The sequence below is a fragment of the Vibrio sp. YT-15 genome, assembly GCF_033337445.1.
Lineage (GTDB): Bacteria > Pseudomonadota > Gammaproteobacteria > Enterobacterales > Vibrionaceae > Vibrio > Vibrio alginolyticus.
The window spans coordinates 57,672-115,210 of the sequence record NZ_JAWOQR010000014.1 but is presented as its reverse complement, the minus strand read 5'-3'; the positions used below and the strand labels follow the sequence as shown (position 1 = coordinate 115,210).

The window sequence follows — 57,539 nt, the reverse complement described above, 5'->3', positions numbered from 1 at the left end:
TAGCAGAGGTTAACTTTGAAGAAGTTATTGCTAACCCTTGTGGTTTTAAGCACGGTTTCGTTATTTGTTGGGGTGGCAAACATGACGCCCCAACAACTCTTTTCAGGTGATGAGAAAGCATTAGAGCTTTTCTTTACCAGCCGTATACCACGTTTATTTGCCATACTGCTTGCTGGTGCTGGCTTGAGTATTGCGGGTCTTGTCATGCAGCAAATCAGCCAGAACCGATTTGCTGCACCTTCTACAACTGGTACGATCGAATGTGCCATGTTGGGCTACGTACTGAGCGTGGTTTTCTTTGGTAATGATAATCACCTTTGGCTCGTATTTGGCATCTCGGTATTTGGGACGCTAGCGTTTGTTTTCTTTATTCAGCGCATTCAATTTAAGAGCGTGGTTTTTGTGCCTCTTGTCGGGATTATTTTCGGCAATGTCATCCAATCCATGACTACGTTTATCGCTTACAAATATGATGCACTTCAAAGTCTGAATGCTTGGACAGTCGCAAACTTCGCTAACATCTTGCGTGGTGATTTTGAACTGCTGTACATCGCGGTACCAATGGTTATCCTCAGCTATCTTTTTGCCGCAAGGATCTCTGCCGTAGGTATCGGAAAAGATTTCGCGATTAACTTGGGTTTAAATTATCAGCAGGTTGTGACGATTGGCGTGCTATTGGTGTCCATCATGTCAGCAAGTGTCGTGATGATTGTTGGCCAGTTGCCATTCTTAGGGCTGATTGTGCCGAATCTCGTGAGTCACTTTTATGGCGATAATCTCAAAAAGAACATTCCGCTTACGGCCATGTATGGGGCGATTTTAGTGTTGTGTTGCGACTTGGTGAGTCGTTTAATTATTTTCCCTCATGAAATGCCAATCTCTATCGTGATCAGCATATTGGGTGGCGTGGTATTCATCGCTATGTTGTTGCGAGGTAAGCAACATGCGTGATTCAACGAAAATCCTGCTGCTAGGTGGCATTGCGATTCTTTTCGCGTGTCTGTTTATTGGTATTGGGCTAACGGCTGACAACTACCAATATTTTTTGTCTCGTAGAGTTCCTAAAGTATTGGCGATAGTGCTAGCGGGTGTGGCCATTGCTCAGTCTTCACTTGTATTTCAAACCATTACGCACAACCGAATTTTAACGCCAAGTATCATGGGTTTTGATGCGCTGTATGTGTTAACCCAAATTTTGATCGTGTTGATTTTTGGTGGGTTGAGTACCTTAGTTCTTAACTTGTACGTCAATTTCGCGATTGCAGTAATTGTAATGGTGTCGTTTTCGCTACTGCTGTTTGGGTTTTACTTTTCAAAAGGCAGCAAGAACTTGATTACGTTGCTATTGGTCGGCTTGATCTTTGGTCAGCTATTTTCCAATGCGGCGTCATTCTTTTCTTTGCTGATGGACCCAAACACATATGCAATTGTTCAGTCGAAACTGTACGCCAGTTTCAATAATGTCAAAGTGAACTTGGTTTACTTTAGTGCTCCGGCTTTGATGTTTGCATGTTGGTTGTTGTTTAGGATGCATCGCACTTTAGATGTGTTTTGGCTCGACCAAGACAATGCGAAAAGTTTGGGTGTTGATGTACCTAAAGTGACGAGAAATGTGTTTATTATCTCGGCGGTTTTGATTGCTATTTCTACGGCTTTGGTAGGGCCAATCATGTTCTTTGGTTTACTAGTGACCAACTTAAGCCGAGAAATGTTCCGAAGTTACCAACATAAAACGCTATTGGTCGGATGTTCGTTTCTATCCATCAGTTCATTACTTGCTGGGCAATGGATAATCGAAAACGTGTTCAGTTTTGAGACGACGTTGAGTGTCGTAATTAACTTTATCGGCGGTGCGTATTTCTTATACCTGCTGCTGAAAAACAAAGTTGTATAAATATGATAGTAATAGACAAATTAACGAAGGCTTTCGGTTCAAACAAAGTCGTAGACGAGGCCAATACTCAGTTTGAAAAGGGCAAGGTAACATCGATTATCGGTCCAAATGGCGCGGGAAAGAGCACGCTGTTATCTATGGCCTCGCGCTTAACGGAGCGAGATGGCGGTAGTGTTATCATTGATTGCAAGGAAATCGCGGAATGGGACACAAAAGAGCTAGCGAAAAAACTGGCAGTACTTCGCCAAGCTAACTCGATTACAATGCGGTTTACCGTAAAAGAGTTAGTCTCTTTTGGTCGTTTCCCATACTCTAAAGGAAATCTGACTAAAGAAGATCATGAGGTCATAGAACAAGCGATCGACTACTTAGATTTGCAAGATATTCAAGACAAATACTTGGATGAGTTAAGTGGTGGTCAGCGACAGCTTGCATTTATTGCTATGGTGATTGCACAAGATACAGATTATGTCTTTCTTGATGAACCTCTTAATAACTTAGATATCAAACACTCTCTTCAGATCATGAAAGTTGTGCAGCAGTTAGCCCATGACATGAATAAAGCCATGGTGGTCGTGATTCATGATATTAATTTCGCGGCGTGTTACTCAGATGTCATATTGGCGCTTAAGAAAGGTAAAGTTGTGGCGAGTGGTGCGGTTGAAGATGTTATTCAAGCGTCTACGCTAGAGGACATCTACGAAACGCCATTTAACATCATAGAGTTAAACGGTAAGCGCATGTGTACTTATCATTAAGCGAGCTAGTTCGTTTTTAACGAGATCAATAGATAGGCGGGCTTACTTGGTGAGCTCGTCTATGATTGGGCATCGGCTCTCTGCATCTCCAGGACAAGAAGAAACCCAACCTTCAAGTTGCGTTTTGATCTCCATGAGGTGTGCAATTTTTTCTTCAACCTCTCTCAGTTTGTCCATGGTTCTTGCTTTTACTTCGCTACTTTTGCGGTTGGGGTTATGAGCAAGTTGTACGAACTCTTTGCATTCTTGCAACGAAAAGCCTGCGCTTTTTGCGCGTGATACCAAGTTAAGCTCTTGAATATGATTATCTGAATATTCGCGATAGCCAGAGTCGCTGCGCGCTGGTGGAGATATGATCCCTTTGTCTTCATATAATCGAATCGACTTAGATGAAAGCCCTGTGAGCTTCGCGACAGCACCAATATTCATGTTTAACCTCCATAACGTTTAAGGCGAGTATATACCGATGTTGTGGATAAGACACTCCTAAATAACAGTCAGTTACCTAGAGTCCCCTTACTCTTTAATCACTTCATGTGGTGGCACACCAAATGCCTTTTTGAAGGCATAAGTGAAGTTAGAAGGGTGGTGGTATCCGGCTTCATAGGCGGCTTCTGTTATCGTCACTAGGCCACGTTCCAAATGTTGCCTAGCAATCTCAAGACGTCGAAAACGAATGTAGCCGTTTATGGTCATATTAAGTGATTGTTTAAATCGGCGCTGCAGGTTTGAAACACTCATTGAGAATTGGCTCGCCAACTTTTCCAAGCGTAGTTCTTGATCAAGGTGAGTTTCAATATAGCTGACAATATCCTCAATCCGACCGTCAATGTGTCGTTCAATACTGCTGTTTTTAGCACTGAAATTCTTAGGAATTTGCTTGGTGGCTTGATGTAAAATTTGATAGATCAAGCTTTCGACCTCTAGCTTCTCTTGGAACTCTTGCGGTGTTTCTCTATTTGTTAACGTTTCGGCCAGCTCGCATAGCGTCTGGTTAGGCTCCAACTGTTGAAACGCCTGATGAGAGTTAAAAAAGGCTCGATGACTACAATTTTGCTCAAGGCGGGCCTCTAGCCATTGGGGCTTAACCAATATGTTGATCTTATTAATGAGGTTATCTTTGAGCAGTGAACGACGAAAATTTGCAGGTTTGAGTAAGTTCACCACTACACCCTTAGGGCCGTCGCTCGCGTCTAAATCAAATTGCAAATCGTCGTAGCCAAACGAGAGTCTACCTTCTAAAAGAATAGTGACCAGCAGTGAGGCATGTGCAGTAGAAACAATATTCGAATCAATAAGTTCTAGACAACGCCCGCCATGAACAAAAATTTGATCATTGTACTGATATGATAGGAACTTACCTTCGGCCAGTTGAGTTTGACAAGGTTGGCCTTGCGTGACAATCCATTGTTTCTCTGTCGCCTCTAGTCTTTGGGTTAAAGCTATCTTGGCAATTTTAGTTCGTTTTGTTGTGACTTCCTGCATTTGACACTTCCTCATAACACTTGTGCGATTTCGCATAACCAAATCGCCTTTGTATTTATAAAACTCATGCTTATTATACCTGAGAATTATTATCATTAATATTTAGGAATGAAGTTATGGAAAGCCCTGCTTGTTCACCTATCAAGCTTTCAAGCCTTTGCCTTGCAGTGGGAATGGCGCTATCAACCCCTGTTTTAGCTCAAGATACTGAGTCACATTTTGAAGAGGTCGTTGTATGGGGAACGAAAGTTTCCAGCAACACTGAGTCGATGTTTGCGGACGACATGTCACTGAAGCAAGCGGATCATATGTCTGATTTACTGCGCGATATTCCCGGTGTGGATGTTGGTGGCACACACTCTGTGAATCAACGTATTACGATTCGTGGTTTGAGCGAAACCGATTTGGACATTCGTCTTGACGGTGCTTCTCAGCATGCGAGCATGTTCCATCATATTGGTAACTTGACGTTGAACCCTGACATTCTCAAATCTGCGGACATTCAGGTAGGTAATAACTCTGTGACTCAAAACGGGTTAGGCGGTTCGGTCTACTTTGAAACGAAAGACGCTCGTGACTTACTTCGTTACGATGAAAAGTTTGGTGCGCGTGTTTATGGCGGCTATGCATCCAACGACAACCAACAAGGTTCGTTGACACTGTACGGACTTTTGTCCGAAAACATTGATGCGATGGTCTATGGCCATTACGTTACGCGTGATGATTTTGAAGATGGTGATGGCAATAAAACCTATGGTGCTGCAGGTGATGTTTACAACATTCTGGCTAAGCTGGGGTATGAACTAAATGACATCCATCGTTTTGAGCTCTCTTATGACATGTACCGAGACAGTGGAGATTACAGTCCGCGTCCTGATATGTCGGGTAGTGCAAATAATAGCCTGTCGAGCAAGTTACTTATCCCTACGGATTATGACCGCGATACCGTTACCTTGAGTTACGAGTTGCGAGGCGAACAACACCAAGGAAACGTCACTCTTTATAATACCGAGACAGAAATTAAACGTGACGAAACGGTGATGGCCCCTCGTTGGCCCTCGAACCGTTTATCAAAGAACACCGCCAAAAACCAAAACTTTGGTTTGAATGGCAAATTCCAGTCAGATGTTATGTTGGGTGAGTTTGATAATCGAGTCACTTATGGCTTCGACTACATGGATAAAACGTCTTCGAGTTACTACGGTAGTCGTAAGTTTATGGACGAATCGGCGATTTCAACCGCACTGTTTGTAGAAGATCAGTTCTTCTTCTCTGATGCCTTCTTTATTACTGCAGGTATGCGCTTTGATGATTACAAACGCAAAGCTGAGACAGGAACCAGTAATTATGATGATGTGACTTGGGCTCTAGCAGCAGAATGGGCGGTGACGCAAGATTGGACGTTGTTTGCGAGTGCACGCTCTCTATTTAAAGGTCCAGAGCTAATGGAAACCTTTATTGCTTACCAAGACGTTGCATTTTTAGAGGATGGGCTAAAGCCAGAAACGGGATTGAACACGCAGGGTGGTGTTCGTTTTGATAAAACCTTTGATAAGCATTTCTTTGGGGCGAATATTACGGTATTCCAAACGGAAATTGATGATTACATTGCAGACCAGTACCAAAACGCGACTCAAACTTACCTGATTTACAACTTAGGTGATGTTGAGATTAAAGGCTTTGAAGCAAGTGCTTCTTATGGTTACGACAAGTTTAACAGCAAACTTTCTTACTCTAAGTCGGACACCAAAAACAAGAATACTGGTGGTCCTGTTGCTGGGGGCAATGGGCGTAGCATTGATATGGGTGATAGCATTGCTCTAACTTTGGATTACCAGTCAGACGCTTTAGAAACGATCTTCGGGTGGAACTCAATGTTTGTTCTAGAGGAAGACAACGTCTTTGATGGTCAGCCAAAGAAAGCAAGTTATGATGTGCATAATCTATACGCTCAATGGGTGCCGTCTGATATTGATGGGCTGTCGGTGACCTTTGGTATTGATAATGTATTTGACGAGTTGTACAGCTCTCATGCGTCTCGTTCGGGTACTGCACGTGGCTTCACGCTTGATGACTACGAGCCGGGTCGCAACTTCAAGCTCTCTGCAGCTTATCAATTCTAACAAGGCTCTTCATAGGACGTTTCAAAGTAACGAGTAAGTTCATGATTAAAGAAAGCACCCGAATAGATAGCGAACACGCTGACAAATACTTAGTGACGCTTTGTCGGCATTTTGGACGAAAAGTTCCTGCTACTTGGAATGAAAATAGCGGTTTGGTGACATTTCCGACGGGAAAAGCGGAGTTTAACCTTTGTGCATCTAGCTTAACTATAACCTGTGAGGCGGATTCAGAAGAGAAACTGAATACGGTTAAGGCGATCATTTCATCGCATGTGGACATGTTTTCTCGTCGAGAAACATTAGCACTTAGCTGGGTTCGTTAGCGCTCGTTTAAGGATGCTGTGATAGAAAGGGAATGTTAAAAGCAAAAGCCCGCAATCTTATGATTTGCGGGCTTTTATTGTTTGAATGCTATTGCGCTTTCTCAGGCTCTAGGCTTTTTTTTTCCTGCTGCATTTTTGCTAGGAAGTAGATGTTAACGCAAGCTATAAAACCGTTAGTTAGTACTACAGGCCAAGAATCAATCATTAGTCCGTAAGCAGTAAATAGCGCACAACCAATAAAGTTAAGGATACGAAGCTTAACAATATCTTTCATAGTTAGCGAAATAGCGACCATGATTGAAGCTGCATAACCTAAAATCTCAACCATATTCATGTCCATTTTTTGACCCTCTTAAAATCTGCCGAATTTTGTCGGTACCAATTCTTCTCATCTTGAGATTAATGAGGAAGCTCCATGCCTCGAATGGTCTTTTTTTGTTGTATGGACGCACTATATCAATGGAAAAACCGTGATAAAAGCCTCAAATCAAGGTTAAGAGAAGGTTAGCGATTACGCAAACGTTTAGGACTGGAATTACTGATAATTTTACTTATTGTGTTGATTGATAATAACGATGACATTAATAGCTCAAACACCATTGAAAGTAAGGGAATATTTACATATGATTGAAAATGATAATTATTTTCAAGTGCTGTGTTTATGTATTTTATTATTAGCTTGGTCGTGTTTTTTTTGCTGTATATCAGAACAAAACCGAACTCGTGGTGTGCGGGGATTCATATCGTAAGCCACATTTTTATCGTTGCATTTTGTCCTGCAATTTATGTTGTTCAATATTTAATCGTTACGTTTTTTTCGTCACCGATATTGATTAAGCTGTCATCACGCTCCGGTGTATACAACATTCTCATTGCTTTTCTTCCATTATTGATCGCAACCGGCAGTCTGGCGTTTAGCTGAATGATTTCATCTCTCTTCTTTTCTTAAAACAACTACACTTAATTAGAATAAGGTATCAATTTCATATAATTATTCGATATCTACGCGTCAGCACATGTGTCACATTTCTGTGACTACGAGTAAGTTTTACTTATGTTGCTCGGTAGTAGGGTATTTATCGATTGTTTAATGATTCAATACTTAGTTTAATCGCATAAAGGTGTGCAGTATGCCGCACTAAATTAATAAGAAATTATCTAAAAAGGTTAATGGGAAACGTAAGCCATTAGCGGAGGTCAGATGAGTACGCACACGGTACCGCAGAGCGCGATTGTAAATGCTGTCAAAGGTGAAGTTTTGGTTTTGGGCCTGGATGGAAACGTTAAGGTCATAAAAGCGGGGGATGAGTTAAGACCTGGCGAGATTATTATCACAGAAAATAATGCTTCTCTCGACGTACAGATAAATAATGAGCTTTATCTGGTCGATGCAAATTGTGTTGCTTGTCTTCCTGTGCCTTCTTCTGAATCACTAGAACCAGTATTGGTACAATCTCCAGTTAATGGCTTGGTGACTTTTGACCCAACGGCTATTGGAAGTGCTGACTTCGACGCCAACGATATTGCCGCTATCCAGCAAGCTATTTTAGACGGAGCTGACCCTACCGCTATCTTAGAAGCAACAGCTGCTGGCGCAGGTGCTGAAGGCTCGGCTAATGCTGGCTACGTGACGGTTGAATATAATAACCCGGAAGTACTCGCGTCTACTTTTTTTGAAACGTCTGCGACTCGCAGCGGAGAAGATGATCGCGACGAAGATGACGGTTTGAATGTCACGATCTTTGCTGATGGTGGGCAGTCACTGCAATCTAACGTAACAGAAGGCTCAATTTCTCTATCTAGCTACCCGCAAACCATTTCTTCTAGTGTGCTGGTTGAAGCAGGGGACCTCGCACTTGATACTGCTTCATTTGTACCTGAAACGTCCTCATTAGAGTCTTTGTTAACCGAGTTAAATAGTGACATTACCTCTGGTGGTCAGCCAGTGGCGTTCGTTTACGACGAAGCGCAAAATGCCATTATCGGCACTCAAGGTGGTAACGAAGTGCTTCGTATCGAGATCGAAGCGACATCTTTAGGCCGTGATTTAGAGTTAGAGGTCGTTACCACGATTAGCCAGGGTATTGACCATGTGGCGTCCATCGCTGATGGCCAAGTATCTATCGTCGGTGATCAAATCAATATCGCTTTTGACATTACAGGCGCAGATATTGGTGGTAATAGCATTCAAGCGCCTATCGATTTTACGACAACCGTTATTGATGGCGATGATCCTGCGCCGCAAAACGTTACTTTTGAAAACGTTGAATCTTCTTCTACACCAATCACTGGCACCTTTGTTGATATTGGTAGTGATCAATTGGCAACAGTCACGTTTAACCAAGAAGGACTTAGTCAATTCGATGGCCTATTGAGTGATAATCAGGCGACAGAAGCGGTACTCTCTGAAGACGGCAGTACTATAACCCTGTCCATTGCGGGCTCGAATGAAACCGTCTTAACCATCAGTTTGAATACTGATGGTACCTACCAATTTGAGCAATTTAAGCCGTTAGAACAAACAAACGGTGAAGATGCGATTGAGCTCTCTTTGCCAACCACAGTCGTCGACTTCGACCAAGATACGGCAAGCAACACCTTTACGATGACCATCCTCGATGGCGATAATCCAGTGATTGAGAACGTGACGGGCTTGTCTTTAGATGAGGCGGGGGTTGACCAAGGTTCACAGGAAGGCGCGGCAGTAACAAGTGGTACTGGGTCGATCACGACAGCGGTCGGAAGTGACATCATTGATCACTATGAGTTGGAACCTACAGAGTTCAATGTTGGTGGAGAACTCCAATCTCAAGGGCAGGTTGTTCAACTAGAACTAGCGTCCGAGAGTAACGGCGTACGTACTTACGAAGGCTTCATCGAGCTGGATGGTGTGCGTATTACCGTATTTGATGTGGCGATTGATGCACCTGCATTGGGCGAATACCAATTCAACTTGTATGAACAACTTGACCATACGGGTGCTAACGATGACTCGCTCACTTTCTCACTGCCAGTTTACGCGGTAGATGCGGATGGTGACCGCTCCTCTATTACCGAAGGTTCGAACACACCAGAAGCTGCGCAAATTGTCATTCAAGTTCAAGATGACGTTCCTTCGATTGATGGCGTTGATGCGCTAGCCGTCGATGAAGACGATTTATCAAGCATTGGCTCCGATCAAAGCGACTCTGTGTTCGCGCAAGGTAGCTTCACGACGACTCAGGGCTCAGACCGTGTTGTAAGTTATCAATTAGAGAGCGGCACTGATCCACTCAATGGGTTGGAATCGCAGGGGCGATCTATCTCTCTGACGGAAACAACCAATTCAGATGGCAGCTTTACCTATTCTGCAACGGCAGAAGGGGACGCTATCTTCACCTTACAAGTGAACCCTGACGGTTCTTATTCATTTACCCTTGAAGGTCCAATCGATCATGCTGTGGGTAGCGATAGCTTAACTCTAGACTTCACTATTGTCGCAACGGACTTTGACGGTGACACCAGTTCACTTGTTCTACCGGTAACCATTGCCGATGATGTGCCAACCATTAATGACGTTGTCGCTCTTACCGTCGATGAAGATGACTTAAGTTTGGTAGGCTCTGACCAATCACAGTCAACGCTGGTCGAAGGTCAGTTTACGACAACTCAAGGTTCTGATGGCGTCGTACAGTATCAGTTGGATGTAAACGCTGATTCTTTAAATGGCCTGCAATCTCAAGGTCAAACCGTTTCCATTGCCGAAACGCAAAATGCAGATGGCAGTTACACATACAGCGCAACGGCAAATGGCAGTGCAGTTTTCACATTAATTTTGAATACCGACGGCTCGTACAGTTTTGAGCTGCAAGGTCCAATTGACCATGCGGCAAATAGCGACAGCTTAACCCTTGATTTTAGCGTTATTGCTACAGACTTCGATGGTGACACAAGCCAAATCGTATTGCCTGTTACCATCGTGGATGATAAGCCAACTATTACCGATGTTGATGCGATTACTGTTGATGAAGATGATTTAGGCACGATTGGTTCGGACCAGACTGACCCGATTTCTATTGATGGTAGCTTCACCACCACACAAGGCTCTGACCGAGTGGTAAGTTATCAGCTTGATGCTTCTGCAACACCAGTTGACGGCCTTACATCACAAGGCGTGGCAGTTACGCTGACTGAAACCGCAAACGCTGATGGCAGCTTTACTTACGAGGCGACAGCGGGTAGTGAAGCGGTCTTTACGCTGACGGTGGATACTGATGGTAGCTATAACTTCACGCTTGAAGGTCCAATCGACCACGCGGTAGATAGCGATGAGCTGACACTCAACTTCCCAATCATCGCAACAGACTTTGATGGCGACACCACAAATGCCACTATCCCAGTGACAATCGTGGACGATAAGCCTGTTATTACCGACGTCGACACCATTACGGTTGATGAAGATGATCTAGCGTCAATTGGCTCAGACCAAAGCAATCCTATTTCTATTGATGGCAACTTTACTACCACACAAGGCTCTGACCGAGTGGTGAGCTACCAACTCGATGCTTCAGCAACACCAGTGGACGGTTTAACATCGCAAGGTGTGGCGGTCACATTAACTGAAACTGCAAACGGTGATGGTAGCTTTACCTACGAAGCAACCGCGGGCTCTGAAGCGGTCTTTAGGCTGACAGTGAATACTGATGGCTCTTACAACTTCACGCTAGAAGGGCCAATTGATCACGCGGTGGATAGTGATGAGCTGACACTCAACTTCCCAATTATCGCAACCGACTTCGATGGCGACACCGTTACTGAAACCATTCCAGTCACGATTGTTGATGATGTACCGACCATCACAGCGGTGGATGCGTTGAGTGTCGATGAAGATGACCTTAGCGGCGTGGGCTCAGACCAAACTGACGCTGTGTTCGTTGAAGGCGCGTTTACCACTATTCAAGGCTCTGACCGAGTGGTGAGCTATCAACTGGATTCAACGGCTGATCCTGTTGCGGGGCTAACGTCTCAAGGTGAGGCGATTACCTTGGTGGAAACCGCGAATGGCGACGGCAGCTTTACTTATGTTGCGACCGCAGATGGCAATCCTGTCTTCACGTTGAATGTAGCAGCAGATGGTACTTACGACTTTACGCTGCAAGGCCCGATTGACCATGCAGCTAACAGCGACAGCCTGACGATTGATTTCCCAATTATTGCCACCGATTTTGATGGTGATACGACTTCGGCGACCATTCCAGTCACGATTACGGATGATGCACCAATCATCGATAATGTTGTGCCTCTGGCTGTAGACGAAGATGATTTATCAGGCATTGGTTCAGACCAAAGCGACGCTGTGTTTGTTGAAGGCGCGTTTACGACCACCCAAGGTTCAGACCGTGTGGTGAGCTACCAACTTGATTCAACGGCTGATCCTGTTTCAGGTTTAACTTCTCAAGGTGAGCCTGTTACTTTGGTAGAGACTGCGAATGCCGATGGCAGCTTTACTTACGTGGCTACCGCGGATGGCAATCCTGTCTTCACCATGAATGTGAATGCTGACGGTACATATGACTTCCGTCTGGAAGGGCCAATCGATCACGCGTTAAACAGCGATGAGCTAGTACTGAACTTCCCAATCATTGCAACAGACTTTGATGGCGATACGACGACCGCGACCATTCCCGTCATGATTACTGATGACGTTCCAACCATTAATAACGTTGTTCCACTGACAGTAGACGAAGATGATCTCGCAACAATTGGCTCAGATCAAAACGATGATGCGTTTATGTCGGGCTCTTTCAGCACAACTGAAGGCTCAGACAGCGTTGTTAAATACCAGCTTGATGCAACGGCAGATCCAGTATCAGGGTTAACCTCTCATGGTGAGCCTGTTGTGCTTGCAGAGACAGCAAATGGTGATGGCAGCTTTACTTACACTGCCACAGCAAATGGCAATGACGTATTTGAATTGGTGTTGAAGCCAGACGGCAGCTACACCTTTACTCTGCAGGGCCCACTAGACCATGCGGTAAATAGTGACAGCCTACAAATTGATTTCCCGATTATCGCGACAGACTTTGATGGTGATACGTCGACAGAAACATTGCCTGTCACCATTGTTGACGATAAACCAAGCATCACTGACGTAGACGCGATCCGCTTGGATGAAGATGACCTAGCGACGATTGGCTCTGACGGCTCAGATCCAATTTCAATCGATGGCAACTTCACTACAACGCAAGGCTCTGATGGGGTAGTAAGCTACCAATTAGATACTGCTGCAACGCCAGTTGATGGCCTAACATCGCAAGGTGTGGCAGTGACCCTGACTGAAACTGCAAACGGTGATGGTAGCTTCACTTACCAAGCGACGGCAGGTACTGAATCGGTCTTCACGCTAACAGTAAATACGGATGGCTCATACAAATTCACGCTTCAAGGTCCAATCGACCATGCGGTAGACAGTGATGAGCTGACGCTGAACTTCCCAATCATCGCGACGGATTTTGATGGTGATACCACCACAGAAACGATCCCAGTCACCATCGTGGACGATAAGCCGGTTATTACTGACGTCGACGCCATTACGGTTGATGAAGATGATCTAGCGTCAATTGGCTCAGACCAAAGCAATCCGATTTCTATTGATGGTAACTTCACCACCACACAAGGTTCAGACCGAGTGGTGAGTTACCAACTTGATGGCGCATCAACACCAGTTGACGGTTTAACGTCGCAAGGCGTGGCCGTCACGCTGACTGAAACCGCAAACGGTGATGGCAGCTTTACCTATCAAGCAACTGCAGGCACCGAGTCGGTCTTTACACTGACAGTGAACACTGATGGCTCTTATAACTTCACGCTTGAAGGCCCAATCGATCATGCTGTTGATAGTGATGAGTTAACGCTCAACTTCCCAATCATCGCAACCGACTTTGATGGTGACACCACAAATGCCACTATCCCGGTCACCATCGTGGACGATAAGCCAGTTATTACTGCCGTAGATGCCATTACGGTTGATGAAGATGATCTAGCGTCAATCGGTTCAGACCAAAGCAATCCAATTTCTATTGATGGTAACTTCACCACCACACAAGGTTCAGACCGAGTGGTGAGCTACCAGTTAGATGGCTCATCAACACCGGTGGACGGTTTAACATCGCAAGGTGTGGCGGTCACATTAACTGAAACTGCAAACGGTGATGGTAGCTTTACCTACGAAGCAACCGCGGGCTCTGAAGCGGTCTTTACGCTGACAGTGAATACTGATGGATCTTACAACTTCACGCTAGAAGGGCCGATTGATCACGCGGTTGATAGTGACGAGTTGACACTTAACTTCCCAATTATCGCAACCGACTTTGATGGCGACACCGTTACTGAAACCATTCCAGTCACGATTGTTGATGATGTACCGACCATTACAGCGGTGGATGCGTTGAGTGTCGATGAAGACGATCTTAGCGGTGTGGGCTCAGACCCAGGCGGCGATCTGTTCGTTGAAGGCGCGTTTACGACCACACAAGGCTCTGACCGAGTGGTGAGCTATCAACTGGATTCAACTGCTGATCCTGTTGCGGGGCTAACGTCTCAAGGTGAGGCGATTACCTTGGTGGAAACCGCGAATGGTGACGGCAGTTTTACTTATGTTGCGACCGCTGACGGCAATCCTGTCTTCACGTTGAATGTCGCAACAGATGGTACGTACGACTTTACGCTGCAAGGTCCGATTGACCATGCAGCAAACAGCGACAGCCTGACGATTGATTTCCCAATTATTGCCACCGATTTTGATGGTGATACGACTTCGGCAACCATTCCAGTCACGATCACGGATGATGCACCAATCATCGATAATGTTGTGCCTCTGGCTGTGGATGAAGACGACCTCGCATCTATCGGCTCAGACCAAACTGACGCTGTGTTTGTTGAAGGCTCGTTCACGACTACTCAAGGTTCAGACCGAGTGGTGAGCTACCAACTTGATTCAACGGCTGATCCTGTTTCAGGTTTAACTTCTCAAGGTGAGCCTGTTACTTTGGTAGAGACTGCGAATGTCGATGGCAGCTTCACTTACGTGGCTACCGCGGATGGCAATCCGGTCTTCACCATGAATGTGAATGCTGATGGCACATACAACTTCCGTCTGGAAGGGCCGGTCGATCACGCGTTAAACAGCGATGAATTGGTTCTGAACTTCCCAATCATTGCAACAGATTTTGATGGCGATACGACGACCGCGACCATTCCCGTCATGATTACTGATGACGTTCCAACCATCGATAACGTTGTCCCACTAACAGTAGACGAAGATGACCTTGCCTCAATTGGCTCAGACCAAAACGATGATGCGTTTATGTCGGGCTCTTTCACCACAACTGAAGGCTCGGACAGTGTTGTTAAATACCAGCTTGATGCAACAGCAGATCCAGTAGCAGGGTTGACCTCTCAAGGTGAGCCTGTCGTGCTTGCTGAGACAACAAATGGTGATGGCAGCTTTACTTACACTGCCACAGCAGATGGCAATGCCGTATTTGAATTGGTTGTGAAGCCAGATGGCAGCTACACCTTTACTCTGCAAGGCCCACTAGACCATGCGGTGAATAGCGACAGCCTACAAATTGATTTCCCGATTATCGCGACAGATTTTGATGGCGATACGTCGACAGAAACATTACCTGTCACCATCGTTGACGATAAACCAACCATCACTGACGTAGACGCGATCCGTGTGGATGAAGATGACTTAGCGACGATTGGCTCTGACGGCTCAGATCCAATTTCAATCGATGGCAACTTCACTACAACGCAAGGTTCTGATGGGGTAGTAAGCTACCAATTAGATACTGCTGCAACGCCAGTTGATGGCCTAACATCACAAGGTGTGGCCGTCACGCTGACTGAAACCGCAAACGGCGACGGTAGCTACACTTATGAAGCGACAGCAGGAACTGAAGCCGTATTTACGCTGACCGTTAAGACGGATGGTTCATACAACTTCACGCTTCAAGGTCCAATCGACCATGCGACAGACAGTGATGAGTTAACACTGAACTTCCCAATCATCGCAACGGATTTTGATGGTGATACCACCACAGACACGATCCCAGTCACCATCGTGGACGATAAGCCAACTATTACCGATGTTGATGCGATTACCGTTGATGAGGATGATTTAGGTACGATTGGCTCAGACCAAACTGACCCGATTTCAATCGATGACAACTTCACCACCACACAAGGCTCGGACCGAGTGGTGAGCTATCAGCTCGATGCTTCTGCAACACCAGTAGCTGGACTCACATCACAAGGCGTGGCAGTCACACTGACGGAAACTGCAAACGGCGATGGTAGCTTTACTTACGAAGCGGCAGCGGGGACTGAAGCGGTCTTTACGCTGACAGTGAATACCGATGGCTCTTATAACTTCACGCTAGAAGGTCCAATCGACCACGCGGTAGATAGTGACGAGCTGACACTGAACTTCCCAATCATCGCAACCGACTTTGATGGCGACACTTCTGCTGAGACAATTCCTGTCAAGATCGTTGATGACAAACCGACACTTGGTGGCATCGAAGCAACAAGTGTGCAAACGGTTGACGAGGACGATATCCCAACAGTCGGATCTGATGGTACGCAGTCGAACAGCATTGCCGGTAACTTCATCGCGACTGATGGTTCTGATGGCATTGTCGAGTACAGCGTTTCTGACCTAACGACGCCAGTACAAGGCCTGACCTCTGGTGGTCAATCTCTGGTTATGGTTGAAGTATCAAACGCAGGTGGCGTTTCAGTTTACGAAGCTCGTATTGATGGCACGACGACACCAGTATTCCGTGTAACCCTCGATGCCTCTGATGACAGCTACACGTTCGATTTGCTCGCTCCTCTCGATCATCCAAATGCTGATGGACAAAATGAACTAATCATCAATTTACCGATAAACGCGACTGACTTTGATGGAGACGTGTCGAACAACATCACCTTACCAATTACGGTTGTGGATGATTTTCCGACCATTGATGGTTTGCTAGCAGGCAGCGAACAAACCGTTGATGAAGATGACCTACCAGCAGGTACGGATGCTGCAAGTGCAGAAGATACGGTTATTTCAGGTACTTTTGATATCACCGAAGGTGCTGACCAAGTTGCTTCTATTCAGCTGAGTGACCTGACCACGCCTGTTGCGTCACTGACTTCAGATGGTGAAGCTATCACCTTAGTCCTGTCTTCTAGTGCAAACGGCGTGAACGTATACCAAGGTGTCGCTGGCAATCCTGCTGAAGTGGTGTTCGAACTGACGTTGGATGCAACGAACAACACCTACGAGTTCGATTTACAGAAGCCGCTTGATCATCCAGATGGTAATCAGCAAAACGAGATTGTTATTAACTTCCCTGTGACGGCGACAGATAATGATGGTGATACTTCACCAGCCTTCACATTGCCAATTACCGTTGTGGACGATGTTCCAGTTGTTACCAATATTGAAAGTCTACGTGTCGACGAAGATGACTTACCTCTTGGTTCTGATGGAACGAAAGAGCCATTAACGGTATCAGGTGAGTTCGAAGTCACTAGCGCAGATGGTATTGATGCTTTCGAATTGGATCTAAGCTCAAATCCTATCCCGAATCTGAAATCGGGTGGAGAAGAGGTAACACTTTCTCAAGACGTTGGTGCTTCAACTGCTGACGCGCTTGTTTACGTGGGACAAACTCCGGGTGGAGTGACTGTCTTCACGTTGACACTTCATCAAGATGGTAAATACGACTTTGAGTTATCTGGTCAGTTAGATCACGCGGTTAACTCTGATGAGATTTTGTTGAATCTACCTGTGAAGATCACGGATGGCGACAACGATACCATCACTGCGACCTTGCCAGTGACCATCGTAGATGACAAACCAACCATTGATGCTATTAGCTCTGGTAGTACCTTGTCTGTGGATGAGGATGATATTCCAAGCCAAGGTTCGGACGACACGCCAGAATCCAATATCATTGGTGGCAACTTTGACGTTACTGATGGTGCCGACTCTATCGTTAGCTTCCAGTTGGATAGCTTAACGTCGCCTGTTTCTGGACTTACCTCAGGTGGTCAACCGCTTGAGTTGGTTGAGTTTTCAAATTCAAACGGTGTGATTGAGTACCGAGCTTATGTACAAGGTACGACGGACACCGTCTTTAAACTGACGCTAAATGGTTCAGCAGACAGTTATGAATTTGAACTGTTGGGTGCACTTGATCATCCTGCGGGTCACGATGAAAACTCGTTGGTCATTAACTTCCCAGTCAACGCGACTGATTTTGATGGCGATGTGTCCAATAACATCACCTTGCCGATCACCGTGGTGGACGATGTTCCAGCGATTGTGAAAGTGACAGACTCTAGCCAACAAACCGTTGATGAAGATGATCTTGCCGGTGGATCTGACACGACAAGTAATGATTCTACGGTATTGAACGGCGGATTTGAGGTCGTTGCTGGTGCAGACAAGATTGTCAGCTACCAAGTTTCAGACCTCGATGCAGTCGTGTCTGGTTTAACGTCGAACGGCAGCAGCATCGAGTTGAATCTAGTAGGCACGAATGGTGGAGTAACCAGTTACGAAGCGGTTATTACTGGCACATCAACTAAGATCTTCACGCTGTCTCTTGATGCGAATAATGACAGCTACCAATTTGAGCTGTTGGGACCAATCGACCATGACGCTGTTCAAGGTGAAAACAACCTTGTCATTGATATTCCAATTACAGTAACAGACTTTGATGGTGACACGTCATCATCACTGAATCTTCCAATTACCGTAGTTGATGACATTCCCGAAATTAAATCAGCAGATGCTTTGGCTGTTGATGAGGATGACCTTGCCAACGGCTCTCAGGCAACCAACAAAGACAGCCTAGAAGCAACGGGCAATTTCGATACGGTGGAAGGGGCAGATACCGTTGTCTCTTACCAGTTAGATCTTACTTCTAACCCGATACCAGGAGTAACTTCAGGTGGTCTTGCGGTGACGTTAGTTCAAACCGCGGTAAGCAACAACAACTTTACTTATCAAGGTCAAACACCTGATGGTAACTCAGTGTTCACGCTAGTTTTGAACGCTGACGGCTCTTACAAGTTTACGCTTGAGGGTGCGCTAGACCACTCAACCCAAGGCGAAGATACACTCATACTCGATCTTCCAGTCTTCGCGACCGATGTCGATGGCGATACGGCCGGTATTAACTTACCAGTGACGATTACCGATGATGTTCCAACCTTGCACGATGCGTCTATTTCACGTGTTGAGGGACAAGGCAGCCGCACGGTTCGTTTATTCCGAGACCCTGTAGAGGGGGATGATGACCTTGGTGCTGACGGCGCACAAGTGACTTCATTCTCGGCTGATGATTCAGGCATTTACTTTAAGCAAAACGGTGTTGATTCTGATTCTGTCGATTTGAACGGCAGCGACCAAGTCGTATTTGTTCACAAGGTTTTTGACGGAGTGGATACTGAAATCGGTCGTTTGGTTGTTCGAACCGATGGCAGTGTGTCATTCCGTCCGAATGACGATCTTGACCATACCGAAACCGACTCGATTGATTTCACCATCAACGTTGTTGCAACCGATGGTGATGGCGATATCGCAGATGCCGATGTGGATATCTCGATAAGAGACCGCAATGCGCAAATTGACACGTCTACCGTTACTGCGTTCGAAGACCAAGGGCGTGATGGTGTCGTTGTGGGCGTTGACTCTGCAAATACTCAGGACAACTTGTCGACGCTGGATGTTAGCCCTGCGAAAGTCGACTTGGTTATCAATTTACATGATATCGACCGTAACGAGAGCTTAGGTGACATCACTATTCGAGATGCTGATACTCACAACGGTACGTTCTACTACAGAGACGGCAGTGGCAACTACATTGAGTTAACATCTGTGGGCAATACGGTTGTTCTCGACGCATCAAATGTTGAGCAGTCATTCAATGGTGAGCTTGTCTCGTTAGATAACTTGTACTTCGTACCAGATCGTCATACATCAACCGATGCTTCTGGTATCGATCCTCGTATCCGCGTGGAAATTCTTAACAATGGTACGCCAGATCATACGATTAATGGTCGTTTAGACATTGAAGTTGCTGCCGTCGCAGATATTGCAACGTGGACGGCAAGCAGCGAATTTAACTATTCGGTTGATGAAGATGGAAACAATGTCGCACTTAACATCACGGCTGAAACCCAAGACACTAGTAACCCTGAAGGCATTGTGTACGAGCTTGTCTTTACACAAGGAGAAGGTAACGCAGAGTTAGTCTATTCAGATGGTAGTGCGATACCAAAATCCGGTGGTGTTTATCTGGTGGATGCAAGCCGAATTGATGAAGTTCAAGTTGATCCGATAGATAACTTCTCGGGCGAAATCAGAATTGATGTCACCGCTATTACGACGGAAAACAACAATCCACTGCTTGGGAAAGATACCGCTCGCTCAGAAACCGAAACCATCATTATTGATGTAAACCCAGTTGCGGATAAAGGTAGTTTTACTGTAAACCGAATTAATGTGTTTGAGGATAATGCTCGAACTCAAAATACGGTAGACCCTGTCACTGATCACGACCCACTCCAATTAAGTGAAGTGATCACCATGAAACCATCAGCGGACTTAGATGGTTCTGAAGCGTTATTTGTGCGCATTTCTAACTTCTCAATTGATGGGGTTACTTTGGTGTGGCTGGACTCAGCAAACCCAAGTCAGATAGTAGAAGTGACCGATTCAGGCGGCAATGTACTTTATTACGAAGTGCCAGAGTCTGAATTAGCGAACGTCGAAGTTCTTCCTCCGTTGCACAGCAATGATGACTTTACTTTCAATGTCGAAGGAATTGTGAAAGACACAGCATCATTGTCTACCGGTACGACAGAAGATGTGTTGTCACTGGGCAGTAAGACTGTCATCGTTGGTGTAAAAGGTGTTGCTGACATACCAGACACGGTATTAATTGACGCGGGGAACGTTTGGAACCGATTCGTAGACGGAGATGTGGCCGGGATAGAGACGACTATTGAAGAGAATGGTGTTGTAAACCTCAACTTCTCGGTTGTATCAGGTGAAGTTGCCGATAGACCACAGGATGATTCAGAAGCCATTACTGTTATCCTGTCCAACATCCCCGACGGTGTTCGTGTCGTAGATTCAGACGGTTCAAGCGTTGACCTCACCTTTGTTGGCTATGATGGTAACGGTCAACCGATTTACGAAGCAAACATCACTGGGCTGAATTTTAATTCCGGTATTCAAATTATTCCAGAAGCCTCTTCAACCGAAAACATTGCGATTACAGGGACGATCATTGTTACCGAAAATGATGGTCATAGTCGTGTGATTGAAAGAGAGGTAAGGATCAAGGTCGAACCCGTTATTGACGCTCAAGATAACTACGTTGTTCGATCGGAGGGAGATGAAGATACGCGCTTTGACATCGATTGGAAACCGACGCTCGTACAAAGCCCTGATACCGATGAATTCTTTAGTGATGTAACCATCTCTGGATTTCCTCCAGGCAGCACGGTCTATGTAGATGGTGTGGCACAAGCGCTTGTTTCTGGAACACTAACGCTTTCACCGCAAGCTGGTGAATCAGAGCAAGATTTTTCCGCTAGAATCTCTCAAAGTGGCTATGTTCAAGTCCAGTTGGAGCAGGATTCAAGTACTGACTTTGACTTGACCACAACCGTCACTGTGAAAGAGATTGACCATGAATATGTTGACGCTTCGAATCCCGGTGAAGGTATCGCAGAGAAAACCATCAATGGTACGGTGAATGTCCAAGTTAATCCAATCGTTGAGCCAGAGGATAAGACGGGGGCAATAGACGACCAAACCCGTCTGCTTGTCACTGAAAGTGGTGGTGGTGCTACCGATATCGTGAAGTCAGACGATCAAGGTAACATTGACTTTACGATCAACACTTCTATGGGGGGCGAATCTGGTGCTCATATCATTAAATATCAAGAGTTTGATGCGTCTTCAGATGAAGTGGTGACTCAACTTGTTGTTCAATTTCACAATGTGGACCCTGAGATCCTCAACCAATTGGTTATCGTCGGTGCACTAAATGAAGGTGGAGGTCGTTGGACAGTAACTAATGAAGACAACTTCTCAATTAAAGCGCCGTCTGGACTTGATTTAACACCAAACGATGACAGTGACGATGGCGATAACGGTGGTCTCTCTCAAATTGGCTTAACCATTTACGCAGAAGTGAATGATTTGGGCGAAGATTTGGGCAACGAAAAAGATGCGACGGTCATGCGCCAAACGGATGTGACACTTGAATTTCCTACCGTTCTCACACCGCAAATGAGTGTAGCGGCAGAGATTCAGGTGGCTGATGATGTCCAAATTCAAGCGTTGGAAGACAATTCTATTAACCTTGGTGCTCAGTTAACGTCGAAAGTTGATGCGATTAATGCAGATGGCGTGGAGGATGTCTTGACTATTATCGTCGATCCTTCAGCTCCTGGTATTCCTCCTGGTTTGGTGATCACGGGGACGGATATCGACTTTGTCAATGGCAAATACGTGTTCCAAGCCCATATCGATGCGAGTGGAAATATTACTGGCCTTGATGGTTTGACGATGCACTTGGCAGAAGATTACGCAGGTGATTTCGAATTACCAATTCGGTTCGTCACTAAAGACACTGAGTCCGGTGATGAAAAAGAAAATAATGTTCAGTTTCCAGTTCAGGTTTTACCGGTTGCAGACGTTCCGAGTTCAGCCGGGGATCAGCCGTTGGATAGCGATGTCACACCAAATGTAAGAGTAGATATCGTCGGTACTTTCGGCTTGGATGCAAACAAACAACCTGTGACTGATCTAAATAACGACGTTCCCACGGCGGATGGTGTTGGTTACGAAGATGGCTTAATCCAACTTAACTTGAGTGTTGATTTTGCCGATCAATTTAACAACACTCAAGGTGGTCGAGAAACACTAACGAACATCAAGTTAGAGCTTGATGACACAACATTAGGTGAGTTTGTTGATGCCAATGGTAACAGCTTAGGAACCAGTATTGAGTTTAATGAAGCTGAGATTTTAGCTGGTGCGCTTGACAATGTTCTGTTTAAGCCAAAAGAAAATTACCCCGTAGGTGGTGGCCAAAATACCGTCAAGATTAATATCGAGGGAGAAATTACTGATGAAGCTGTGTTTGATCAGTCTATCTTGAATAACTCTGGCGATAATATAGATGTAAGAACTTTCACTGACGATGTCACATTTGAAGTTACGCCAGTCGTTGATGACATTACCATTACAGGTGCCGATCCGACGCAGCCAATCACGGTGATTGGCGACGAAGATACTTTAATTTCGCTTAATCAATCAGGGGCTGGTGTTTCGATCAGCCTGAACGATAATGACGGTTCTGAGAGTTTCGTTTCACTCAAGTTAACGGGGCTTCCTGATGACTTTATCGTTAAATCCAATTCCTCTGATTATGTTGTTAAGAACAACGGTGGGGGCGAATGGAGTATTCAACTAAAAGATCTCACTCAGACGTCCATTGACCTGAGTGACATCCAAATTAAACCGCCAAAACACTTTAGTGGCGAGGCTGAGATAGGTATTACGGTCTTCATTCAAGAGGAGTTGCTACAAGTTCCAACGGAACGAAACAACAACTTTACGCTTATTGTCAATCCTATTGGTGATGATGTTGATGTGAATCCCGATACTTCGGCTGCAGGTAATGAGGGCGAAGACATTGTTATTAATGTAAATGCGTTAGTGGTTGATAACAAAGAGTCCATCGGAGATGGTGCAAACTACCAGGAAAATGATCCAGAGACGCTGAGAGTTGAGGTCTCCAATGTCCCTGATGGGGCGAGTGTTTCATTACCTGATGGGACCGTGTTTACTGACCAAGGCGGCGGCATTTTTGTCTTAGAAATCAATGCTCAAGACTTGGATCAAGTGGTGTTTAATTCAGGGGATCGCAACGATAACTCATGGGATGGTTCGCTGCATTTCAAAGTGCAAGCCGTTGATACTGGGCTCGATGGCAGTCAAAGCTTGGGCTCCGCAGAGGAGTTTGATGTCACTGTTGATGTTGAAGCAGTGAACGATCGTCCAGAGTTCGTCAATACCGTGGATGTGGAAACACCAGAAGATACGCCAATGCTGCTTGATGGTTTCAGCATTACCGATATTGATGCCGTACTCGATGATCCGAATGCTGAATATGTACTCAATGTGAACGTCGACAGCGGTATCTTGGAGCTTAATCCAACGCTCATCGCTACTTACAACCTAACCGTGAGCGGTGATGGTACGGACTCCGTTGAACTGAAAGGTACAGTGGCCGATCTAAACAATGCCATTGCAGACGGTCTGATTGAGTTTAACCCAGAGCTGAACTTCTTTGGTGACGTTCAGGTGGACGTGACAGTCGATGACCAAGGTAATGAAGGTATCGTAATTGGTGGGGTAGATGACACCCTAAATACCAACAGCAGCAGCTTCAATATTGAAGTAACAGCGGTGAATGATACCCCAGAAACTACGCCAGTGACGCTACCGGATATTGAAGAAGACAGTGGTGTGTTCTCCATCTCTGAAGCGGATCTTATTGCGAATGCGACAGACGTAGAGAACGATAACCTCACGGTCAGCAATGTTCAGTTAACGGATCCGAATTCGGGCAGCATTACTTTCAACAGTGGCACGGGAGAGTGGGAATTTACCCCAGCACCAGATTACAACGGTCCAGTTGAAATCACGTACACCATTACAGATGATGGCACGACAAATGGTGCATCCGATCCTAAATCGGTTAACGGCAGCGCATCGTTCAACGTAACGGAAGTCAATGATGCTCCAACGACGTCTGAAGTGACACTTTCTGATATCGCAGAAGACAGTACGGCGGTTGATATTACCCAAGCTGATTTGTTGGCGAATGCGTCTGATATTGAAAACGACACCTTGATGGTGAGCAATGTCCAGTTGGTTGATCCAAGCAGCGGCACATTGGATTTCGACAACGTAACAGGTACATGGTCATTTACTCCTGCGCCTGGCTACAACGGCAAGGTCGATTTGACCTACGACATTACCGACAACGGTACAACGAACGGTGTTTCAGATCCTCAAACGGTGTCAGGAACGGCGACCTTCGAAGTCACTGAGGTGAACGATGCACCGGTAACATCAGAGGTAACGTTGAGTAGTACCGAAGAAGATGGTGGTTCGGTAACTATTACGGCTACTGAGTTGCTGAGCAACGCAAGTGATCCTGAGTCAGACAACTTGACCGTCGATAATGTTGCGTTAGTGGACCCAACTTCAGGCACGCTGACTCAAGTGAGTGCGACAGAGTGGACGTTTGAACCCGCAGCAGATTTCTTTGGTGACGTTAATTTCACTTATGAAATCACAGATGACGGAACCACTAACGGCGCTCCAGACCCAATTACAATCGCGGGCACAGCAGTGTTGAATGTTGAAGCGACCAATGACGCACCTGAAATCACTGCAACGTCGGTAACGGATACGATCAATGAAGCTGATGGCCAGAAAGTAACGGGTATTAGTGTGAGTGACGTCGACTTTGCGGGCGCACAAGCAAATGAAAGCATGACCGTGACTCTTACAGTTACCGAGGGCGACCTTCGTGTCGAGCCGCCAGCAGGTAGTGGTGTGACTGTTGGGGCGGGGATGGCTGGTGAAATCACCCTAATGGGCACACCAGATAATATTAACTCCGTTCTTGGAGCAACAGACGCTTCTGAGGGTGTATTTGTGGATACAGGAGATGTCAACGCAGCTTCAATCACTTTATCGGTGAAAGTCGAAGACAACGGCGTGTACTTCGAAAATGCATCGGGTACCGCATTGGAAGCGAATCAAGACTTCACTATCAATGTGACACCTGTAGCTGATGCACCTACATTGAGTATCAATCCTCAGTTTAATTACATTCGTCAAATTGCGGCTAGCCAAACCGCGAGCAGTCAAGGTTTAGCGATTGTCGGAATCATGGCGGCGCTTACTGATATTGACGAGGTGCTGTCTTTGGAGCTAACGGGCGTACCAGCTAGTGCTGAGGTAACAAGTGGCGTTTCTCCATCAGGCATTAGCTTCGATGGTACCACTTGGACAGTACCAAGCGATGAAATTGATACGCTAGAAATTGTCGCAACAGATACTAACAGTGGTATTGATGTCGGTTCTTACGATATTTCGCTTACGGCGATATCAACGGAATCTAATGGCGATGAAGCGCAGTCTTCACCTGTCCAAATTAGTTTGGATGTGAGTAGTGATAGCGACGATATTGACCAGTCAACCGCAGTGGACGACAGCTATTTAGTCGGTGGAGACACAGGTATCAACTTGATTGGTGGAGACGGTGACGACGTTGTTCTGGGTGGTGATGGTGATGACGTGCTTATCGGTGGCTTAGGTTCAGATATCTTAACGGGTGGAGACGGCAGCGATATCTTCAAGTGGACGGTAGATTCCGTTGATGAAGGGGCAGTGGATACCATTACTGACTTCACTGTTAACGAAGACAGTATCGATTTACGTGAAGTTATCTCTGATCTCAATAACTCAATGATCGACATGGATGATCTGCTTGGTCACATTTCAGCAGACTACGATGCATCGACGGAAAGTGTTTCTCTGAACATTACGACGGATGCAAATGTTCAGCAGACTATTGTCGTGGAAAACTTAGGTACTTCAATCGACTTCAACGGTCTCAGCTCCAACGAGATTGTAGAGTCATTGCTGAACAACGGTGTTATTGATAACGGATAAACCTGTATACAACACAAAAATGGGCGGCTCTGATAAGCCGCCCATTTTTTTCGGGAACGCTTGATTTTAAACAGGAGATATTTGAATCGAAATAGAAAGCAAGAACGAAGCAAAGGGGTTATCTTGTTACGACGTTATAGTGATAGTTGGAAATTAAAATAGCGATAATTTGACGTTAAATCGCCTAAACGTGGATGTCTAGCAAGCTGCCAATGATTTCATTGTTTTTCTCTATGACAGACGCGCCAACTCGGTTATAACCAGCGGCTTGTGCGAGGTTGATGAGAGATTCAACTTTTTGAGAGGGAAGGCTAGGTGTTGAGGCTGTTATTGCGACATCCGCAACCGCAGCTAAATCGATGTTGTGATCAGAAAGCTCTTCTTTTACCTTACTTACATTATTGCTAATGCCATGTGCAGCTTTCTCGGCCATTTGTTGTGACATCTGAACGATGTGGTATCCAGATTGAATTCCCGATACAGGCATATCACTACTCCCAACATTATGATAGTGAGAGCATAGGTGGAGTTTATAAAACGTTCAAGTGTTTTATATCAATGACTTGATTAGGCAAACAGTTTGGCAAGCATTTCTCTTTCTTCACCAGATAGAACCGGTTTTTGCGCTTTATTTAGTTTCACGCTGATCTCACCTTGTAATGACTTTAACTGACTTGCCGTTAAATCACTGAGCTTTTGCTTAAGTTCATTAAATTGTTGTGCGTTCATCTCAATACCTTCGTCGTGATTCGGTTTATCCGTCGTTGCCCGAAATTCTTCATCCTTTGGATACAACATATTTATTCAACCAAAATAGATTAGAATTTGATCGATTGCTTTTTGTCCGAATATTGTCAAGGTGTGTTAAGTGATACGTCAGATTTTTCCTAAGAAGGTACATAATTACCCACTTTGGGGTAGATGGAAACGTAAAAAGAAAAGCGATATAGCGCTTCCCTCTTACATATGGTTTGAATGTTACTAACTTACCCTGACGGCAAACTTACTAGCAAGTGAATGAAGCTCTGGGAGCATGCGATAGATAAGATGAAGTTGCTGCAATACCATGCGGGCAGAGCTGTCGTCTTCATCGCGCCATTCGTTTAAGCGTTGCTCGAGTCCAGCATCATCAATATTAGATAGGTCACACTCCTCACAATGCTGGTGAAGCTGTTTATGAAGTACATCCAGATGCTGATGAATACAACGGTGAGCATCTAAAACGAGTTTATGAATTGACTCATCTTCGATGCGAGTTCTGTGCGCGCCTAATGCAGAAATATAGTTCAACATTGCGTGATTTAACGTTAGGAAGCGAAAACTTTCATCAACAGCTGCGCGATATTTGCCAGGCTCCGCCAGCATCGTACTAATCGCAGAAGAGAGTGAGGCATCATTATTGTGGGCCTGGCGGCGAGCGATACGGTAGCTCAAATTGTCTTTCTTGCCGATTCTATACTGACCAATGATCTGATCGAGATACTGCTTGTTCGCCTCTATCGCATCCGACATAACTTTGTGAAGCCTTCTCGACTGCCAGTCGGGCAAAATAACTAATACAGCTCCTACTGCAAGCACACACCCGATGAGGGTATCTGCTAGTCGAGGAAGGACAACTGCGTAACCTTCACCTAGTTGATTAAATAAGAAGAGGACGAGCAGTGTAATAAAACCAGTCGCGTACCCATAGTTGTTCATCCGGAAGGCGAAAAACATCACTCCAGAGATAACGATAAATACTAACTGGCTTTCTTGAGAAGGGAAAAAAGTCAGCAATGGTACACCAATCAACAAGCCAGCTAATGTACCTATTACTCGCGCCGTCAATTTTTGGCGAGTGGAACTGTAGTTCGGTTGGCATACGAATAAAGTGGTTAAGAGTATCCAGTAACCTCGGTCGATGTTGAATATTTGAATGATTCCATAGCCAATCGTTAAGGCAATTGACATACGTAATGCATGCCGAAACAGCATCGAATCTTTGTGTAAATTTGCTGATATACGCTGCCACATCGCCTTTAGCGTGTGTGGGTTGGTATCGGCGAGGGTATCTTCTTCTAGGCCTTCGACATCTGGGTTGTTAATGTTATTAAGTTGTTTTTCTACCGTCGCTAAGTTATTGAATAAATATGTTAACTGCATCAGCAGACGTTTCCAGTGCCCTTGCTTTTGTTCTTCTAGATAAGCAAGAGAGTTCTGTACTTCAGCTAATGCCAGAATAGATTGATCGGTATGGGAGTATTCATTTCCTAGCTGAATGGCTAGTGCAATATCACGACACGCTTGGGCTTGAGACTCCAAAAGATATTTAAAACGAAACAGCACATCAGAACGTTCAAATTCGGTCGCTAAATCCTGATAGCGATAATGGCTAGAACTGACGCGTTCGTGAATGTCTTGAGCGATGAAATAAATATTTAAAAATCGGTCACTAGGCCCATCAATGTGACCCCGTTTCGATCGGTTAAGTAATGTGGTTTTACAAGCGTTTAGTGCCGTAACCGTGGCAGCATTGCATTTTGCAGCTTCAATCCGCAGCGGTTGTGGCGTCAAGTTGGTCACAGGGTGAAAAAGCTTGGCTTTCGCATCAAGATAATTCGCCATTTGGAAGAACACATTGGCTAAGCTTTGTTGCACCGGTTGAAGAGGCCAAAATATCTGCCAAATCATGGACATGAAGTAATACCAGGCGGCACCAGTCAAAAGCAGTAGTGGCTGAAACCAAATGTTGGTGCTTTCATGTGCGCCAAGCATAGTATAAATAGCGATCAGCAACGAACCAAAAGCAATACTCGCGTACTTAGGACCTATCGCTCCAAGAATGATGAAGCCGAAGGTTGAGATAAATAATCCCAACGCAAAAGCCCATGGGGTATCGAACAAGATTTCAATTGAAAAAGCAGCAAGCGCAAAACAGAGAAAGGTGAGAATCAGAGCCTTGATGCGTCCAGTGAAACTGTCATCACTTTCAGCCAAAGCAGCAGCAATAACGCCTAATATTAATGGCGTTATCAGCGTGTTTTGCTCGAAGTACCAAGTTGGGATAACCACACCCAGTAAGGTAATAAGGATAAGAACGCTGTAATTTATCGTCTTGTTTGCCCAATATAGCCGAAATTTAGAAGTTGCTTGCACAATGCGCCTTATGTTTCCGATGAAGAACAGGGGGAATACTACCAGACCCACTATAGCGCGTTTATGATTTACTTTAAGAAAAATTCGTGGTTGCTGATAAAATCAGCAGGGATGTCATTGACTTATATTAAAACTGCCAGGTCATGTATTGAGGATTGTAAAGCCAGCTTCAAATAACCTCAGCTTTAGGTTATTAAATCGACAGTAATGTGAATTTTATTAAAGAATAGAAGAAGAAGCTTACTTAGGTGCTCGCCGTTGCTACAATTTAGCGCCTTAAAATGATATAAATCGACAACCTCTAAACTAAAAGGCGCACGTTTCATGCAGCTTACTGCCACTAGCAAAGCACAGTTTTTTATTCAAAATGAGTACCATCACGTCGAAATAAAAGAGAACAGTGTTTTATTAAGCTCGATAGGCAGTGAAGAACATATTCCTTTTACGATCTGGAATGGCAAAGTTAGCGTAAAGCGTGGGTTATTATGGAGCTCTTTACAGTTTTTTGCTCATGAACACGAAGGCAAACAACAAAGCTGGCTAGTCCAAGGTTTACCGTGGCCGCAATGCCGAAAGTTTGCGCTTGAGGCCGTTCGTCAATATCAAGAGTGGCACAACACTCAGTGCCGAAAACTGGCTGAGTATCTACCTAAGTGGGAAGAAGAGCTTTACAAACTAAAGCACTTGCCTGCTTACTTATCGCATTCTCAAGTGGTCTCCTGGGTTGAAAGCCTTAACCAAGAGTTAAGCGAGATGAAAACCACCCTAGAAGAAGCCAAAATGCGAATGCCGAATCGTATGTCGCAAATAGAGCCTTGGCTCATTGATACCTCTGAGGCGCTTGGTGAGCGTAATCGCGATTGGCTAGAAGCAGAACGTCCAAATTGGGAAGTGCTGTTTAATCAAATTGAATCCTCTCCTTTGAATTTATCCCAGCAATATGCGGTATTGCTCAACGACGACCACAACTTAGTTCTTGCTGGGGCCGGCTCGGGCAAAACCAGCGTTTTAACCGCACGAGTTGCCTATTTGTTGCAAAGCCATCAAGCTCAAGCAGAAGAGCTTCTCATGTTAGCGTTCGGTCGTGATGCGGCGACTGAAATGAAAGAACGCTTAGTAGATAAAGTGGGCATGGCGGCAGACGGTGTGCGCGTCAACACATTCCATCAGTTGGGCTTGTATATTCTTAAACAAGTCGAACAGCAACCTGTCGAAATTAGTCCTTTAGCGTTGGACGAAAATCAACGAACAGCATGGTGTGTAGACTGGTTGAAAAAACATTGGATGACACCCACCAACTTTAAACGTTGGCAAAAACATTTAGACAAATGGCCGATTGCGTACCTAAAAGGGGATGATGAGTTAGGAAGCCATTCAGAAAATCCAAAACTGATCGCTTGGCTAGATTCGCAGCTGTCTCATTTAGCGGCGGTGGGCTTGACCAAAAAGCAAGTACAAGAAAAGCTCGTAAACCACCAAGACTATACGCGTTTAAATAGTGAACTCGCCTTATGCTGGCCATGTTTTACAGCGTGGCAGAAAATGCTTAAAGAAAGCAACCAAGTGGATTTCCCAACCATGATCAGTCGTGCGACAGATTATGTGAATAAAGGGAAGTTTGTCTCGCCATGGCGCTTTATTATGGTCGATGAGTATCAAGATATCTCTCCAGATCGTCTGGCATTGATTGAAGCACTGTGTGAATCCACTCAGAAACAAGCAGGTGCCACGTTATTTGCTGTTGGCGACGATTGGCAAGCGATCTATCAGTTTGCAGGAGCGGATGTCGATCTTATCACTGGTTTTAAAGAACGCTTTGCTCACTCAACCGTTCATCACTTAGATACAACTTATCGTTTCAACAATCAGATTGGTGATGTAGCGAATACATTCGTGCAGCAAAACCCATCGCAGTTGCCGAAAACACTAAACAGCCACAAACAACGCAAGCAGAAGAGCGTACATACCGCGCCGAGCAATCAAGTGGAAAAGATCTTGGACCACTTGAATCAACAAGCCAAGCAAACCAAGTCAGTTTTATTGCTAGGACGTAACCATTATCATAAGCCCGATTTGTTCGACGATTGGTTGCGACGTTTCCCTAATCTCGATATTCGCTTTATGACTTGCCATGCGAGTAAAGGACGCGAAGCTGACTTTGTGATTATTCTTTCTGTGGATGAGGGGCAATTCCCCGCTAAGAAGAAGCAAATTCACATTGATGGTGCGTTGACGGAGTCCAAAGACAAATTCCCTTACGCAGAAGAGCGCAGGCTATTTTACGTGGCGATTACACGTGCGAAAGAGAAGGTTTGGATTACGCATACTGGTGCGGGATCTGCATTCGTTCAAGAGCTCGTTAATGGTGACTATCCCATCGTGACTTCTCGTTAAATGCAACGTTTAGAATGTTAAAAACAGTAAAGGCGATACTTGGTATCGCCTTTGCTTTATTTGGTTAGCATCAAAGCTTACATGCGCTCAGCAAGATAGGCTTCGTAATCCGGCACTTCGATGTCTACTTCTTGCTCAAGAAGAGGGGAGTTAAACAGGAACTTAGCGGTGGCTCGGTTCGTTGCTACAGGAATATTCCAAACACTAGCAATACGAAGAAGCGCTTTAACGTCTGGGTCGTGAGGTACGGCATTCAGTGGATCCCAAAAGAAAACGAGAACGTCGATTTTGCCTTCTGAAATAAGAGCGCCTAGTTGTTGATCACCGCCCATCGGACCACTGATCATGCTCTTGATCGCAAGTCCAGTTTCTTTACTTAGCATGTGTCCTGTCGTGCCAGTTGCGTAAAGGAAGTGACTCTGTAGCTTTTCTTTGTTTTCTTTTACCCAGCGAAGTAGCTCAGGTTTGCAGTTGTCGTGAGCAACCAAAGCCACATGTTTATGGGTTGGCATGGTACGAATGGTTTTTTGCATCAAGATGTTTCCGTTTGTATGATTTTAAAATTGTTGTGACTCAATAGAACACGTTTTTGGTCTTTCAATCAACAGCCTTAACACGGAATGTCGGCCTATATTCTGACGGAGATAACGATTCTTCGATCGTGTCGTCATGAAGCGTCTTCGGAGTCAGTGGTTTGATGGTTGGTGAGGCATGTTTGTCATAAGCTTCACCCCTTAAGTAATGCGTTGCTTGCATCACGGAAAGCCGACCTTGCTGCACCATTTTATCTGTTGGTGCGAAGAGCACTTTGTTACGTAACAGGCCTCGATATACACCATGACTTAAGTACACAGAAACTAAACCGATCTCCTCAGCTTTGCCGGCACTGCGCAGCTCACTGATGGCCGCTTCAATCGCCACTGCACTGCCAACAATGTAATCTATATTTCCCATATCGATCACACGTTGAACTAGGTTACGTTGTAACTCCTTGTCGTTGTCTGCCCAAAATGAGTCAACAATGTTGATATCACTTCCTTGTATCGCTTCATAAAATCCGGCAGTAACGGGTTTCGTACCACCACGAGTTCGCGGCCCCAAAAGTAAGGCAATGTTGGTCTTTCCTGACCCCTTTGGATGACGAGCTGCCAAATATTGACCCGCTTCGTATCCCATCCAATGCCAGTCAACACCGACAGTCCCTTTTAGCAACTCACTTTGTTCTTCATCCAAGTCGAGTTGGTTCACAGTAGCAAAAACGGGAGTATTCCCTACCCAATTTTTAAGTGAATGCTCGTAAGCCTGTGGGTCCACGGTCCCAAGGATAACTGCATCTGCTCCCCATTGGTTACACAGTGCGAGTTGTTGTTCTTGACGGGTTTTGTTTGGGTAGCCGCCCGCTTCAAGAACTCGTAGCTCGACACCTTCTCTTTTCGCTTCGGACACCATTCCATAGTTTACTGACAACCAGTATGAATCCTTTAGGTGAGGGTATATTGCACATATTTTCTCTGCGGCAACCGCTGGCAAAGAAGCAACGAGGGTTAAAGTGGCTGCAGAATGTTTGAAAAATGTGCGAAATGCGTGTTGATTTTTAACCATGAAATGAAGTTCGTTGGCATAGATTAAGTAAACACTGCAAAATATAACGTAATATGTCGCTGAACACGAACATTAAGGTCATGAAAATATGCTGCTAGCAACTGCAAGCATCGGTCGTAAACTTTTGTTGTCTTTCATTGCGATGGCAATACTGGTCATGTTATCGGCACTTATTGGTGTGTCTGGATTTTCTTTGGTTGCCAAAACCGAAAGAAATGTCGTGGATTCTGCGATTCCCGCCATGATTGAGGCGAGGCAAGTCTCTGAGTTGAGTACTCGTATTATTTCGTCTGTACAAATGTTGTCGAACGCAAGAAACGAGCAGGAAAGAAAGGAGTCAGGGCGAGTGCTGTTCGAACAGCTCGAGTCTTTACTCACTCACATCAAGGAGCTCGGGAGTGAGTCGTTCGATTCTCAATTGTTAGAAGCTTTAGAGAATAACGTCCAGAACGTTATCGACAATTTGGCAGAACTCGGTGTTTCGGTTGAAAAAAAGCTGTGGCTTGCAAAAGAGATAGATACTCGTGTTGAAGAAATGCGTCTGCTCAGTGAAGAGCTAGAACAACTAACTCGTACGCAAGTTCAGAATACAAGCACCATTGCTGTTGCTAACGTCACGCATATTTATGACTTATTAGAATCGAATAAAAAATCGCAAGTTTATCAGGCGCTAGATGCACTGGTGGAGGTCGATCTTGATCTGACTGAGCGATTACATGAACTGCACTTGTTGGCCTTTAAAATGTTGAATCAGATTGAAGAGGCTCGGACATTAACGAATATTGAGCGAATTCAACAGGTTCAAAGTGATTTCGATAGCAACCTCAAAATCATGCAACGCCGTGTACTCGCTGTGGAAGATCCTACGCGCTCTAAGCAAATGAGCCAACTGCTCATAGAGCTTGGTAAGCGTCAGGTCGTATTTTCTATACTGATGCAGCAATACGAGAATAACGAACAGTCACAACAACTGATGCAAAAGACATTAGAGTTGTTCTCAGAGCTTAATGGCACGGTCAACAAATTGGTTGATGATTCAAACAAAACCACTACCGTCGCTGTAGACCAATTGACCAGCACACTGAAATTCGCTCAGTGGTCTTTAACCGTTATTTCAATTGTTGGTTTGATTGTATTGGTGCTGATTTTATGGCGTGTGGTGTACCTTTCTGTTGTGAAGCGGTTAGCTGAATATTCCGCTGCGTTGCTGTCTGTGGCGCAGGGTAACTTAGCGGTTGAGTTGGAAGTGAAAGGCAAAGATGAGTTGGCGCATATGGGGCAGGCCATCATCACGGCTCGTAATACCGCGCAAGCACTAAAAGTGGTAGCAGAGGGTGAAGCTCAAGCCAAGCGAGAGCTTGAGGAGCATAAAGAGCATTTAGAAGAGCTCGTTGAGCAGCGCACTTCGCAGTTAAAACAAGCAAACCGCCGTTTGAATGAAGAGGTTTTGAATCACGCTAAAGCTCGCAAGCAAGCAGAGCAAGCGAGCCGAGCAAAATCGGCATTCTTGGCGACGATGAGCCATGAGATAAGAACGCCAATGAACGGAGTGTTGGGGACAGCACGCTTGTTGATTGACTCAGGCCTCAACCCAATTCAAAAGCGTTATGCGGAAATCATTAATCGTAGTGGTAAAACGTTGCTCGCGATCCTTAATGATGTACTGGATTACTCCAAGATTGAAGCGGGGCATTTAGAAATTCGTCACATGGGCTTTGATTTACACCAAATGGTGGAGGACACTTTCCAGTTAATGAACAGTCGAGCACAAGAGAAGAAGCTGCTGTTCTCCTACCATATTGAAAGTGATGTTAGTCGCTACTGGAAAGGGGATGTCACCAGAATCAGTCAGGTGCTGAACAATCTCGTTGGTAACGCGATTAAGTTCACTGACGAAGGAGAAATTGATATCTACGTTAGCCTGAACCCTGAGGACGAGTCGCAAGTCCTGTTTGAAGTATCAGACACTGGAATAGGAATTGCCAAAAAATACCAGAGAACGTTGTTTGATGCCTTCACGCAAGCTGAAGGTGGGATGAGCCAAACTGGAGGCACGGGGCTTGGACTTGCCATCAGTAAGCGAATCATTGAAGCGATGGGCGGTGTTTTAGAAGTCGATTCCGAAGAGGGAAATGGTAGCCGATTCTGGTTCTCTATTCCGTTAGAGGAAAGCGAACCTATTGAAACAGGAACCGTGGCAACCGCACGTTGCAAAGTGAAAGCAAAGGTCTTGCTAGTAGAAGATAATGAAGTCAACCGAGTGGTCGCGGAAGGCTTTCTAGAAAGCATGGGGCACCAAGTCGTGATGGCAGAAAACGGCTCACAAGCAGAGCAACTGATCAGCACACAAGATTTTGATATCGCTTTGGTCGACATCAACCTCCCTGATTGTGATGGAACTGAGTTGATCCAACGCTTAAAGCGGATTGAGTGTGATAAGCCGGCCAATAAAGCGCTTGCCGTCACGCCAATGATTGCAGTGTCTGCGCACGTTTTTGCGGAAGAAGTTGAGCGCTATCTAGCTGCTGGTTTTGACGGATACTTGCCTAAGCCATTGGCAAAAGAGGCACTCGCGGCATTGATTCAGGATGCGCTAGACGGAAAGCCGTTGTTGTTGCCACAAAATGCCGACTGTACCCCGTTTGATCAAATTTCGCCTCAAGAACAAGAGCTACAATTAAAGGTCGTTCAAGCACCTAAAACAAAGGAACCCGATGTGGTTATCATTAATCCGAGCGTGATTGAGTCCGATATGAAAATCTTGGGCAGAGATAAGATGTTGCACATTATTAATCTGTTTAGATCCACCAGCACTGATGTATTAAGCAAACTGCAAGCGTCTGCTGAGGACAATGATAGTAAAGAAGTAAAGAACCTTGCCCATAAATTAAAGGGCAGCGCGGGAAGTTTAGGACTAACTGCATTAATGAACGCTTGCCAAGCAATTGAAGCCGCGGCTCAACCTTTAGATACCTATAATGCGACTAAAGATGATTTAGTTTCTCAAGTGTCTGCATCAATTCAAGCTCTGGATGAGTTAATGGCGAAGTAATCCATCGAGCATTGAAAATAAAAAAACCTCCGGCTTTCCGGAGGTTTTTTCTATTCGGTCATGTCATCTTCCCACTCGAATCGAGTGTCTAGGGCATAAGGGTCATCATCAAAAGGATGTTCCACTTTGCCACGCAAGTATTCGAGTTGATGCTCAAGCATATTGACCGTTTCGTAGTCTCCCTCAGAACAAGCAACGTAAATCTGTTGTTCAAGAGCGGCAATGTTATCTCGGATACCCATGAGAACCCCCTTAAATCATCATCGATTCTCAAAACGATTATAGTCAAGTAATCCAAATTCGATCGGTTGTTTTGTACGGTACCAATTGTGTAAACGATCGCTAAATGACCAGAATTTTTCTGAGCTTCTACGAATCGCAAAATTATCCAATAACTTAACGTAATCGGACTCGTTTTGGATGGCACTAAATTGATCGACAAAATCTTTTACTTGGTTTTCGTTGATCGAGAAAAATGCCGCAGGGTAGCTTCCCACAACGCCGCGTACAATGGTCATGTCATCGTTAGCAAAGTCACGGTTACTTTCTTCATCAAACAAGCTAGAGATGTTTGTGTGTGCATTGTTGTGAAGTAAGGTGAACAGTTCATCTTCCCCTGATTGACTTCTCACCATAAGCATAGTGATTTGCGGAACGGTTTTCAGGCCTTCACCACGAACGTGGTCAATGCGTTTTAGTTGTTTTTCATTACTCGCAGAAAGAGCCGTATCTTGAATTTCGTAGCGAGGCAGAAGCACACCTGAGACATGTTCTCTCAACAACTCCACCAACTCCGTTTTTGGATCGTCACTCTTATACTGAACGCTGGTTGGTTGGTTAAACGGCTTCACATTTCGTTGTAAAAAGTCACTCAACTGCGGGCTTTGATCTTTATACCAGCTAGATTGAAGTTCATGGCGCATATCGGCGGGTAACAAAGAGATAAAGTTACTTTCGCCTTCTAGACGCAAGAAGTCCATAAACATTCGTGTCATGAGCTGATGGCCGAAGTTACCGTAAACGTCAAACCCAGCAACAAGCAAATAGTGGATACGCTCTAGTAGCGCGTAGTCAAGAATCCACACTGTTTTAGGCTGCTCACCAACTAACCCTTGAACAACAGAAGCACTATCAAAATGGCGGAATATCGTTAATGCCGCATTATGGTTGGTGCCATTACCATCCCAAATTACATCGGTGGATAGGTTTTCACCTTCTTTAAACCAGTTATTAGTGAACTCAGATTTAGCCTCTAGGTAGCGAGCTTGTTGACGCGCGTACTTGACCCAGTTGGTAACAGGTAGCGTGTTACTTTCTTGCTCTGCCGGCAGTTTTAGATTATCAGCCTGAGATCGGTAAAACTCATTTACTTCTGGGATGTCTGCTTTATCTGGATCAAGGAAAAACACCCAAAAGCGATCATTGATAACATTCAATGCCAGTTGGCCACGACAAACTGGGCCTTTGATGTATGCCATTATTGTATTTTGTGCATTATCTAGCATGAACTTAAAGCGCGACTTCACTGGAAGGTCGATGAATGATGTCATCGGGTTTGCAGCAACTTCTGGTTCATAACTCGGTAGCTGACTAACCATGTAATCAGCATCAATAAACCAAGTTTTCCAGTTCTCTATGCGTTGCTTGTTTAACGCGAATGGCATGTGAGTTTTATCTACTATGGTCCCTTGCTCTGGAATAATTCGATAAAACACACGTTCAACCCCTGGATCATCGTACGGGCGACGCGTTGAAATACGTTTGACGGGCTGTCCTGGTGGTGTAGCAGAGCGGACGAGCGTGAAGAATCGGGGATCTTCATCGAGTTCCGAAAAGTAGAGATGAGATAAAAATAAATGCTCATATATATACCTAGCCATCAGCTGATTTTTCAAATCAGAGTGGTTAAGTAATGCTTCGTACTTATCTATTTGCGCTTGCTCTTTCTCACTAACAGGTCGGTGAACGTTCATTATTGCGCCGTTTTCCAACCAAGTCATGAGTGTGTGGTATTCACTGTTTGATAGGTTTGGCATACCAAAAGGCATTCCCCAGGTCGGGTTATCCTTTTCGTATTGCTCGTATTCTTCAATCGTCGGACAGGTTTGCTCTCGGTCTATCGAAAAGTCAAAGCCTTCTAACTGGACTTGGTCAGGCAATGGGTGGCGCTCTTTTTGTTGTAGCAAACGTGCGATAAGGCCTGCATCAATGTTGGCTGCCATGCTTTGATCACGTTCGTTGAGAACCGGATGAAAACCCGCATCGCGCCACTCTTGGGTTGTTTCTGCATCTTCGAATAAGCGTGTTGGTGCTGCGGCTGTGAGTCTTGTTCCTTCATATACCAGTGCTTTACTCGCACCACGGTCAATGCCCTCAACAGAAGAGAGCTTAAGTTGACATGGTGCATCGTAGCACGCGTGGCAGACGACACAGCGGTTATCCATAATGGGTTTAACTTCGCTTTGGAAGAAGTTTGCTTGAGGGGTTTCCACGTCAACTGTGCGTTCACGCACGAGCTGTGGACCAAACAGTTGGTCATAGTTAAGACCAGCATAGGTTGCACAGCCGGCAAACAAAGTAGCAATGCAAAGTGTAAAAATTAAGCGCAAATTCATTGAGTTATTTTACGTGATTAGAATTTGCATTAATTAAAGCAAAATAAGCGGTCAATTACCAAAAGTTGGGTCAATTAGCGTTAATTTTTCTGTTGATTGTCTGAGCGCTTGAAAATGTAACCCTGGCGGTGGACTGTCTGAATTCTGTCTGTTGGAACGCCTTCGTGAACTAGACGCTTTCTCATTCTGCTCATGTGCATATCGAGTGCTCGATCATGTTCAGTAAATTCACGTTTTAGTACTGTTTCGTAAAGAAAATGCTTACTAAGTACTTGATCTTGATGGTGAGTGAGAGTTTGCAGCAGCTTAAATTGAATGCTTGTTAACTGAACAGATTTCTTGTTTGGCAGGTAATTGAGTACCACAGAGTGAGTGCGCTTATCTAGTAATAGCTCCTCATCATTATGGTGAACGCCGTTGTGTTGGCATTGGGAAGTTTTTCCATTTGAAACCTTGGAGTCAAGCACACGGGTACCTTAATTATTAATAGTAGTAAAACGTATTATCATTAATATTTATATAAAAGCAATCAGGTACTTTATGAGCACTGTGATATGCGTAGACAATCTTAATATTTGAGATTAATAGTAGTGATGAATGGTGCGATGGCGCTCTGAACTAAAGTGCTATTGGAGTGCGTATTAGCTACAAATAACGGTGTAATGTTAGGCGAAGATAGAAAGAATTCTCATTTAGTAAATTCGCTTATCCGCTATTTGTGAACTATACATTCTGTTGCAGGAAGCACTTTTCTAATACACACAGAGGTTTATATGACAGCGAAATATGGCGTTAAACGCCGATTAGCGATTCTTGCCGCCGCTTTAATCGGTGCGACAAGTAGCAGTATCGCAGCAGAGAAACCAAATATTCTCGTCATTTGGGGTGATGATATTGGCCAGTCCAATCTCAGTGCTTACACGTTTGGCTTGATGGGGTACAAAACACCAAATATAGACAGTATCGCCAAAGAAGGCATGATGTTCACTGACTATTACGGTGAGCAATCTTGTACAGCGGGCCGTTCTACTTTCATTACGGGCCAAACCGTTCTTAGAACAGGTTTGAGTAAAGTGGGGCTTCCAGGTGCTGATCTTGGCTTGAAGGAAGAGGACGCAACCATTGCCGAAATGCTGAAGCCGATGGGCTATATGACAGGGCAATTTGGTAAAAACCACTTAGGTGATAAAGATGAGCACCTTCCTACTAATCACGGCTTCGATGAATTTTTTGGCAACCTTTATCACTTGAACGCCGAGGAGGAGCCAGAAAACGTCGATTATCCTAAAGATCCTGAGTTTCGTAAAAAGTTCGGTCCGCGCGGCGTTATCCGTTCGTACGCTGATGGCAAAATTGAAGATACAGGGCCTCTAACTCGCAAGCGCATGGAAACCGTGGATGAAGAGACGTTAGATGCGGCACTCGACTTTATGGATCGTGCCGTCAAGGCTGAAAAACCTTTCTTTGTCTGGTGGAACGCAACTCGTATGCACTTCCGTACTCATGTGAAAGAAGAGAACTCTGGAAAAACAGGTATCAGCGAGTATGCAGATGGTATGGTCGAGCATGATAACCATGTAGGTCAGCTACTGAAAAAAGTGGATGATTTGGGTATTAAAGACAACACAATCGTCTTTTACTCCACCGATAATGGCCCACACATGAACTCGTGGCCAGATGCAGGTACAACGCCATTCCGTGGAGAGAAAAATACCAACTGGGAAGGTGCGTACCGAGTTCCTGCGATGGTACGTTGGCCGGGTAAAATTAAAGCTGGCTCTGTTTCGAATGATATCATGCATCACATGGACTGGATGCCAACGTTCGTTGCTGCCGCGGGTGATGACAATATCAAAGAGAAATTGCTCAAAGGTTATAGTGCGAATGGTAAGAAATTCAAAGTTCACCTAGACGGCTATAACTTCCTACCATATTTGACTGGTAAAGAGGATAAGGCCCCACGAGAAGAAATTTTTTACTTCTCAGATGATGGAGACTTAACTGCACTTCGCTATAACAAATGGAAGCTGGTCTTTATGGAGCAACGAGCAAAAGGTACGTTGCGTATTTGGGCTGAACCATTCACCACACTTCGTGTTCCTAAGATCTTCAACTTGCGTATGGATCCTTACGAAGTGGCTGATATCACTTCTAACACTTACTACGATTGGATGCTAGACCGTGCTTACATGCTTGTTCCTGCGCAAGCTTACGTAGGCAGATTCCTTGAAACGTTTAAAGAGTTCCCACCAAGGCAAAAAGCAGCAAGCTTCTCGCTCGATCAAGTGATGGAGAAACTAAAAGAGAACCCAAATAAGTAGGAAAAGCTAAGTGAAGTATCACATATAGAAAGAGGCTCATTAAAATGAGCCTCTTTTTTATCTGTAAAATTCTATCTATTCAGCTTTGTAGAAAGCTTGAGGACGAAAACGCCTAACGCTTCAATTGACAAGAGTTATAAACAAATTGGTTCGTAGTGGGCTGCCGTTAAGTTGGCTTTGATTTTTTCACGTAGAGCGATGTGGGCTGGGTTGTTTACCTCTCGCTTATGGTAGACGAACTTGTAAGGGATAGAGCGTATCGAAATGGGGCAGGGCAAAATTTGAAGTTTGAGCGCTTTGCTCCACTTGTTTGCAAAAGATTGAGACACGATCCCTAAACTGTCTCTTTGGGCGACATACAGCGCCATGCCCGCTAGCGAAGATGTGATCAAGTCGACTTTTCTTTCTTGAATTGTTTCCTTTGCTAGTTGCTCGAACCCCGACATGTTGTTCCATTTTCCTGAAAATAAACAGTGAGTTTCCTCATAAAATTGCTCTTTTGTGAGCGTGCCGTGTACACGGGGATGGTTCTCACGACAGATAACCACGGCTTCTTCCTCATAGGCATCTTCAATAATAAACGCTGCATCTTTCGTGATCACCGTATCGATTACTAGATCGACTTTTTGTTGTCTTAACAGCTCAAATAATAGGAATTTTTCGGGTGGTGATTCATAAAAAATAGTGTTCTTTATCGGGTCCATAATGTGCAACAAAATTTCCGAACAACACACTTCAAAATGATTTTTATCAGATATCGCATTGTCAATAATATTAACCGCTTGCTGGAATTGCGGCAGTAATTGATAAGCGGTGGAGGTTAGTGCGATACCTCGCCCTTTTTTAACGAATAATTGCTTATCGACGACTTGCTCTAAACGCTTTATTGCAGCGCTCACAGCAGGTTGTGTAAGCCCTAATTGTTCCGCGGCTTTTGTATAAGATTGAAACTCCGCAACAACAAGAAAAGTTTGGATCAAATTCAAGTCCATAACGTCACTCATAAATTTAATTTATAGGTTAACTAATTTTGACTGCATTTATCGCCTGAAATTAGTGCTTTATCTTATATCAACAATGGTATTGAAAAGCGAATACCATTTTTACGCACTAGCGAACTCTTGGAGATAATATGAAAAATGCGACCAAAACGAGCAGTAAAAAACTCGTACTTAACGCATGTACGTTAGCTTTGGGCGCTGCATCTGCAGTTGCACATGCAGCGGACAAACCCAACATTCTTGTCATCTTTGGTGATGATGTTGGTTACTGGAACCTTAGTACCTATAACCAAGGCATGATGGCGTACAACACGCCAAACATCGATAGCATTGCTAAAGAGGGTGCGAAGTTCACTAACTTCTACGCACAGCAAAGCTCGACAGCAGGCCGTTCTGCATTTATCACTGGTCAAATGCCAAAACGTACAGGTCTATCAAAAGTGGGCTTACCAGGCGCTCCGGAAGGTATCTCGGAAAAAGATCCGACGATTGCAACCGTGCTTAAACAAATGGGTTACGCAACCGGACAATTTGGTAAGAACCATTTAGGTGACCGAGACGAGCATCTTCCTACCAACCACGGTTTTGATGAATTCTTCGGCAACCTATACCACTTGAACGCAGAAGAAGAGCCAGAGAACGTGGATTACCCTAAAGATCCGGAGTTCAAGAAGAAATTTGGCCCTCGTGGCGTTATCCATTCTTACGCTGACGGCAAAATCGAAGATACCGGTCCACTTACGCGTAAGCGTATGGAAAATGTTGATGGTGAGTTTCTTGATGCCGCAGAAAGCTTCATAGAAAAACAAGTAAAAGCGGACAAGCCGTTCTTTACTTGGTTTAACACCACTCGCATGCACAACTTCACACATGTTCCTGAAGAATACCAAGGTAAAACAGGTGCCGGTTTCTACGCGGATGGTGTTAAGCAGCACGATGACCAAATCGGTCAGCTACTTAACAAGATCAAAGAGTTAGGTGTGGATGACAATACAATCATTGTTTACACCACTGACAACGGCCCTATGGTTGATTTGTGGCCGGATGCAGGGATGACACCGTTCCGCTCAGAGAAAAACACTGGCTGGGAAGGGAGTTTCCGTGTGCCAATGTTGATTAAATGGCCTGGAAAAATTGAGGCAGGTAAAACATTCAACGGCATGATGTCATTAGAGGACTTTTTCCCGACACTAGTTGCTGCGGCAGGTGATACCAAAGTTAAAGACGAACTGCTAAAAGGCAAAAAAGTTGGCGATATGGACTACAAAGTTCACCTAGACGGTTACAACCAACTGCCATATTTAACGGGTAAGTCAGACAAATCCGCACGAAATGAGTTCGTTTACTGGAGCGACGACGGCGATCTTGTGGCATTGCGCCAAGGAAAGTACAAGTTCCACTTTATGATTCAAGAGAATGAAACGGGTATGGATGTATGGCGTAAGCCGTTCACTAAACTTCGTGTGCCACTGATCTTTGACTTGAGCATTGATCCATTTGAACGAGGCGATCAAGGCATGGGTTATTCTCGTTGGATGTACGAGCGTTCATTCTTAATGATGCCAGCAATGGATACAGTGAAAGAGGTGATGGGTACATTCAAAGAATTCCCGCCTCGTATGGAAGCAGGTTCGTTCGTACCTAAGTCTTCTAAGTAAATTAAGATTATATAGCGCTTTTTGGAGCGCTATATACCCAAATAGCTTCACTTTTGCTGTACAGCGCTCACGAGGTTATTTGGGTATATGTAATAGTGAGAAACGTATGAGTAAGATTTCCCCTCGCCATTCTACTACTATGCCTATTGTTCCTCTTAAAACGGCGTCTAAAGCGCCTGTTCTGGGCGCGTATGACCGTCGATTCCATGTGATGGCAAAGCCAGGCGGAGCAAAGTGCAACATCGATTGTCAGTACTGCTTTTATCTGCATAAAGAAAATCTACTGCACCAAGAAAAGCAGCCAAAAATGGACGACGCAACACTGGAAGCGTTCGTGAAAAGCTATATCGAAAGTCAGGATGGCGAAGAAATTGTATTCTCATGGCAGGGCGGGGAGCCGACGCTGCTTGGGTTGGACTATTTCCGCAATGTCGTAGCTTTGCAAAAGAAATATCAGCCGAAAGGCGTTCGCATTGAAAACGACCTTCAGACCAACGGCATTTTGCTAAACGATGAGTGGTGTGCGTTTTTAAAAGAGCACAACTTCCTAGTTGGCTTGTCGATTGATGGACCACGAGAGCTGCACGACAAATATCGCAAAACCCGCAGCGGTAAGCCAACGTTTGATCTCGTGATGAAAGCGGTAGATAAGCTCAAAGCGCATGGCGTGAAATTCAACGCGTTGGTCACGGTGAATCGTCACAATGCGAAATACCCGCTCGAAGTATATCGATTTTTAACCCAAGAATTGGGTGTGACTTATATTCAGTTTGCGCCGGTGGTAGAAGCCAACAACTTCCAAACAACCGCGCCGCAGTTTTGGAACGAACAGATGATCCCAACCAAAGGCAGTGATCTGGCTAAACCGGGGCATCCTATGTCGATTGTAACGGATTGGTCAGTCGATCCTGAAGACTGGGGACGCTTTTTAATGGCGACCTTTGAAGAGTGGGTGAATAACGATCTTGGCCGTGTGCTGGTTAATCTGTTTGAAACCGCGGTGGCGCAAGTAATGGAGAAACCGTCTCAGCTTTGCGTGACGGCGGAGTTTTGTGGCAAAGGGTTGGCGATTGAGCACAATGGCGACGTGTTCAGTTGCGACCACTATGTGTATCCAGAATACAAACTCGCCAACATTCATGAACACTCACTGAATGAAATGGCCTTCTCTACAAGACAATATACTTTTGGCATGGCAAAACGCGATTCATTGCCGACGTATTGTAAGCAATGCCCTTACTTGCCTTATTGTTGGGGTGAGTGCCCAAAAAACCGTTTGATCAAAACGCCGAATGGTGAGAGTGGTCTAAACTATTTGTGTTCGGGAATCAAAATGTTCTTTGATTATGCGTTACCGATGTTGGTTGGTCTTGCACAACTTCTCCAATCTCAAGAACCGCAAAGATAACATAGTGAATATAACCTTAAGTTATTTCATTTGTTCTTATACTTAACTATCGAAAAGACGGCTTAAACCATTGAAAAGGTATCCTATGAACCACGCACAACAAGCGATAAAAGAACTCATCGAACAAACAGAAAAAAGCGTCATTGGACAAAGCCACGTGGTTCGAGCTTTAGTCATCGGGTTATTAACAAATGGGCATATTCTGCTAGAAGGTTTACCGGGAACGGCAAAAACACGTTCCGTAAAATCGTTGGCGAACTTGTTAAACACCAGTTTTGGTCGAATCCAGTTTACGCCGGATCTTTTACCATCTGACGTGACGGGTACTGAGGTTTATCAAGAGCTGGATGGTAAGCCGCAACTCCACTTTCAACCTGGGCCCATTTTTAACAGCATTGTACTTGCTGATGAGGTCAACCGTGCACCTGCCAAAGTACAAGCGGCACTGCTTGAAGCCATGGCCGAAGGCACAATCACAGTAGGCGATAAAACTCACGTATTGCCAGACTTATTTATGGTGCTTGCAACGCAAAACCCAGTAGAGCAAGAGGGCACGTACCCACTGCCAGAAGCGCAAATGGACCGCTTTATCATGAAGGTTACCGTCGATTATCCAGAAGATGACGCAGAACGTGACATCATTCGTTTGGTGCGCAGTGAAGAATTGGGTGCGGAAACCAGCAGCGAAATTATTACGCCAAAACACATCGAGCCAGACGTGGTGCTAGAAGCGCGCCGTCAGTTACCAAACATCGTGGTATCAGACCTAGTGGAAAACTACATCGTTGCGTTAGTGATGGCGACTCGTAAGCCAGAGCGTTATGCTGATTCAAACTTAGCAAAATGGATTGAGATTGGCTCTAGTCCTCGTGCTTCCATCGCTCTCGACAAGTGCGCTCGTGCGTATGCGTGGATGCAAGGACGTGACCATGTGACTCCTGACGATGTGCGTGCCATGGTTCCGTCTGTATTGGGCCACCGTTTTTCTTTGACCTACGATGCACTAGCAGACGGAGTCGATCACCAACGAGTCGTGCAAGAGCTGCTAGATTGTGTAGAAATTGGATAAGTGGGAGGCATTATGGCTAAGCCAACTCTTGCGCCAAAATCACAGGGGATGGATCCCCGTTTGTACTGCGATTACGCTCGTTTAGTACGTCTGCAAGCACAAGCAGAATCATTCAGTTTACTTCCTCACCTAAAAGCGGGTAGTGTACTCTCTGGTCGACACAATTCGCTGTTTCGCGGTCGTGGATTGAACTTCGAAGAGCTGCGTCATTACCAATTAGGTGACGATATTCGTAACCTTGATTGGAAAGTTACGATGCGTACGGGTAAGCCGCACGTACGCAGTTATACAGAAGAAAAAGATCGCAACGTAATCGTGTGTGTCGACCAGAGAAGCACAATGTTTTTTGCTTCGACGCAAGTAATGAAATCGGTTGTCGCGGCAGAGATCGCAGCGATGTGTGGGTGGCGAGTATTAAAAGATGGCGACCGAGTCGGTTTTGTCATCGCATCCCAGCAGGCGTTGTTTCACAGCAAGGCACAGCGTTCGCAAAACGATCTTCTGGCGCAACTTAAACGTCTCGCTAAAGCCAATCAATCGCTCAATGTGGACTCCCGCAATTCCGAAAAAGTAACGTTCAGTCAATGGATTGAGCTCATTAAACGTATGAAGCTCAAGCAATCCACTTTGATTTTTATCAGCGACTGGAGCGACTGCGAGGAGCACCATCTTGATCACCTTAAACAGCTGCAACAGCACAATGATGTTCTCGCAGTGATGGTTAGTGACCCATTAGAACAAACGTTACCGGACGATTTGGCAAAATCGAAATGGGTGGTTGGTGATGGGCAGTATCAACTCAACTTAGACAGCAAAGCAAAGGTAGAAGCTGCGAGCGCAAAGCTTGAGGCTCGAACTAGCTTACAGCGTCAATCACTCTCTCAACTTATGGCGATGAAACACCTTCCGCACATCGAACTCGATACGACAGGCGAGCACATTAAACAATTTCAAAAACTGGTAGGAGGGCGTTAAATGAGTGATCTTCCTACGCCTCCGAGTACCTACATACTCAGAGAGCTGCATGATGTGGCCGTACCATCTAGCGTGAGTTGGTACCCGCAAACTATTGGCTGGAAAATTTTAGCGGCGGTTGTGCTCATTGCATTGGTGTACGTCGTATATCGATTGGCTCGGCAATGGTGGCATAATCGTTACCGAAAAGAAGCTCTAATGGCGATTTCGCAAATCAAATCGAGCGACAAAGATATGCCTAAAGCATTGTTCTCGGTGCTTAAAGTAGTGCTGATTCAAATTGATAGCCGCAACGCGAAATTGTTTGATACCGCCTTTCTGCGCAAGCTCGATGCGCTGTATCCGCAAACCGAAGATTCTCAAGCAAACTCGCAAATGGTTTTTAACGATGAGCTTTCAAAGTGCTGGCTACAAAGTATTGTTGACCCAAGCGTTACGCTAACCAACGAAGATCGTGTAACGCTAATTGCTCGTGCGAAAAACTGGGTGAGTGAACACCGTGGTGATGCTCAAAAAAGCGCGGCAAAGAAATCACCACGATTGAAACGCAAAGCACATCAGGGAGGTTAACATGAATGATCTTCTTGTATCGCTAACTGGTTTGTCTGGTTTTGAATTTGCTCACCCAATGTGGTTTCTGGTTTTGCCCTTGCCGTTGGTGGTGTACTACTTGGTGCCCGCATATCGCACTAAGCAAATGGCGATCAAAGTGCCGTTTTTTAGTCAGCTGGTGGAAGCGATTGGCGAGACGCCATCAGAAGGTGCAAGCCAGTTGACCCCGAGTTGGTGGCAACGAGCAACGTTAATTCTTTCATGGCTTTTGGTGGTGTGTGCGATGGCAAAACCCACCGTGTTAGGCGAGCCTCAAGTTCGCGAGAGTTTAGGCCGCGATGTGATGGTGGTGGTGGATCTTTCGGGCTCCATGGCCGAGCCAGATTTCACCTCACGTACAGGCGAAAAAATTTCTCGTCTTGATGCGGCAAAAGAAGTGCTGTCGGAGTTTGTTCAGTCTCGTAAAGGTGACCGATTAGGCTTGGTGCTTTTTGGTGATGCTGCTTTCGTGCAAACGCCATTTACCGCAGACCAAAAAGTGTGGCTCGAACTGCTTAACCAAACCGATGTGGCAATGGCAGGGCAGAGTACCCATCTTGGTGATGCGATTGGCTTAGCGATTAAAGTTTTTGAGCAAAGCGATAAGTCGCGTGGTGCTTTAGAACAAGATCAAAACCGTGAAAAAGTCGCGATTGTATTAACCGATGGTAACGACACGGGCAGTTTTGTTGAACCGATTGATGCGGCGAAAGTTGCGAAAGCCAAAGGCGTGAGAGTACACGTCATTGCGATGGGCGATCCGGAAACGATAGGTGAAACCGCGTTGGATATGGACACGATTCATCGCATTGCGAAAGAATCCGGCGGTGAAGCGTTTGAAGCACTCAACCGTGATGAACTATCGGCTGCCTACGACGAAATAGGCAAACTGGAACCTCAACTTTACGAAAGCACCACATACCGCCCAAAACAAAGCCTTCATCATTACTTGATGGCGTTAGTGGTCATCATGCATTTGCTCGCGTTCAGCGTCGCAACACTTAAAAGAAGGGCTGTTACACGATCATCATTAGGAGAGAGCGATGTTTGATTCTCTTAGTTGGACGCAATTCTTTACGCAGTTTCATTTTATTCGACCACTGTGGTTACTGGCTTTGGTCCCCATGTTTTTCTTGGTGTGGTTACGCTGGCGAGAAGAAAGCAAGCCAAGCTGGAAGGATATTCTGCCCGAACATTTACGCAATGCTTTGACGATAGGTGAGCGAGGTTGGCGTAAGCAACTGCCGCTTAAGCTCTTGATGCTGATTGTGTTCATCGCCATTGTGATTTGTGCAGGCCCAACGTGGCAACGTGAATCTTCCCCCTTTGGCGAAGATAAAGCCTCTCTGCTGGTGGTGCTTGATAACAGCGAATCGATGCTGCAAAAAGATCTCCCACCAAGCCGCCTTGAGCGTTCCAAACAGAAAATACGCGATTTGTTAGTTGCGCGAAAAGGCGGAAAAACGGGTTTAGTCGTGTTCGCGGGTAGTGCTCATGTGGCGATGCCTATAACTCAAGACAGCAAAGTATTTGACCCATTTTTGGCGGCCATTACGCCAGAAATTATGCCCGTGCAAGGTAAGCTTGCCGAAAAAGCCTTGCCGTTAATTGATCAACAATTGCAAGGTCAACCAGGCTCCACCGTTCTGTTGGTGAGCGACGGCGTGAACCCGGCCACGATTGAGCAATACCAAGCGTATTTCTCGGGCAAACCTTATCAACTGTTAATTCTTGCGGCAGGGAACGCTGACATTGTGAGTAACAACCCAATGGATTTGGATTCTCTACAAAAACTGGCCAGCCAGACCAACGGTCGATTGGTGGAAGTGACCGTCGATAACAGTGATATCGAGCAACTGAACCGATACGTTGAGCGCAATATGCAGCTTAATGGCGAATCTTCAATGCCTTGGAAAGACATGGGGTATCAACTTCTGTTCCCAATCGCGCTGATCATGATGCTGTGGTTTAGAAAAGGGTGGTTAGTGCAGTGGTGCGTGATTGTAATGATGAGCGGCACGTTATTGATGCCAACCAGTGCAATGGCCGAGAACATTTCAGTTAAAGCCGAGCAGCCACAAGTTGTGCAAAAAGTGACGGCTTTCGACAAGGTGGCGCAATGGTGGTGGGATTTGTGGCTAACGCCAGATCAACAAGGACAGCGTTTGTTCAACAAACAAGCGTATTTAGAAGCCGCGAAACACTTTGTCGATCCATTACGCAAAGGTACGGCGTACTACTACGCTAGCGAGTTTGAACTCGCGCACAGTGCGTTTTTGGAGATGCAAAACGACCCGTCCGAAGAGGTTCGAGATTACGGTCTTTATAATGCGGCGAGTGCATTGGCGCGTCAGCGTGAATATTTGGCTGCACGTGACTTGTTAAAATCCCTAGCCAACAAGCCAACGTTGAGCGAGAGGCTAAGACCGGATGTTGAGCATAACTTGAAAGTGATTGGTGGTATTGTAGAGGACATCAACCGGATGAGTGAGAGTCAGGCAGGAACAGAGCAAGAAGCATCAACCGAGCTAGGCGATAACCCTCAAACCGCAGAAGGGGCGGATGAAAAAACGTCAGCGGAGTTGATGATTAAAGAGACGTTAAGTGCAGACGACATCTTAGGTAGCCAAGAATTAGCCGACAAATGGTTAAAGCGAGTCGAAGCGGATCCTAAATACTTCTTAAATGCGAAGTTTCAGATTCAATTGCGTTCAATAGAAACCGGAGAATCAACCTCTACTGCGAACGAAAATACAGAGGAGGCGGTGCAATGATGAAAAGCCACCGTTTTAGGCCCTTTGCTTTACCCTTGTGGTTAGTTACCTGTTTCGGTTTCCTCCTGAGCAGTAGTGTGTTGGCTCAAGATATTCGTGACGTTCAACGAGAGCATGGTGTTGAGTTACAAGCGTGGATTGGTCAACAACCAACGGCTGGAGAGAAGCGGAAAACACCAAGTTTTAGCGTCAATGAGCAAGTTATTTTAACCATCGAAGTGGCAACGCCGCGTTGGTTTACGGGTGGTACGAGAATTGGCAATATTGAAATACCCAATGTTATCGCCAAACAGCGTAATCAACTAGCAACCAACTTTACTGAGCAAAAAGAGGGGCAAACTTGGTCGCGTCAACGCTGGGAAGTGACTTTGTATCCTCAAGCTTCTGGTGATTTTGTGATTCCACCTGTCGCAGTGGGCGTTCAGGTGTCTGCACCGGACGGCGAGAAGGTGTCAGGCACACTTTACACGCAGCCGATTAAGTTCAAAACCATATTGCCATCGGGCCTGCTGAGTGGTGAGACACCTTGGTTTTCTGCAACAGATGTAGAGGTAAAGCAAGAGTGGGATACCTCCACTGAGTCACTCAAAGTTGGGGATGCAATCACGCGTAAAATCACCATTTCGGCTCAAGATTCACTATCTGTATTGCTACCAGACTTGTTGAAAGGAGAATCAACAACCCGTTACCAAGCGTACCCTCAACCTCACCGTCTGACAGATACGCAAACACGTGGCGATTACCAGTCAACACGCACAGAAGAGAGTGTGTACGTGATTCAACAAGGTGGTGAATTAACCCTGCCAGATTATGAGTTCCTTTGGTGGAACAGTAAGACTCAGCAAGTGGAAACGGTGATGTTAGAGGGCAAAACTTTTGCCGCGAAGCACACGTTGAAGTCCTTCATCAGAACGTACTTTGCATGGATTGTTTCCACGCTTGTATTGCTGGGTTTTGTGATTATTTCATTGGTAGCCATTAAACGTTACTACCGCAACAGACCGACACCAGCATGGTTGACGTTCCACCGTTTGTTAAAGGCTAAACGTTGGTCTGAAGCAAGGACCATATTGTACAAACAATTGCGTTTAAATACGGCAGAGCTGGAAATGTACAAAGCCGATACGAGTGAATCGTGGCAAAAAAGTGCGTCGCGAATGCAAAGTGGTGAAAATAGCGCTTATTTAATGAAGTCGATGTGGCGCAAAATCCAGACCAAACAAAAACGCTTTAAATTCCGTATTCCGCGAGCGTTACCAGAACTGGACAAAGTCATTGGAAGAGATGGCAATGAATAAAACGGGGCGCTAATATAGCGCCTCGTTTTTATTAGAGAATAGAGTTCAAATGAGCCAAGAGTTTATGCGCCGCGCATTGGAAGTGTCCAAAAATGCGCTTCCTGAATGTCAACCCAACCCGCCGGTTGGTTGCGTGTTAGTGAAAGACAATCAAATCGTTTCTGAAGGGCATACTCAAGCGATTGGTGGCAATCACGCGGAAGTGGAAGCGCTGAATGCGTATCAAGGCTCGTTAGAATCGGTGACCGCATACGTTACGCTGGAACCGTGTTCGTTTGTTGGTCGCACGCCAGCTTGCGCGGTGACATTAGTCAAATCCGGCATAAGCAAAGTCGTCGTAGCCATATTGGACCCCGACCCGCGCAACAGTGGCCGAGGTATCGAGATTCTAAAACAAGCAGGTATAGAGGTAGAAACGGGTTTATGTGGAGAGGAAGTCTGCGAGTTTCTTACCCCTTACTTAGGCAAAGCCTAATCCAAGCTTTATGTTGCACAGTGATGCCAGTCTATGTGGTGAATGAAATGCGTCAAAATTGAGTTAAAACTCATTAAAATAAGCCATCCCGCTCATTTTTCATACGTTGTTACGCGAAAAATCATGTTGTTAGAGATAAGATAGAGAAATGACTTTCGAAAATTTAATAGCATGAAACCGACCGACCTTAATCTTATTCCCATTTTCACTGCCATCTATGAAGAGCGTAACTTGTCTCGGGCGGCGGCGCGTTTAAACATCACCCAGCCTGCGGTGAGTAAAGCGCTAGCAAGGCTACGTGATATCTACGATGATCCATTGTTTCATCGTTGCGTTAAAGGTGTCGAGCCTACCTCGTTCGCGATGGATATTTATCCTGCTCTTCTAGCTTCAGTACAAAATTTCACTTCGACATTATCGGCCTCTAGTGAGTTTGACCCTAAAGTGTCGAATAGAGTGTTTTCTATTGCCTGTGTGTCCGTTGCAAGCTTTGAGTTGCTACCTCAAGTCATGAAACAAATCCGTGTGTCGGCGCCAAATGTTGCATTAGAAGTACATCCGCTTTTTACGGAAGATTTTGAAAGTGATCTGAGGTTACAACGATACGATTTGATCATTGATATCACACCAAGAGCAAGAACGGTGCTAAAACTGGAAACTGTACTTACGGAGCGTTTGGTGGTGGTATGTAGCGAAGCGCATCCACGCCTGAATGACGAGATTACGGCTGAACAATTTTTTGAAGAAGAACACGTAGTGGTTTCGCAGTGGCAGAGTCGTAAGAGCTTGTTAAACGCCGATGACATTGTCGACTTGGATAAGAGAAAGATTAAGTATCGAGCCTCAGGCGTACTAGAAATGCTCCCAATTATTTGTGGTAGTGAATACATTGGTTTAATGCCAGAGTCGATGATCAACTTGTTCAATAACACCTATCATGTTAAATCTTTATCAATGCCATTTGATGAACAAATGTATGAGCTTTGCACAATCTGGCATCCTAGTCGCACAAACGACAGCGCCCATCAGTGGTTGCGTTCACAGATTAGGCAAGCAGGAAAAGTCATCAACCAATAGGAAGTGCAATGAAAAAGACAATACGTGCCATCCTTAACGGAAAAAAAGCTGGGAATCCAGAGTTAAGAGATGCAATCATGAAAATGAGAGACAAAGGCATCGACGTACAGGTGCGTGTGACGTGGGAATCTCAAGACATGCCACGGCTAGTAAAAGAAGCGGTTGCTGAAGGCATTGAACGTATTGTTGTCGCTGGTGGCGATGGGACCGTCAATGAGGCGGCTTCTGCGATTATTCAAATTGACAAAGAAAAACGCCCTGAGTTAGCCATTATTCCCCTTGGTACCGCCAATGACTTTGCTACCGCTATTCAAGTACCTAATTCCATTAAGGCGTCTTTATCTCTTGCTGTTGAGGGGCAGTCCGCTTTGGTCGATTGCGTCAAAGCGAACGATCGCTGCTTTATTAACGTGGCAACAGCAGGGTTTGGCGCAGAAGTTACAGCAGAAACGCCTGTTGAACTCAAAAACTTTCTTGGCGGCGGAGCTTACACGCTAACTGGTGTTGTAAAAGCACTTGGCTTTAAACCATATGACGGAACAATAACGATTGAAGGTGGTGCGTATCAGGGAGAAATGTTGCTCGGTGCGTTTTGTAATGGGCGCCTTGCTGGAGGTGGGCAAGAGTTAGCTCCAAAAGCGGTGATTAATGATGGGCTGATGGATCTAACATTGGTGCGCCCATTTTTACCTCATGAGCTGCCTAAAGTAATCGACGAGATCAATAACCCGAGTGAGAAAGGAGAGTTTGTGAAGTACACAAGAGCAAGCTGGTTAGAGATAGACTTCCCGAATCCATTGCCTCTTAATTTAGATGGAGAACCTTTTCATTCGAGAACCATTAGATTTGATGTTCAGCCTAAGAGTATACGGTTAGTCGTACCGCAAGATTGCCCTTGCTTGACTAGCTAAACGAGCGTTTTCCATGATTATTGCGTAACACAGCCACTAAAATGTGGCTGTGTTATTTGTGTTGAGGTATCAGTCAGCTTCTTAACGTTTTTGAATTGTCTCAACGTCTATCTGCGTAGTTGTCCAATCTGCGTCAACCTCTCCTCGAATCATTACGGTATCTTTTGGTGTCACTTCTTGACCCATCCAATCTTCGTTATCGATCTCTACTTCGATCTCACCAGTGTTGTCTTTGAACAAGTAAGTCTCGTTACCAAATGATTGAACAATATGCCCGGTTAGCACTACAGCGCTGTCGTCGGTTGCGTTGCGCGCCTCTTTCACCGTATTGATTGCACTGACTTCTGGACCATTAAACGCGGCGAAAGCCGAGCTTGAAAGTAGGGCAAGCATGGATGTTAAAAATACTCTTTTCATTATCATCTCCTTATATTAGAAGTAATAAGTTGTGCCTACGTTAAAGGATGCAGTGTTTGCGTAGCTGTCTAGTTGGTATTTAGCGTTTGCGCCAATGGTGAGCTTTGGCAACACTTGGTATTCCGCGCCCACAGAGAACATTGCGCCTAACTCGTTGCTTTTCTCCGAGCTATGGAAAAGCGTGTTGGTCATTTCCACATCGTCGTTCGTGACAAGTTCGTATTCTTGATGTTTAGAAACCTTGGCGTTGTATTCCGTGTACGTTAGACCCGCTTTGAATTTTGTTGTCCATTTATCATTTAATGCATAGTTAAACACAGGAGCCAACGACACTTGCTTGGCTTTGATTGACGCATCCCAATCCATTTCATGATGGTAATCTTTGCCATCGATTGACTTGATACCTAGGTTTTTTGAACGACTATCATCAAGGTCAAACTGGCTGTAACCCAGTTCCAATGCCCAGTTGTCATTAAATGCGTAACCGACAAAGCCTGAGAAAATACCGTCTTCAAGCTCAGGGTTGAGTGTTACGTTGTCAGTTGAAAAGTGAGGTTCCAAATCATGGTCAGTGGTGCCTAGTCCATATTCCAGACCTACATAAGGAGCCGCAGATACCGAAACTGAGCAGGTAACAAGTAACGCAAGAAGTGTTTTGTTCATTTTATTTTGCCTCTTCAAATCAACTTAATGAGTAGAAGCGCATTGTGTGTGATGAAGCGTGAAGTGATCGTGAAGAAACAAAAATATTTCAGAAAAAGAGCAAGGTGCGGTAAAAAAGAAATTGTTTTAATGAATATGCGCCAAGCTCTTTATATAAAGAGAGTTAACTTGCGGCGACGTAACACACCGCAAATGGCACATTAAGGCGAGTAAACTCTTTAATCCAACGCCATTGGTTGTCTTGGAGTTTATCGCCTGGCCCTTTTACTTCAATCCATTCGAACTCGTTTCCTTTAAAAGCAATCAGATCAGGCATCCCATTGCGGTAAAGCTTTAGGTCACTCAATTGTATTTTAAATAGCGCCATCAACATGTTAGTTGGGATTGTATCGAGTGCCATTTCGAGTAGCTCTTTACTTATTAAGCTCCAATGCACAAATGGATTGCTGATACCAAACTTCTCATCGTACCTAGTTAACAACGTATGAGTATTGCCCGTTTCCAATTCGTCAAACGTCGCATCTATCAAAGCTTGGCGTTTGGTAACAAAATCAGAATGGTACAAATCCAGAGGACGATGTTGATAGGCATTGATGAATGCGCCTTCGATGGGAGCGAAAATCGCATCCCAAAAAGTGAGACCAAGTAATGCATTAAGCAGTGCATTTTCGGTGTAAAATACTGTCCAGCCTAAGGACTCAAAATACGCTTTGCTGGCGAGTTCGACTCTCTGTTGAGATAAATCCAGTTCAAGGCGGTATTCCGTACAGGTTGGCTTCGTCACTCTTGGCACTTTCTCGCCTTGTTTTCGTTTTAACCGTTGCTCAAGTTTTTGTGCAACTTCGAGCTCAGACACATCGATCGGTGAGTGAAGCATACCTGTGACAATGTCACCAAATAAATCATCATGGTTTAATTTGTCATAGATACGTGCGCGTCGTTCTCGGCTCGGTGTGAGTTGAGTTTGCCCAAATAGAGATAGGGCGGTCTCTAGATCATTAAGCCGTTCGTAATCACGTGCTATGTCATTCAACATGTGCTCGCGTTTACGATCTACGTAACGGTGTTTAACGGGCTGAGGCATTGCCTCAATTAATAAGTCGAGATTGGCTTTGTCTTTTCGGTCAAATTGCCAGTACAGGTTGGCCAACTGGCTCAGTTCAATTAAACGGTCTATTTGCTCACGTGAATCAAAGAAACGGCGCACTTTACTCAATTGATATTGCTCGAACTGATGCAAACCTAAGTCATCAAGCACAAACTGACTTAAGTCTTGATGGGTGTTGGCAAAAAACAGAGTGAGCAACACGTCGATCATATGAGCTGAATTGAGTTTGACGATCGTAAACTCAAGCTTCTCTGTACGATCAAATTCCGCATTACTCAAACGTTCGACAAGGGCGTCTTTCTTGAGTGATTTCGGCAGTTCGGGATAAAGCGTGGAGATTTCTGGCTTGGTCAGTAAATTAGCCGCTAACCCTTGATGAGAAAGGGGTGGGGAAAGGGCTACAAACTCATGTTGACTCAATTCTGCCAGTGCTTCATTGATAGAAGGTATTTCTGGATAACTCAGCTTATCACTTCGAAACCAACATCCCTTTCGGCTGTATAAACGTACCAAAAGGCACTGGGCGTGTTTGCTCAAAGAATCAAACGAGCAAAGCCATGCGTGTTCTTCCTTGGTCAGTAAATCGCTGT

Annotated in this window: 35 protein-coding genes (1 of these 35 only partly in view); 20 read left to right on the top strand and 15 right to left on the bottom strand. The window is 45.1% G+C overall.

Features of this window, described 5'->3' with window-relative positions:
• The first annotated feature begins 15 nt into the window (after window positions 1-15).
• The 3 genes from vctD to vctC are packed head-to-tail and all read left to right on the top strand — an operon-like array spanning window position 16 to window position 2,652.
• The gene (vctD, locus tag R7D93_RS20770) at window positions 16-951 is read left to right on the top strand and encodes an iron chelate uptake ABC transporter permease subunit VctD (RefSeq protein ID WP_017820306.1); all 936 of its coding nucleotides are present in this window, start codon (window positions 16-18) and stop codon (window positions 949-951) included.
• Window positions 944-1,894 carry an iron chelate uptake ABC transporter permease subunit VctG gene (gene vctG / locus R7D93_RS20765; RefSeq protein WP_005376631.1) on the top strand — a complete coding sequence of 317 codons (951 nt, stop codon included), beginning with the start codon at window positions 944-946 and terminating at the stop codon, window positions 1,892-1,894. Before vctD ends, vctG begins: the two co-directional genes overlap by 8 nt.
• Before the next feature lie 2 nt (window positions 1,895-1,896).
• Window positions 1,897-2,652, top strand: coding sequence for an iron chelate ABC transporter ATP-binding protein VctC (gene vctC, locus R7D93_RS20760; RefSeq protein WP_025767868.1), 756 nt, complete (start codon window positions 1,897-1,899; stop codon window positions 2,650-2,652).
• A 42-nt stretch (window positions 2,653-2,694) separates the two neighbouring features.
• On the opposite strand, the gene cueR is transcribed toward vctC, so the two are convergent.
• Together cueR and R7D93_RS20750 are read right to left on the bottom strand one after the other, a co-directional pair.
• Entirely contained in the window at window positions 2,695-3,081 is a 387-nt protein-coding gene (gene cueR / locus R7D93_RS20755; protein ID WP_005376627.1) for a Cu(I)-responsive transcriptional regulator, read from the bottom strand.
• A gap of 87 nt (window positions 3,082-3,168) precedes the next feature.
• Window positions 3,169-4,137 carry a helix-turn-helix domain-containing protein gene (locus R7D93_RS20750; RefSeq protein WP_005382609.1) on the bottom strand — a complete coding sequence of 323 codons (969 nt, stop codon included), beginning with the start codon at window positions 4,135-4,137 and terminating at the stop codon, window positions 3,169-3,171.
• Between the two features lie 116 nt (window positions 4,138-4,253).
• Here R7D93_RS20750 and R7D93_RS20745 point away from each other — a divergent pair, with 116 nt between their 5' ends.
• Window positions 4,254-6,260, top strand: a complete 2,007-nt coding sequence (locus tag R7D93_RS20745) for a TonB-dependent siderophore receptor (RefSeq protein WP_005382608.1) — start codon at window positions 4,254-4,256, stop codon at window positions 6,258-6,260.
• 41 nt (window positions 6,261-6,301) lie between these two features.
• Window positions 6,302-6,583, top strand: coding sequence for a DUF2218 domain-containing protein (locus tag R7D93_RS20740; protein ID WP_005376622.1), 282 nt, complete (start codon window positions 6,302-6,304; stop codon window positions 6,581-6,583).
• Between the two features lie 88 nt (window positions 6,584-6,671).
• Here the strand turns inward: R7D93_RS20740 and R7D93_RS20735 are convergent, their stop codons facing one another.
• A complete protein-coding gene (locus R7D93_RS20735; protein WP_005376619.1) occupies window positions 6,672-6,923 on the bottom strand; it encodes a YgjV family protein in 252 nt (83 codons plus the stop codon).
• A gap of 861 nt (window positions 6,924-7,784) precedes the next feature.
• Here R7D93_RS20735 and R7D93_RS20730 point away from each other — a divergent pair.
• Window positions 7,785-26,405 carry a retention module-containing protein gene (locus tag R7D93_RS20730; protein WP_225496007.1) on the top strand — a complete coding sequence of 6,207 codons (18,621 nt, stop codon included), beginning with the start codon at window positions 7,785-7,787 and terminating at the stop codon, window positions 26,403-26,405.
• Window positions 26,406-26,589: 184 nt separating this feature from the next.
• On the opposite strand, the gene R7D93_RS20725 is transcribed toward R7D93_RS20730, so the two are convergent.
• The 3 genes from R7D93_RS20725 to yccS all read right to left on the bottom strand — a co-directional run bounded on the left by R7D93_RS20725 (window position 26,590) and on the right by yccS (window position 29,540).
• Window positions 26,590-26,892, bottom strand: coding sequence for a hypothetical protein (locus tag R7D93_RS20725; RefSeq protein ID WP_047101396.1), 303 nt, complete (start codon window positions 26,890-26,892; stop codon window positions 26,590-26,592).
• Between the two features lie 80 nt (window positions 26,893-26,972).
• Window positions 26,973-27,203 carry a hypothetical protein gene (locus R7D93_RS20720; RefSeq protein ID WP_005376575.1) on the bottom strand — a complete coding sequence of 77 codons (231 nt, stop codon included), beginning with the start codon at window positions 27,201-27,203 and terminating at the stop codon, window positions 26,973-26,975.
• Window positions 27,204-27,386: 183 nt separating this feature from the next.
• Window positions 27,387-29,540 carry a YccS family putative transporter gene (gene yccS, locus R7D93_RS20715; RefSeq protein WP_213968449.1) on the bottom strand — a complete coding sequence of 718 codons (2,154 nt, stop codon included), beginning with the start codon at window positions 29,538-29,540 and terminating at the stop codon, window positions 27,387-27,389.
• Between the two features lie 324 nt (window positions 29,541-29,864).
• Here yccS and helD point away from each other — a divergent pair, with 324 nt between their 5' ends.
• The gene (helD, locus tag R7D93_RS20710; protein ID WP_005376572.1) at window positions 29,865-31,934 is read left to right on the top strand and encodes a DNA helicase IV; all 2,070 of its coding nucleotides are present in this window, start codon (window positions 29,865-29,867) and stop codon (window positions 31,932-31,934) included.
• Window positions 31,935-32,011: 77 nt separating this feature from the next.
• Here helD and R7D93_RS20705 read toward each other — a convergent pair whose 3' ends face one another.
• Window positions 32,012-32,467 carry a methylglyoxal synthase gene (locus R7D93_RS20705; RefSeq protein WP_005376571.1) on the bottom strand — a complete coding sequence of 152 codons (456 nt, stop codon included), beginning with the start codon at window positions 32,465-32,467 and terminating at the stop codon, window positions 32,012-32,014.
• 64 nt (window positions 32,468-32,531) lie between these two features.
• Entirely contained in the window at window positions 32,532-33,581 is a 1,050-nt protein-coding gene (gene torT, locus R7D93_RS20700) for a TMAO reductase system periplasmic protein TorT (RefSeq protein WP_080960073.1), read from the bottom strand.
• A gap of 43 nt (window positions 33,582-33,624) precedes the next feature.
• Here torT and torS point away from each other — a divergent pair, with 43 nt between their 5' ends.
• Window positions 33,625-36,588: a TMAO reductase system sensor histidine kinase/response regulator TorS gene (torS, locus tag R7D93_RS20695; RefSeq protein WP_186585381.1), complete on the top strand. Its 2,964-nt coding sequence runs from the start codon at window positions 33,625-33,627 to the stop codon at window positions 36,586-36,588.
• A 50-nt stretch (window positions 36,589-36,638) separates the two neighbouring features.
• On the opposite strand, the gene R7D93_RS20690 is transcribed toward torS, so the two are convergent.
• From R7D93_RS20690 to R7D93_RS20680, 3 genes are all read right to left on the bottom strand, one after another.
• Window positions 36,639-36,830, bottom strand: coding sequence for a hypothetical protein (locus R7D93_RS20690; protein WP_005376565.1), 192 nt, complete (start codon window positions 36,828-36,830; stop codon window positions 36,639-36,641).
• Window positions 36,831-36,848: 18 nt separating this feature from the next.
• Entirely contained in the window at window positions 36,849-39,203 is a 2,355-nt protein-coding gene (locus tag R7D93_RS20685) for a fatty acid cis/trans isomerase (protein ID WP_042520719.1), read from the bottom strand.
• Between the two features lie 80 nt (window positions 39,204-39,283).
• Window positions 39,284-39,670: a winged helix-turn-helix domain-containing protein gene (locus R7D93_RS20680; protein ID WP_005376561.1), complete on the bottom strand. Its 387-nt coding sequence runs from the start codon at window positions 39,668-39,670 to the stop codon at window positions 39,284-39,286.
• A 306-nt stretch (window positions 39,671-39,976) separates the two neighbouring features.
• Here R7D93_RS20680 and R7D93_RS20675 point away from each other — a divergent pair, with 306 nt between their 5' ends.
• Window positions 39,977-41,524 carry an arylsulfatase gene (locus tag R7D93_RS20675; RefSeq protein ID WP_005376560.1) on the top strand — a complete coding sequence of 516 codons (1,548 nt, stop codon included), beginning with the start codon at window positions 39,977-39,979 and terminating at the stop codon, window positions 41,522-41,524.
• A gap of 134 nt (window positions 41,525-41,658) precedes the next feature.
• On the opposite strand, the gene R7D93_RS20670 is transcribed toward R7D93_RS20675, so the two are convergent.
• The gene (locus tag R7D93_RS20670; protein ID WP_025767859.1) at window positions 41,659-42,516 is read right to left on the bottom strand and encodes a LysR family transcriptional regulator; all 858 of its coding nucleotides are present in this window, start codon (window positions 42,514-42,516) and stop codon (window positions 41,659-41,661) included.
• A gap of 140 nt (window positions 42,517-42,656) precedes the next feature.
• Between R7D93_RS20670 and R7D93_RS20665 the strand changes: the two genes are divergently transcribed.
• The 11 genes from R7D93_RS20665 to yegS all read left to right on the top strand — a co-directional run bounded on the left by R7D93_RS20665 (window position 42,657) and on the right by yegS (window position 54,761).
• Window positions 42,657-44,183, top strand: a complete 1,527-nt coding sequence (locus tag R7D93_RS20665; RefSeq protein ID WP_017635363.1) for an arylsulfatase — start codon at window positions 42,657-42,659, stop codon at window positions 44,181-44,183.
• 106 nt (window positions 44,184-44,289) lie between these two features.
• On the top strand, window positions 44,290-45,591 hold the full coding sequence (locus R7D93_RS20660) for an anaerobic sulfatase maturase (RefSeq protein WP_137282694.1): 1,302 nt from the start codon (window positions 44,290-44,292) through the stop codon (window positions 45,589-45,591).
• A gap of 85 nt (window positions 45,592-45,676) precedes the next feature.
• Window positions 45,677-46,660: an AAA family ATPase gene (locus R7D93_RS20655; RefSeq protein ID WP_005376549.1), complete on the top strand. Its 984-nt coding sequence runs from the start codon at window positions 45,677-45,679 to the stop codon at window positions 46,658-46,660.
• Between the two features lie 12 nt (window positions 46,661-46,672).
• Window positions 46,673-47,635, top strand: a complete 963-nt coding sequence (locus tag R7D93_RS20650) for a DUF58 domain-containing protein (RefSeq protein WP_054577822.1) — start codon at window positions 46,673-46,675, stop codon at window positions 47,633-47,635.
• On the top strand, window positions 47,636-48,205 hold the full coding sequence (locus R7D93_RS20645; protein ID WP_225496000.1) for a DUF4381 domain-containing protein: 570 nt from the start codon (window positions 47,636-47,638) through the stop codon (window positions 48,203-48,205). It abuts the gene before it with no gap.
• A 1-nt stretch (window position 48,206) separates the two neighbouring features.
• The gene (locus tag R7D93_RS20640; RefSeq protein ID WP_137282692.1) at window positions 48,207-49,277 is read left to right on the top strand and encodes a vWA domain-containing protein; all 1,071 of its coding nucleotides are present in this window, start codon (window positions 48,207-48,209) and stop codon (window positions 49,275-49,277) included.
• Entirely contained in the window at window positions 49,270-51,000 is a 1,731-nt protein-coding gene (locus R7D93_RS20635; protein ID WP_137282691.1) for a vWA domain-containing protein, read from the top strand. Before R7D93_RS20640 ends, R7D93_RS20635 begins: the two co-directional genes overlap by 8 nt.
• Complete coding sequence (locus R7D93_RS20630; RefSeq protein ID WP_225495998.1) at window positions 50,997-52,298, top strand: BatD family protein; 1,302 nt, start codon at window positions 50,997-50,999, stop codon at window positions 52,296-52,298. The genes R7D93_RS20635 and R7D93_RS20630 overlap by 4 nt, the downstream gene beginning before the upstream one ends.
• 49 nt (window positions 52,299-52,347) lie before the next feature.
• A complete protein-coding gene (locus tag R7D93_RS20625) occupies window positions 52,348-52,773 on the top strand; it encodes a bifunctional diaminohydroxyphosphoribosylaminopyrimidine deaminase/5-amino-6-(5-phosphoribosylamino)uracil reductase RibD (protein WP_130546260.1) in 426 nt (141 codons plus the stop codon).
• A gap of 171 nt (window positions 52,774-52,944) precedes the next feature.
• On the top strand, window positions 52,945-53,850 hold the full coding sequence (locus tag R7D93_RS20620; RefSeq protein ID WP_137282689.1) for a LysR family transcriptional regulator: 906 nt from the start codon (window positions 52,945-52,947) through the stop codon (window positions 53,848-53,850).
• Window positions 53,851-53,858: 8 nt separating this feature from the next.
• The gene (gene yegS / locus R7D93_RS20615; RefSeq protein WP_137282688.1) at window positions 53,859-54,761 is read left to right on the top strand and encodes a lipid kinase YegS; all 903 of its coding nucleotides are present in this window, start codon (window positions 53,859-53,861) and stop codon (window positions 54,759-54,761) included.
• Between the two features lie 81 nt (window positions 54,762-54,842).
• Here the strand turns inward: yegS and R7D93_RS20610 are convergent, their stop codons facing one another.
• The 3 genes from R7D93_RS20610 to R7D93_RS20600 form a co-directional block, all read right to left on the bottom strand.
• Window positions 54,843-55,178, bottom strand: coding sequence for a YgiW/YdeI family stress tolerance OB fold protein (locus R7D93_RS20610; RefSeq protein ID WP_086047454.1), 336 nt, complete (start codon window positions 55,176-55,178; stop codon window positions 54,843-54,845).
• Between the two features lie 15 nt (window positions 55,179-55,193).
• A complete protein-coding gene (locus R7D93_RS20605; protein WP_172563767.1) occupies window positions 55,194-55,841 on the bottom strand; it encodes an AcfA family outer membrane beta-barrel protein in 648 nt (215 codons plus the stop codon).
• Between the two features lie 163 nt (window positions 55,842-56,004).
• Window positions 56,005-57,539: the 3' portion of a VRR-NUC domain-containing protein gene (locus R7D93_RS20600; RefSeq protein WP_137282687.1), read on the bottom strand. Its footprint extends 79 nt past the window's final position; only the last 1,535 of its 1,614 coding nucleotides appear in the window; its start codon lies off the right edge, out of view; it ends in the stop codon at window positions 56,005-56,007.

Excerpts from the sequence above, each read along its gene's own strand:
- R7D93_RS20675 (WP_005376560.1), top strand. The coding sequence starts at position 39,977 with ATGACAGCGAAATATGGCGTTAAACGCCGATTAGCGATTCTTGCCGCC.
- R7D93_RS20670 (WP_025767859.1), bottom strand. The coding sequence starts at position 42,516 with ATGGACTTGAATTTGATCCAAACTTTTCTTGTTGTTGCGGAGTTTCAA.
- R7D93_RS20625 (WP_130546260.1), top strand. The coding sequence starts at position 52,348 with ATGAGCCAAGAGTTTATGCGCCGCGCATTGGAAGTGTCCAAAAATGCG.
- R7D93_RS20720 (WP_005376575.1), bottom strand. The coding sequence starts at position 27,203 with ATGTTGTATCCAAAGGATGAAGAATTTCGGGCAACGACGGATAAACCG.
- R7D93_RS20630 (WP_225495998.1), top strand. The coding sequence starts at position 50,997 with ATGATGAAAAGCCACCGTTTTAGGCCCTTTGCTTTACCCTTGTGGTTA.
- torS (WP_186585381.1), top strand. The coding sequence starts at position 33,625 with ATGCTGCTAGCAACTGCAAGCATCGGTCGTAAACTTTTGTTGTCTTTC.
- vctC (WP_025767868.1), top strand. The coding sequence starts at position 1,897 with ATGATAGTAATAGACAAATTAACGAAGGCTTTCGGTTCAAACAAAGTC.
- R7D93_RS20605 (WP_172563767.1), bottom strand. The coding sequence starts at position 55,841 with ATGAACAAAACACTTCTTGCGTTACTTGTTACCTGCTCAGTTTCGGTA.
- R7D93_RS20665 (WP_017635363.1), top strand. The coding sequence starts at position 42,657 with ATGAAAAATGCGACCAAAACGAGCAGTAAAAAACTCGTACTTAACGCA.
- helD (WP_005376572.1), top strand. The coding sequence starts at position 29,865 with ATGCAGCTTACTGCCACTAGCAAAGCACAGTTTTTTATTCAAAATGAG.
- R7D93_RS20705 (WP_005376571.1), bottom strand. The coding sequence starts at position 32,467 with ATGCAAAAAACCATTCGTACCATGCCAACCCATAAACATGTGGCTTTG.
- R7D93_RS20745 (WP_005382608.1), top strand. The coding sequence starts at position 4,254 with ATGGAAAGCCCTGCTTGTTCACCTATCAAGCTTTCAAGCCTTTGCCTT.
- R7D93_RS20610 (WP_086047454.1), bottom strand. The coding sequence starts at position 55,178 with ATGAAAAGAGTATTTTTAACATCCATGCTTGCCCTACTTTCAAGCTCG.
- R7D93_RS20690 (WP_005376565.1), bottom strand. The coding sequence starts at position 36,830 with ATGGGTATCCGAGATAACATTGCCGCTCTTGAACAACAGATTTACGTT.
- cueR (WP_005376627.1), bottom strand. The coding sequence starts at position 3,081 with ATGAATATTGGTGCTGTCGCGAAGCTCACAGGGCTTTCATCTAAGTCG.
- R7D93_RS20620 (WP_137282689.1), top strand. The coding sequence starts at position 52,945 with ATGAAACCGACCGACCTTAATCTTATTCCCATTTTCACTGCCATCTAT.
- R7D93_RS20655 (WP_005376549.1), top strand. The coding sequence starts at position 45,677 with ATGAACCACGCACAACAAGCGATAAAAGAACTCATCGAACAAACAGAA.
- R7D93_RS20645 (WP_225496000.1), top strand. The coding sequence starts at position 47,636 with ATGAGTGATCTTCCTACGCCTCCGAGTACCTACATACTCAGAGAGCTG.
- R7D93_RS20650 (WP_054577822.1), top strand. The coding sequence starts at position 46,673 with ATGGCTAAGCCAACTCTTGCGCCAAAATCACAGGGGATGGATCCCCGT.
- R7D93_RS20730 (WP_225496007.1), top strand. The coding sequence starts at position 7,785 with ATGAGTACGCACACGGTACCGCAGAGCGCGATTGTAAATGCTGTCAAA.
- R7D93_RS20635 (WP_137282691.1), top strand. The coding sequence starts at position 49,270 with ATGTTTGATTCTCTTAGTTGGACGCAATTCTTTACGCAGTTTCATTTT.
- R7D93_RS20660 (WP_137282694.1), top strand. The coding sequence starts at position 44,290 with ATGAGTAAGATTTCCCCTCGCCATTCTACTACTATGCCTATTGTTCCT.
- R7D93_RS20685 (WP_042520719.1), bottom strand. The coding sequence starts at position 39,203 with ATGAATTTGCGCTTAATTTTTACACTTTGCATTGCTACTTTGTTTGCC.
- R7D93_RS20640 (WP_137282692.1), top strand. The coding sequence starts at position 48,207 with ATGAATGATCTTCTTGTATCGCTAACTGGTTTGTCTGGTTTTGAATTT.
- R7D93_RS20740 (WP_005376622.1), top strand. The coding sequence starts at position 6,302 with ATGATTAAAGAAAGCACCCGAATAGATAGCGAACACGCTGACAAATAC.
- yegS (WP_137282688.1), top strand. The coding sequence starts at position 53,859 with ATGAAAAAGACAATACGTGCCATCCTTAACGGAAAAAAAGCTGGGAAT.
- R7D93_RS20735 (WP_005376619.1), bottom strand. The coding sequence starts at position 6,923 with ATGGACATGAATATGGTTGAGATTTTAGGTTATGCAGCTTCAATCATG.
- R7D93_RS20750 (WP_005382609.1), bottom strand. The coding sequence starts at position 4,137 with ATGCAGGAAGTCACAACAAAACGAACTAAAATTGCCAAGATAGCTTTA.
- R7D93_RS20725 (WP_047101396.1), bottom strand. The coding sequence starts at position 26,892 with ATGCCTGTATCGGGAATTCAATCTGGATACCACATCGTTCAGATGTCA.
- vctG (WP_005376631.1), top strand. The coding sequence starts at position 944 with ATGCGTGATTCAACGAAAATCCTGCTGCTAGGTGGCATTGCGATTCTT.